Origin of the sequence: Aureibacillus halotolerans, assembly GCF_004363045.1 — a bacterium.
In the GTDB taxonomy this organism is placed as follows: Bacteria; Bacillota; Bacilli; order Bacillales; family DSM-28697; genus Aureibacillus; species Aureibacillus halotolerans.
Genome location: NZ_SNYJ01000026.1, coordinates 1 through 42937 on the forward strand (window position 1 = coordinate 1; position 42937 = coordinate 42937).

A 42937-nucleotide genomic window follows, 5' to 3' on the forward strand; every position below is an offset into this window, starting at 1 on the left:
GTCACACCCGTTCCCATGCCGAACACGGAAGTTAAGCTCTTCAGCGCCGATGGTAGTTGGGTTTCCCTGTGAGAGTAGGACGCTGCCGGGCAAAATGAAAAAACAAGCTATGCGTAACAGCATAGCTTGTTTTTTTGCGCTTTTATAAAGCGAACATTAATGATAGATGCACTTGAAATTGTTCGTGTTTATATTGACGTTGAAAGACCATACTGATAAAATGTAAAAGCATTTAATGAACATGAGTGCGTCGTATATTCTTGGGGATATGGCCCAAAAGTTTCTACCGAGCTACCGTAAATAGCTTGACCGAGGGATGTATCAAGGGGACATGTCTGGCTCTACTGGCTTGCTTAATCCTTGGCGACCGTTTTCTCTCATGTCAAAGCTCTGGTGACTCCCATGGGGCTTTTTTATCGTTTAGGACCAAGTAGCTCTCTAGTGCCCATCAATACAACATCAAAGCTAGCACGTAAAGCGCTTAAGATTGGACGAGCAGTATTAAGAAAGCTATTAGGAGGAAAACGAATGAAGAAGTATTTTCAGTTTGAAGAGCTTGGCACAAATTATCGGCGAGAAATCATTGGTGGCTTGACCACATTTTTAGCGATGGCTTATATTCTCGCTGTCAATCCAATCACGCTAACGCTTCAGGACGTGCCAGACCTTCCAGATGCGTTGAGAATGGATTATGGTGCCGTGTTTGTCGCAACCGCTTTGTCTGCGGCCATTGGATCCGTCATTATGGGGCTCGTTGCGAAATATCCATTAGGACTCGCCCCTGGTTTAGGCTTGAATGCATTCTTTGCCTATACGGTTATTCTAAGTAAGGGAATGCCTTGGGAACACGCGCTTGCCGCTGTTTTTATCTCAAGCATCTTCTTTTTGATTCTGACACTGACAGGGTTTAGGGAGAAGTTAATCAATGCGATCCCGATGGAATTAAAATTAGCCGTTGGGGCAGGAATTGGGCTTTTTATCACGTTCATTGGTTTTCAATCCTCAGGCATTATTGTCAATCATGATGCTACGTTAGTGACAATCGGTGACTTGACGAACCCGAACACGCTGTTAGCGATATTTGGTATTGTTGTCACCGTTATATTAATGACAAAAGGCGTGAAAGCTGGTGTGTTTTTCGGAATGGTCCTTACCGCCATTGCAGGATTGATTCTGCAATTAATTGATCCTCCGTCCGCGGTTGTCGGAGCGGTGCCAAGTATAGAACCGACGTTTGGCGCGCTGTTTTCCGCATTTACTGATCCTTCATTTTATACGACGGCCATGCTAGGAGTCATTTTAACGTTTTTGTTTGTAGATTTCTTTGATAACGCAGGCACGTTAATGGCTGTAGCGAATCAAGCAGGTTTCGTGAAAGACAATAAATTGCCTCGAGCAGGCAAAGCATTAATGGCAGATTCGATTGCTTCAATCTCCGGTTCCATTTTTGGTACATCGACTGTCACATCGTATGTAGAATCATCTGCTGGTGTATCGGCAGGGGCACGAACAGGTTTCGCTTCCCTAGTCACAGCAGCTTGCTTTCTGTTATCGTTGTTTTTCTTTCCATTATTAGAGATGGTGACGCCATATGTCACAGCGCCAGCCTTAATTATTGTCGGTGTATTGATGGTGTCAACGCTAGGGAAAATTGATTGGTCGAAATTTGAAATTGCTGTTCCTGCCTTTTTTACGATGATCACAATGCCGTTAACCTATAGCATTGCGACGGGAATTGCTGTTGGCTTTATTTTTTATCCGATCACAATGATCTTTAAAGGCAAAGCAAAAGAAGTTCATCCTATCATGTATGTGTTTTTCTTTGTCTTTCTTGTGTATTTAGCCTTTCCGCAATAAATAAATGAGACTCGCCTTGCGAAGTATTCAAGGTGGGTCTTTTTTATGTTCGCAAAAATCGTTGCACGTAGACGGCAGTCATGGGTGAGATAATGAAACTATTTCCCAAGTCTTATCGAATCGATGTGCAATCACGACCGCTTCGTCAAAATACTTCGCTTTCCGCGGGCACGGCTTCAGCTTCCTCGGAAAGCAAAAGCGGCTTTCCTGCGGGATCTTCAGCTCGCGCTGTTCCACCCTAAAGGGTACAAGTGCAACATCGACTCAAGAAGACTTCGTCGTGTTTTCTTTGCCGCAGGAGTCTACGTATGTTGACTACGCTGATGTTTGTTTCTGCGTAAATTGTTTTTATTTGGTCTCGTTCTCGTATCATTGGGAAAATGGAAAAGTGAGTTGAGTTTTGTTCCTTTAGGAAACAAGACAAGTAAGTGCATCGTTTCATGTAAACTTCCTAGCGCAGTATTGATGCAGCGATGGACTTATGTTTAGCTAACTTTCGCAGTGCGAAGTCAACTTCAACGCTAGCTGTGCTTGAGTGGATTCAAGGTGCGAAAGTTTCAAGCATTCATTATCGTTTTTCCTCTGAAATATTTTCTCGTTGACAATTGCTACGCGGATATGACAGGATGATCTTTGCTAATGTGAAATTAAAAGCTGTTTACGTTTAGGTGAGTGGGTAATATATAGCAATAAGAGGAGGGAATCAAATGCTTGAAAATAGCATCGTCATGGTTTGCATCATTTTGGTCATTAATATTGTGTATGTGTCCTTTTTTACCATTCGAATGATTCTTACGTTAAAGGGTCAACGGTATATGGCGGCATTGATTAGTACTATTGAAGTGGTTGTATATGTCATAGGCTTAGGGCTTGTTCTTGATAATCTGGATCAAATTCAAAACTTGGTGGCCTATGCACTTGGCTATGGAATAGGTGTCATTGTTGGAATGAAGATTGAAGAAAAGTTGGCCCTTGGGTACATTACGGTAAATGTGATTACAAAAGGCTACGACACAGATGTGGCGCAGGCTGTACGTGATGAGGGGTATGGGGTGACAAGCTGGGTGGCAAGCGGAAGAGAAGGCAGTCGGTTGAATATGCAAATCCTAACACCTCGTAAATCAGAAATTCGTTTGTATCAGCTCATTAAAGGCATTGATCCGAAGGCGTTCATTATTACGTATGAACCTAAGGCGATCCATGGCGGCTTCTGGGTGAGGGCGGTACGGAAAGGAAAGTTGCCACATTGAAACCGAACAAAAAACGTTTTGAGGTCATGGAGAATGAAAGTCTTGCGGACTGTCTGGACCGTATGAAAAAAGAAGGCTATCAAGTAGTGAAGCGCTTTGAGAAGCCTGTCTTTCAAGAAGTGAAATCGGGAGGAAACACGACAATTCAACCAATTGGACGACAAGTCTTCTTTGAAGGTCGCCGAATTGACAGTTAAACACGAACATTTAACAAGAGTTTTTATTAAATGTTCGATTGTTTAGTTGACAGCCTCACAAGCGGTTGCTACTATGAAGGTAATTGAAAAGATCCTCATATATCGTCGGAAATATGGTCCGACCGTTTCTACCTAATCACCGTAAACGATTAGACTATGAGGGAAAGCAGAGGAGGGTATGCACACATGGCATGCTTTCTTGCGTTTGTCTGTCTGATCGGCCCTGTGCCGGCTTTCCCCTCCTAAGAAGAAAGCTGTTGCGCGGGGTTTATTTGTATTAAAAACCATTTTTTTGAAATTGTGTAATCTAAATCAACTAAGATCCAAAAGGGGGACTCTATGTTGCAGCCACTCGTTGGAATTATTATGGGAAGCGTGTCAGATTGGCCTACAATGCAAAAGGCATGTGACATTCTAGATGAGTTAGACGTCGCTTATGAAAAGAAAGTAGTGTCTGCCCATCGGACACCAGATCGAATGTTTCATTATGCTGAAGAGGCATCAGGCAGAGGCCTTAAAGTGATTATTGCTGGGGCTGGCGGAGCAGCGCATCTTCCTGGCATGGTGGCCGCAAAAACCACACTGCCCGTGATTGGTGTGCCAGTGCAATCGAAAGCGCTTCAGGGGCTGGATTCCTTGCTTTCTATCGTTCAAATGCCCGGTGGAATTCCAGTCGCGACGGTTGCCATTGGCGAGGCTGGTGCAAAAAATGCTGGCTGGCTCGCAGCGCAAATGATCGGTGCCTTCTCGCCTGAAGTGGCGGATCGTGTCAAAGCGGCTCGAGAAAAAGTGGCGGAAGCTGTGATTGAGAGTGAGGCGACGCTTCAATGAATTCCCTCATTATGCCACCAGCCACCATTGGCATCATCGGTGGTGGACAGCTTGGTCGAATGATGGCAGTCGCTGCGAAGCAAATGGGGTTTCGCGTTGCCGTGCTTGACCCTGATGCGGAAGGGCCAGCTGCTCAACTAGCCGATACAATGATTGCTGCGAACTATTCCGACCTTGAGGCAGCGAAGCAACTGGCGGATGTGTCGGATCGGATTACGTATGAATTTGAAAATATTGACCGCGATGTCCTTGGGTGGTTGGAGGGAACAGGAAAGCTCGTGCAATCGCCTTTGCTTCTTGAACTCACACAACATCGCATCAAGGAGAAGCAAGCCATAGAAGAAAGTGGCTGTCAGGTCGCGCCATACCGCTCTGTGACCGACAATGCGACGCTGCAACAGGCCATCGCAGAGCTTGGTCTTCCCGCCGTGTTAAAAACATGCACAGGGGGCTATGATGGCAAAGGACAGGTTGTTCTAAAAACAGAGGAAGATGCGACAGAAGCACAAGCGCTTTTGCAGCAGGGCGATTGTGTCCTTGAACAATGGGTCCCATTTAAGGCGGAATTGTCCGTGATTGTTGTTTCTTCGGCAAATGGAGAGGTCCGCACCTTCCCGGTCGCAGAGAATCGACATGAACAAAACATTCTCGCCATTACAACCGTTCCAGCGCGTTTTTCAGAAAGCGTGCTTCAACAGGCTGATGAGCTTGCTTTAAAGCTTGCAGAAGCCTTGCCATTGGTCGGCACACTCGCTGTGGAGATGTTCCTCACACAGGACGACGAGTTGTATGTCAATGAGCTTGCTCCACGTCCGCATAATTCTGGACACTATACAATTGAAGGCTGTGAAACGTCGCAGTTTGAGCAGCATGTGCGTGCAGTATGTGGCTGGCCTTTAGGCGCAACGACCCTGAGGCAACCAAGTGTGATGGTGAATATTCTTGGGGAGCACCTCCCAGCCGTATTGAATCAGGTCGACTCCTTTGGCCCGCATACCCATCTTCATCTTTACGGAAAGAAAGAAGCTCGTCCTTTAAGAAAAATGGGGCATCTTACGGTGACCGCTCCAAGCGTGCAAGAGGCAGAAGCAGAAGCGTCAGAGCTTGACGCATTACTTTATGGAAAAGACAATAGGGGGATTCATTCATGATAGAACGTTACAGCCGTCCTGAAATGGCAGCGATTTGGACAGAAGAAAACAAATTCAATGCGTGGCTAGAAGTAGAGATCCTAGCTTGTGAAGCATGGTCTGAGCTTGGTCATATCCCTGTTGCCGATGTAAAGCTACTGAGAGAAAATGCGTCGTTTGATATGGAACGTATTTACGCCATCGAGGAAGAGACACGCCACGATGTCGTAGCATTCACAAGAGCCGTGTCGGAAACACTTGGCGAAGAGAAGAAATGGGTGCATTACGGGTTAACGAGCACAGACGTTGTCGATACGGCGTTGTCTTCTTTGCTCAGACAAGCAAACAATATTTTGCGCAAGGACCTCCGCACTTTTGTTGACGTCATTGGTGAAAAAGCAAAAGAACATAAACATACCGTAATGATGGGACGGACACATGGTGTTCATGCGGAGCCAACAACGTTCGGTTTAAAGCTTGCTCTCTGGTATGAGGAAATGAAGCGTAACCTGGATCGTTTTGAACGTGCGGCGGATGGCGTGCAATTTGGAAAGCTTTCCGGAGCTGTTGGGACGTATGCGAACATCGATCCGTTCGTTGAACAGTACGTCTGTGAGAAACTTGGTCTTTCTCCAGCGCCTGTATCGACACAAACACTCCAGCGTGACCGTCACGCCGATTACATGGCGACGCTTGCACTTATTGCAACGTCGATAGAAAAGTTTGCGGTTGAAGTGCGTAGCTTGCAAAAAACGGAAACGCGTGAGGTTGAAGAGTTTTTCGCTAAAGGACAAAAGGGTTCATCAGCGATGCCGCACAAGCGCAACCCGATTGGCTCTGAAAACATGACAGGGATGGCACGGGTGATTCGCGGCTACATGATGACGGCCTATGAAAATGTTCCACTTTGGCATGAACGCGACATCTCTCATTCATCTGCGGAGCGTGTCATCTTGCCAGATGCAACGATTGCGTTGAACTACATGCTTCACCGTTTCACAAATATCGTCAAAAACTTGACTGTGTTCCCTGAAAATATGAAAACGAATATGGAAAAAACCTTTGGCCTTATTTTCTCTCAGCGCGTGCTTTTAACGTTAATCAACAAAGGCATGGTTCGAGAAGAAGCCTATGATTTGGTTCAGCCGAAAGCGATGGAATCATGGGAAACAAAGGTGCCTTTCCGTCAACTGGTTGAAAACGATCCAGCAATTGCCGACAAGCTAACAGAAGAAGAGCTTGAAGAATGCTTTGATTATACATTCCACCTGAAAAACGTCGACACGATTTTCGAACGTGTGGGGCTAGCGTAACATCACAGGAAATTAACCGAAGCGAGGGGATTGGAACGATGGCAGAGGGACAATTGTTATATGAAGGCAAAGCGAAACGAATCTATGAAACAACAACTTCAGGTGTCTTGCTTGTGGAGTACAAGGATGAAGCAACTGCCTTTAATGGCAAGAAAAAAGAAACGATCGCTGGCAAAGGTGTCTTAAACAATGACATTTCAGCGATGATTTTTCAGGCGCTTTCACTGGCTGGTGTGGAAAGTCATTTCGTTGAAAAGGTGTCTGAGCGGTCTCAAAAGGTGAAGCATGTCGAGATTGTTCCTCTTGAGGTTGTCGTTCGGAATGTGACAGCAGGAAGCTTAGCCAAACGTCTTGGCTTAAACGAAGGCGAGCCAATCGAACCAGCTATCGTTGAATTTTATTATAAGGATGACGAGCTTGATGACCCGCTCATCACTGAAGAACATGTCCGTCTCTTGCGGATTGCAAGACCTGACGAGCTGAAAACGATGAAGGAAGCCGCTCTAAAGGTGAATGAGGAGCTTACGTCATTGTTTGCAGACTGTGGCATTCGTCTTATCGATTTTAAGCTTGAATTTGGCCGTACAGCGGATGGGTCCATCTTGCTTGCAGACGAGGTTTCCCCAGATACATGTAGACTATGGGACAAGGATACAAATGAACGCTTGGACAAGGATGTTTTTCGCAGAGATTTAGGAGCACTTACAACAGCTTATGAAGAAATTGCAACACGTCTTCGCCAAAAATTGACAGCCTCCGGAGGGGAACTGAGCTAATGACGAAAGCAAAAATTTACGTAACGTTGAAGGAAAGTGTTTTGGATCCACAAGGGCAAGCGGTGCAAAACGCATTGCACAGCATGAGCTACACATCTGTTCAAGAGGTTCGCGTTGGGAAGTACATGGAGGTCACCCTCGATGAACAGGGAGACGCTGCGCATGAGAAGATTAAACAAATGTGCGACAAACTTCTCGCCAATCCGGTCATTGAGAACTATGAATATGAACTTGAGGAGGCGTGAGCGCTGTGAAATTTGCGGTGATCGTTTTTCCTGGTTCGAACTGTGATGTTGATATGTTTTCTGCGGTGAAGGATGAGCTTGGTGAAGATGCAGTCTATGTTCAGCATACTGATACCAGTCTAGATGGCTTTGATGCGGTGCTTTTGCCAGGTGGCTTCTCTTACGGGGATTATCTCCGTTCAGGCGCCATTGCGCGTTTTTCTCCAATTATGCCCGCTGTCGTCAAGGCAGCGAATGCAGGAAAACCAGTGTTAGGTGTATGTAATGGGTTTCAAGTATTGCTTGAAGCGGGGTTGCTTCCCGGGGCGATGCGTCGAAATGAACGCTTAAAGTTCATTTGCAAGCCAGTCACTCTTCAGGTGAACAATGCTGAAACAATGTTTACCTCTGGTTATGCACAAAATCAGGAAATCACCATTCCTGTGGCACATGGAGAAGGAAACTATTTTTGTGATGAAGACACGTTGCAAGAGCTACAAAGCGAAAATCGGATTGTGTTTACTTATAGTGACAACCCGAACGGATCGTTGGAGAACATTGCTGGCATTACAAACAAAGCAGGCAACGTGCTCGGAATGATGCCTCACCCTGAAAGAGCCGTACACACCCTATTAGGTAGTGAAGACGGACTCGTTATGTTTCAATCCATTCTAAACTATTGGAGGAAACACCATGCGCTTACAACTTGAACCTTCTGCGGAGACGATTTCTGAAGAGCGAATTTATAAAGAGATGGGCTTGACGGACGAAGAATTTTCATCCGTTTGTGAACTTCTCGGCCGCCAACCAAACTATACCGAAACCGGCTTGTTTTCAGTCATGTGGTCTGAGCATTGCAGTTATAAAAATTCCAAGCCTATCCTGAAAAAATTCCCTGTTGATGGTCCACACGTGCTTCAAGGACCAGGCGAAGGTGCTGGAATTATCGATATCGGTGATGAGCAGGCCGTTGTGTTTAAAATCGAAAGCCATAATCACCCCTCAGCTATTGAGCCGTACCAAGGCGCTGCGACTGGTGTTGGCGGTATTATCCGTGACGTGTTTTCCATGGGTGCTCGCCCTGTAGCGATCTTAAACTCGCTTCGTTTTGGGGAACTATCCAATAACCCCCGTGTGCAATACCTTTTTGAAGAAGTGGTTGCTGGCATCGCGGGTTATGGCAACTGTATCGGCATTCCGACCGTTGGTGGGGAAATCCAGTTTGACCCGTGTTACGAAGGGAATCCTCTTGTGAATGCGATGTGTGTAGGTCTCATTGATCATAAGGATATTCAAAAGGGCAGAGCGAGTGGCATCGGCAATACAGTCATGTACGTAGGTGCTGCGACAGGACGCGATGGCATCCACGGAGCAACATTCGCATCAGAAGAGCTAACAGAAGCCTCGGATGAAAAACGCCCAGCCGTTCAGGTAGGCGACCCGTTTATGGAAAAGCTATTGCTAGAGGCGTGCTTGGAAGTTGTTCATTCAGATGCGCTCGTTGGTATTCAGGACATGGGAGCAGCGGGTCTTACGTCGTCTGCGAGTGAAATGGCGAGCAAGGCAGGCACAGGGATTGAGATGAACCTTGACCTCGTGCCCCAACGTGAAACCCATATGACGGCTTATGAAATGATGCTTTCTGAATCACAAGAGCGTATGTTGCTCGTCGTTACAAAGGGTCGAGAGCAAGAAATCGCTGATTTGTTCGCTAAATATGATTTGCATGCCGTTTCAGTAGGTACCGTCATTGAAGAACCACGGTTTCGCTTGATTCATCAGAACCAAGTCGTTGCTGATGTACCAGTGGATGCCCTTGCAGAGGACGCTCCTGTCTATCACAAGCCTTCTCGTGAGCCGGAAAGCTATCAGCACAATCAGGCATTGCCAGTTTGGACGCCGGAAATTACAGATGTGAAAGAAACGCTCACGGCTCTTCTTTCGCAGCCAACAATTGCGAGCAAAGAGTGGGTGTATGAGCAATACGATTATATGGTGCGGACAAACACAGTTGTTGCCCCAGGCTCTGATGCTGCCGTCATTCGCGTGCGCGGTACGGACAAGGCGCTGGCGATGACAACGGACTGCAATTCACGTTATTTGCATTTAGACCCGAAAGTAGGCGGACAAATTGCTGTCGCAGAAGCGGCACGTAACATTGTTTGCTCTGGCGGTCAGCCGTTAGGAATCACAGATTGCTTAAACTTCGGAAACCCTGAAAAGCCGGAGATCTTCTGGCAAATCGAACAAGCCGCAGACGGCATGACGGACAGCTGTAATGTACTTGGTACACCGGTCATTGGCGGAAATGTTTCCTTGTACAACGAAACGAGTGGCGGTGCCGTGTATCCGACCCCTGTTGTCGGTATGGTGGGCCTAATCGAGCATACAGACCATATTACGACGCAAACGTTTAAACAGGCGGGTGACAGCATTTACGTCATTGGAGAAACCACGAATGAATTTGGTGGCAGTGAGATTCAGAAGTTACTTGAAGGCACGATTTCAGGTAAATCACCTGCGCTTGATTTGACTGTCGAAAAAGAACGCCAGCAGCAGCTTCTTCGTGCGATCCAGTCTGGTTTGATTGCCTCTGCGCATGACGTTGCAGAAGGTGGATTAGGCGTTGCTCTTGCAGAGTCCCTGTTCGGTACAGAACTTGGAGCAAACATCGCCATTGACCTTCCAGAAGCATTGCTTTTCTCTGAAACACAATCTCGCTTTCTCGTCTCTGTTCCACAAGCACACAAGGCGGCTTTTGAAGCGGCTGTGACGGATGTTGTGCATCTTGGCGAAACGATTCCGCAGCCTGAACTTCGCATTAAGTTGCCTGAAGTGAACGTTGCTATGCCTGTTGCCGAACTAGAAGACGCTTGGAAAGGAGCGATTCCATGCTTGGTGAAATCAAAGGCTTAAACGAAGAATGTGGCATTTTTGGTGTTTGGGGACATCCAGACGCTGCGCAAATGACGTATTACGGCTTGCACAGCTTGCAACACCGTGGCCAAGAGGGCGCTGGCATCGTTGTCACAGACGGTGAAGAATTAAAACATTCCAAAGGGCTTGGTCTCGTGACGGAAGTGTTTCAGCAAGATGAGCTTGATCGTCTAAAAGGCCATGGCGCTGTTGGTCATTGTCGTTATTCGACAGCAGGAGGCGGCGGGTACGAAAACGTGCAGCCCCTTTTGTTCCGTTCCCAAAGAGGCGGTCTTGCTCTAGCGCATAACGGCAATCTTGTGAACGCAAACGCGCTTAAGCATCAGCTTGAAGCACAGGGTAGCATTTTTCAAACGACCTCTGATACAGAGGTGCTGGCCCATTTGATTCGCCGCGGCGGTCATCTTGAGTTGGCAGATCAGGTGAAAAATGCGCTCACAATGCTTAAGGGAGCCTACGCGTTTATTATTATGACTGAGAATAAAATGCTTGTGGCCCTTGATCCAAACGGACTGCGCCCGTTGGCGATTGGTCGTTTTGAAGATGCTTATGTCATCGCGTCTGAAACATGTGCCTTTGACGTGGTCGGCGCTGAATATGAGCGCGACGTGCAACCAGGTGAGCTTTTGATCATTGATGATACTGGCATTGAAGTCCAACGTTTTGCCTCTGCACAACGTTCGATTTGCTCGATGGAATACATTTATTTCTCACGTCCTGACAGCAACATTGATGGCATTAACGTGCACTCTGCCAGAAAGCGTCTTGGAAAAGAGCTAGCGATGGAAGCCCCAGTAGAGGCGGATGTCGTTACAGGTGTGCCAGATTCAAGTATTTCCGCTGCGATTGGTTACGCAGAACGAGCGGAGTTGCCTTACGAGCTTGGATTAATCAAAAATCGCTACGTTGGGAGAACCTTTATCCAGCCGTCACAGGAGCTCCGTGAACGGGGCGTTAAAATGAAACTTTCGCCAGTACGGGGCATCGTTAACGGCAAGCGTGTCATCATGGTCGACGATTCCATCGTTCGCGGAACAACAAGTCGACGCATCGTGAACATGCTGCGCGAAGCAGGGGCGACAGAGGTGCATGTTCGCATTTCATCACCACCGATTCAGAACCCTTGCTTTTATGGCATTGACACGTCCACAAGATCGGAGTTGATCGCGGCGACGCATACCATTGAAGAAATTCGCAAGGAAATCGGAGCGGATACGCTGTCTTTCTTGTCACCTGAAGGTTTGGTCAAGGCGTTGGATCGCCCATTTTCAGGAGAGAAGCGCGGGCAATGCCTCGCCTGCTTCACGGGCGAGTACCCAACCGAAATCTATGCAGATACGTTGCATCCGCACGAAAAAATATAGGGGGGCGTTTCGATGAGCAATGCATACAAATCAGCCGGTGTTGATGTGGAGGCAGGCTACGAATCAGTAGAGCGAATTAAGCAGCACGCCGCAAAAACGATGCGTCCAGAAGTCCTTGCAGGTCTTGGTGGCTTCGGCGGTTTATTCGATCTTAGCCAAAGCTCTTACAAAGAGCCTGTTCTTGTTTCAGGAACAGATGGTGTAGGCACGAAACTCAAGCTGGCGTTTGATCTTGATCGTCACGATACGATTGGGATTGATGCTGTCGCAATGTGTGTGAATGACATCGTTGCTCAAGGCGCAGAGCCGCTCTTTTTCCTCGATTACATTGCTTGTGGAAAACAAGAGCCTGTGCGGATTGAAGCCATCGTCAAAGGTGTTGCCGACGGCTGTCAGATGTCGGGCTGTGCGCTCATTGGTGGGGAAACAGCAGAAATGCCTGGAATGTACGATCCTGCGGAATATGACATTGCTGGATTTGCTGTGGGCATTGCTGAAAAAAGCAAGCTAGTGACCGGAAACAGCATTCAGCCTGGACAGAAACTGATTGGCTTAGCGTCCTCAGGGGTGCATAGCAATGGATTTTCGCTCGTACGCAAACTGCTTACCGACAATGGCATTGGGTTATCCGACAAGATGGGCGATGCAGATTCAACCGTTGGCGAAACGCTATTAACACCGACGAAGATCTATGCAAAGTCTGTCCTTGAGGTGTTGAAGCAAGTAAACGTGCACGGGATGGCCCATGTAACCGGCGGAGGTTTTTATGAAAACCTTCCTCGAATGATGCCAGAAGGTGCCCAGGCTGTGATTCAGCATGGAAGCTGGGAAGTCCCACCTGTCTTTTCATGGCTTCAGCAAACAGGTGGCCTTAGCCAAGAGGACATGTTTGGCACATTCAATATGGGCATTGGGTTTGTTCTCGCTGTAGATGAAGAAGATGTCGCAGCGACGCTTGTTAAGCTTGAGGATGCAGGGGAAAAAGCGTACGTGATTGGTGACGTTGCAGCTGGGACAGGCATTTCCTTCCGAGGAGCAACATCATGAGTCGGATCGCCATCTTTGCCTCTGGTACAGGCTCAAATTTTGACGCCATTAAAGCGGCCATTGACAGAAATGAGCTACAGGCAGAGATCGCACTTATTGTTTGCGACAAACCTGGTGCTAAAGTCGTTGAAAAGGCGGAAAATGCAGGCATCGACGTGTTTCAATTCACGCCAAAGACGTATGCTTCCAAGCAAGCCTTTGAAACAGAGATTGTGAAGGAGCTTCATGCGAAAGGCGTCAACCTTGTCGTGCTTGCCGGCTATATGCGTTTAGTAGGGGACACATTGCTTGCAGCTTACGGGGGCAAAATCGTCAATATCCATCCGTCACTCCTTCCCGCGTTTCCGGGCAAGGACGCGATTGGTCAGGCCATTGAAGCAGGTGTAAAAGTAAGCGGTGTGACGATTCATTATGTCGATGAAGGCATGGACACTGGTCCAATTATTGCTCAGGAAAGCATGAAGCTGTCGACGGATGACAGCTATGAAGAGGTACAACAGCGTATCCAGGCAATCGAGCATTCATTGTATCCGAAAGTAATTGCAAACGTATTAAAGGAGGCAACAGCATGACGTACAAGCGTGCACTCATTAGTGTATCGGATAAAACCGGCATCGAGGATTTGGCAAAAGGGTTAACGCAGGCTGGCATTGAGATTATTTCGACAGGTGGCACGAAAACAGCCATTGAAAACGCGGGTATAGACGTGATCGGTATCTCTGACGTAACAAACTTTCCCGAAATGCTGGACGGTCGTGTGAAAACGCTGCACCCTGCCATTCACGGTGGGCTTTTGCATGTGCGAGCGAACGAGGACCACCGGAAACAGATTAAGGAGCAGGGCATTGAGCCGATTGATCTCGTTATTGTAAACCTTTATCCGTTTAAAGAAACGATTCAAAAAGAAGGGGTTCAGTTCCAAGACGCGATTGAAAACATCGACATTGGCGGCCCTTCAATGATTCGTTCGGCTGCCAAAAACCATAACGATGTGGCGGTTGTTGTCGATCCAGCTGACTACGAAGCGGTGATCACTGAGCTGAACAAGGATCAAGTTGTGAGCGAGGCGACGCGCCGAAAACTTGCGGCTAAAGCATTTCGACATACTGCCCAATACGATACCATCATTTCAAGCTACCTAACTGCGCAGGTCGGTGAGGAGTACCCAGAAAGCATTTCGGTGACGTATGAGAAAAAGCAGTCGCTCCGTTACGGGGAAAACCCTCATCAAACTGCTGCTTTTTATGAAAGTGCGTTGCCTGTTTCAGACAGCATTGCTCAGGCGAAGCAATTAAACGGCAAGGAGCTTTCCTACAATAATATTAACGATGCGAATGCCGCTCTCCAGCTGGCAAAGGAATTTGATGGACCTGCTGTGGTGGCTGTGAAGCATATGAATCCATGCGGCGTTGGTCTTGGAAAATCGGTTGATGAAGCGTATCAGAAAGCCTATGAAGCCGATCCAGTGTCCATTTTCGGAGGCATCATTGCTTTAAACGCCGAGGTTGGCAAAGAGACCGCATTGAAAATGAAAGAACTGTTTTTAGAAATGATTATTGCGCCAGGGTACACCGATGAAGCTCTCGAGGTTCTTACGCAAAAGAAAAACCTTCGCGTTCTGACGGTTCCATTCCATGGCCATTCGACGAGTGAAAAACGTGTGACCTCTGTTCATGGGGGCATGCTCATTCAAGAAGAGGACAGCAAGCAGGTAGTTCAGGATGACATGAAGGTCGTCACAAAGCGTGCACCAAACGAGCAGGAATGGCATGATCTGCAGCTCGTATGGAAGGTCGTCAAACATGTGAAATCCAACGCCATCGTGCTCGTGAAGGACAACGCGACGGTTGGTGTCGGTGCGGGGCAAATGAATCGTGTAGGTGCCGCTAAAATTGCGATTGAACAGGCTGGTGAAAATGCGGTTGGATCAGCTCTAGGTTCTGACGCCTTTTTCCCAATGAAGGATACGGTTGAGGAAGCTGCGAAAGCGGGTATCACAGCCATTATTCAGCCAGGTGGATCTATTCGTGATGAAGAATCGATCGAGGAAGCAGACAAGCACGGCATCGCCATGGTCTTCACTGGCGTTCGTCATTTTAAACACTAAGATGGAGGGAAAGCCAATGAATGTGCTCGTCATCGGTCGAGGCGGAAGAGAGCATGCGATCTGTTACGCCTTTTCAAAAAGCCCGAGGGTGCAAACGGTGTTTGCAGCCCCTGGGAACGCTGGAATTGCCGCTCATGCTGAACTTGTGAGCATTGATGAATCGGATCAGGAAAAGCTGATTTCATTTGCGAAGGACAACGAGATTGAGTGGGTGTTTGTTGGTCCAGAGGTGCCCCTAATGGCGGGCATTGTGGATCGTTTTCAAGAAGCGGGCATCAAAGCGTTTGGTCCAGTAGAGAAGGCTGCCATTATCGAAGGCAGCAAAGACTTTGCCAAGCAGCTGATGGCCTCCTATGGCATTCCAACGGCAGCCTCAAAAACGTTTACAGACTATGAAGAAGCGCAGACTTTTGTGAAGGCTCAGGGAGCACCAATCGTTTTGAAGGCAGATGGACTTGCCGCAGGGAAAGGCGTCATCGTTGCCATGACCGATTCGGAAGCAGAAGAGGGCTTGAAGGCGTTGATGCTTGACGGTCACGTTGGCACTGCCGGCACACAAGTCGTTGTCGAGGAATTTTTAGAGGGAGAAGAGTTCTCGCTCATGTCCTTTGTGAATGGCGACTACATCTTGCCAATGCCTATATCACAAGACCACAAGCGCGCTTTTGATGGCGATAAAGGACCAAACACAGGGGGCATGGGTGCTTATACACCTGTTCCTCAAATCGCTGACGCCGAGGTGGAGAAAGCGATTGAAACGATAGTGAAGCCGGCAGCAAAGGCTATGCAAAAGGAAGGCCGCTCCTTTACCGGCATTTTATACGCTGGGTTGATCTTAACGAAGGAAGGTCCAAAGGTAATTGAATTCAATGCCCGTTTCGGTGACCCAGAAACACAAGTCATCTTGCCGCTGCTTGAAACGGACCTTGTGGATGTGCTTGAGCATGTGACTGCTCAGAAGCCACTGACCCTCTCATGGAAGAATGAAGCGGTTGTAGGTGTCGTGGTGGCTTCAGAAGGCTATCCAGGCACTTATGACAAAGGCGCATCGCTTCCTGGATTGGATAAAGTATCAGAGAACGCCCTCGTTTTCCACGCAGGGACGAAAGCCGAGGACGGAGAAATCGTCACCGATGGAGGGCGTGTCCTTCTTGCCGCCCAAACAGGCAATACCTTGCAGGAAGCAAAGGATAAAGCGTATAGCGCTCTGCGTCACTTAAAAAGCAACGATGTATTTTATCGTACGGACATCGGGGACAAGGCAATTACTGCCGCCGGCGTTTCTTCACATACACGAACGCAATAGCAACGAGTGACCCGATAATGACCGCATACACAAAGATCATATCCGTGAAATGTTCCATAATATTCATACCATGTGCCTCCTTTCGTGTCCCTTAGGTTTGGGAGATAAACCTGCAATGTATTGTTTGGGTTGCTTTTTATACAAGCTGCCATACGCTCGCTTTCACCCTAAAGGGCATAAGGGCAACATCGATTCGAAAGGACCTCATCGTGTTTTCTTTGCCAACTATCTTTAGAAAACAATGGATCGTCAACATTGACATTTTTATATTTATTGAATACAGCAGGCGTTGTTTTGAAGTGGTCAATCGATCTTTCTAACCTTGCTTCTACTCAGGCACAGCTAGCGTTGAAGTTGATTTCGCACTGCGAAAGTTAGCTAAACATAAGTCCACCATTGCATCAATACTGTGCTAGGGAGTTTAATGAAACGATGCACTTACTTGCCGTGTTTGGAAAGCAGCACATCTTAACACGCTTTCTTACTCAATATACGAGACCAATAAAAATAATTTACGCAGAAACAAACCTCAGCGCAGGCAAAATACGTAGACTCCAGCGGGAACAGCGCGAGCTGAAGATCCCGCAGGAAAGCAAGATTCCGAGGAAGCTGAAGCCGTGCCCGCGGAAAGCGAAGTATTTTGACGCAGCGGCCATGATTTCTTTTCACCCTAAGGGTACAAGTGCAACATCGAAAGAGGGCTGTTCCGAAAGTCATGGTTGTGACTTATGGAACAGCCCCTTCTGTTTGCCTCAGTCTACTCGCACCGCTTGCTTGATGGCAGCTTCAATTTCAGCGTCATCAGCTGTTGGTTGTGACATTGAATGAGAGGTGGTCTTCTCTTTTTCCTTCTTCATCTCAGGCAGCTTTTCTGAAAGGGCTGTTAGCGGACAGTATCGCAATATCCCTTCAGCCACCTTTAAACCTCCAAGCAAGGCATACCAATGGTACATTTGACGATACGGGTTTCTTGCTAGCCGCGCTGTGGCACATGCCAAAATGGCAAATCCACATGCTATACGGATCATTGCGTTGATCGTGCCGATATTTTTTGTCAAAGAAAATTCACCTCCTTTTGTGCAATCTAAAAATGCTTATGATACAATAATGAAAAGGCTTACATGAATAGGTGATGAATATGCCTCAACAACGATATCGTTGGAGAAATAGACAAATTAGACAGCATATTGCCGCGGTTTCTGGCAAAAAAGCACCGTCGATTGTGCTTCAAAATGCAACCTACTTAAACTTTGGGTTACGTCAATGGTTGACGGCAAACATATGGATCTTGCATGACCGTATCGTTTATGTTGGCCCTGATATGCCAGAAAAAACGAACGATCAAACAGAAATTGTTGACTGCAAGGGACAGTATGTTGTCCCTGGGTATATAGAACCCCATGTGCACCCGTTTCATGTGTATAATCCCCATTCGTTTGCGTATTATGCATGTCGGAAGGGGACGTCAGTGCTGGTCGCGGATAATTTGTTTTTTGCTTTGAGATTACGTGATCAACAGGCGTTTCAGATGCTTTCCGACCTTGCAGATGGACCAGCCAGTCTCTTTTGGTGGTGCCGTTTTGATTCGCAAACAGAGGTGCATCATGAGGAGGAAATTTTCTCAAACGCCATGGTCAAAAATTGGCTCGAAAACGAAAATGTATTGCTCGGAGGAGAACTAACCTCATGGCCACAAATCCTTGAAGGCGATGACATGGCGCTTCATTGGATTCAAGAATGCAGACGCTTGCACAAGCAAGTGGAAGGTCATTTTCCAGGTGCTTCTGAAAAAACGTTAACGAAAATGGCCCTCTTAGGTGTAAAAAGCGATCACGAAGCCATTACAGGTAAGGATGTCTACAATCGCCTAAAAGCCGGATACCATGTCACGTTAAGGTATTCTTCAATACGGCCTGACTTGCCTCACCTACTTGATGAGATGCATGAGCTCGGTGTTCATTACTATGAAAACCTTTCGTTCACTACCGACGGGTCACCTCCAGCTTTTTATGAGCACGGCATGATCGATCGCTTAATCAAAATTGCGATTGAAAAAGGTGTTCCGGTCATTGATGCATACGCCATGGGAACATACAACCCTGCACGGCATTTCCGCATTGAGGATCGACACGGAGCAATTGCTCCTGGTCAGGTGGCGAACATCAATATCTTGACGAGTCCAGAAGAGCCTGCGCCGATCTCTGTCATCACAAAAGGGAAATGGTTCCGTCGTGACGATAAAGTGATCGCAGAATGGACGGAATTCAATTGGTCACAGTACGGATTATCCTCAGCTGATATTGATTGGGAATTGACGTCGGATGACTTGCAGTTTTCTATGCCTCTAGGCCTTGAAATGAAGAATTCTGTCATAATGCACCCCTATTCGGTTACTACAGAAGTGTCTGTGGAGCAGCTTCCAGAAGGATCAGATGAATGCTTTTTAATTCTCATTGATCGGCATGGGAAATGGCGAGTCAATACTGTACTAAAAGGCTTTGCCAATTCACTTGGCGGTTTTGCGAGCACCTTTTCATCAACGGGGGACCTTTTTATCATCGGTCAGAACAAAAAGGACATGAAAGCTGCATTTGATGTCGTGAAGGAAATGAAAGGTGGCTTAGCGCTTGTAGAGAATGGAAACATTACCTTCAAGATGGAGCTCGAGCTCGAGGGCATTATGTCAAATAAACGCTTAAAGGTATTAGGGCAGGAAGAGCAGAAACTGACAAATCTGTTGAAGGATCGTGGTTATGCGTTTGATCACCCCCTTGATTCCTTGTTGTTTTTCTCAGCCACACATCTGCCTTATATACGCGTCACGCCACAAGGGATTTTTGATGTCATGAAGAAAACGGTACTCTTTCCTTCGATTATGCGTTAAAATGGTAAAGTAAGGGACAACAGTTGTTTGTTGTCCCTTTCAGAATGTACACAAGGCCAAGGAAAAGATCGCATTCAAAAATCAGTTTGAATGAAAATGTTTGTTTTTAAAGCAAAAATTGTCGTCCCCTTTATTCTTGATGAAGGAGTCTACTGTATGAAGAATTTAAAAAGCCATCTGATGTGGTTTTTAACTCTCTTTCTCCTTCTATGTGTGGGATGTACGGAACAAACGGAGCGGGAGGAACATCAGCGTAAAGTGGCCGAATTATCTCGTGCCGGGGGTGTCCAACCGAAGGAACAAAAGGGGAACACGGATGTGTATCCACTGACGGGTGAGCCAGCTACAGTGGTGCAGTTGCAGCCAGCGATCGCATTAATGGTCAACAATCACCCTGATGCAAGACCTCAAACCGGCTTACAGGAAGCCGATATAGTCTATGAGGTGTTGGCTGAAGGATCGATTACGCGGTTTTTAGCGATCTTCCAAAGTCATTATCCTGAAGTCGTTGGTCCCATTCGAAGTGCAAGGGATTATTTCATTACGCTCAGCCAAGGGTACAATGCTCTTTATGTAAGCTACGGCCATAGTCCAGACGCGATGAGCATACTTGCTTCAGGCGCTGTTCCGCATTTGAATGGAATGGGCTATGTTTATTCACATGCATACGACGGCTCTCTTTTTTGGCGAGAATCATACGCGTATGCGCCACACAATGTGTATACCGGAGTCGAGAAGCTGAAACAAGGGTTGGCACACTATCAATACAATCTTCAGGCTCCAGAACCACTCCTATTTGGCAAGAGCCAGCATCAACAGCAGGCGTCCAAAGTTGAAATTAATTATTCAACACGGTATAACAATAAAGTAACGTATCAGTTTGACAAAATCAGCCAGAAATATACACGCTACGTAAATGATGACGTCGCTGTAGACCGAGATACAGAGCAACCATTACAAATGAGCAATGTATTTGTCGTTGCCGTGCCACATCAAGTGATTGACAGTCAAGGAAGACGGTCTCTAAACCTGCTTCAAGGAGGTGAGGGTTGGTTGTTTTCTGACGGTGGTGTTGTAAAAGTCCTTTGGGAAAATCGCAACAACCGCCTGCTGCCTTTTAAGGATGGACAACCTGTTCCTTTTGCTCCCGGGAATACGTGGATTAACATTATTCCTGCGCACGAATCAGATCAAATGCTGTCATTTTAAATATTAATTGGAGTGAATGCTTGTGCAAATTGACAAATTACGTGGAAAAGAACTGGACCAGCTATTTAATGCGGTGTTGTCGCTAAAAAACCTCGAGGAATGCTATCAGTTTTTTGATGACCTGTGTACAATTAATGAGATTCAATCTTTGTCACAACGTTTGGAAGTGGCCAGATTATTGCGCCTCGGTGCAACGTATCATAAGATCGAAACGGAGACAGGGGCAAGCACAGCTACCATTTCACGAGTGAAGCGATGCTTAAATTATGGAAATGACGCCTACGTTCTTACGCTTGAGCGCGTGCACGATTCTTCACCATCAGAGAAATAAAATGTAAATAATACGCATATACAAAAACATGGCAGACATTTGCTGTGTTTTTTTGTGTTTATGATAAGTCGTTAACGTGGGCAACAAGAGAAGGAATGCACTAGTTGGATAATGTATTCAGCTGTGAATATGTTCTTTCTGTACTAAATAATCGACTGCATTGTATTAGACAGTAGAGCTGCACGTCATCAGCCTCATTATCATCCGTTTTTAAGTTACCCTCTTAAGAGTCTTATAGGCAGAGAGTTCTATGAAAACTATTCATTTTGTTTCAAAAAAGAGACAAACTGCATGTTTTTACAGTTTAGTCTGGTTCTACAGTACTATTTTGTGGTATCATGCCCAACAAAAGGAATGAAAGGAGGATGTATGGTTTTCAACAATGATCATCGTTTGTACAAACTAAACTTTATTTAAAAAGGAGAGAAACAATGATTTTACAATCTTTATTTACTGATCCTACAACTTCCGCAGATGCGTCAATCGTAGCAATTTTACTGGGGCTTGGCATCCTTTTGATTTTCTTAATTCCAATTTTCATTGCCTTATATTTACTGACGGCATTTGGACAGTTCACGATGTCAAAACGAAGCAATAACCCTGAGCTTGTCAAGTATGCTTGGTTTGCGTTTGTTCCTTTTTTACAAGCGTATAATTTAGGTGCACTTGTCGAAGATGTTGTTCATCGACCGTTATCCGGTTATATGAAGTGGGTGCTCTTAGGAGGGTCTGTTGCAAATTTATTGTTGGGTACATTGTTGCCTTTTCTACCGTACATTTTCGTCGCATTTAGTTTGTATGCCCTCTTTTTCCTTTTCAAAAAATACTCCCCAAGTGCCATTATGTTGTTTATTGTGAGCTTCATTACATTTGGTATAGGTGCAGCAATTGCAATCTTTGTTCTAAGAAAACGTGACCCTCGACCAGAAGCAATTGTGAATGATACAACGGTTCAAGCCTAACATCAAGGATTGAAAATTCAAACAATAAACATAGTATAATAAATTCACACATACCAAAATTTGTGCAGAGTTAATTTAGAACAGATTCATCAACATTATGATGAATGAAAACGCTATCCGTAAGGCTTAGGGAGGCGCACAGTTGCCACACAGGGCAATGAGTACCGATCAAAGCGAAACAAAAAAACGAGCGTTTGTCATTATCCGAACGAGCTTCTCCTGCGCTACCGGCTTATATCATGCCGGTAGTTTTAGGAGATTCACATGAATTAAAAAGGAGGTAAATACAAGTGAACCTCTTAAGTGTTTTCGCTCCAATAGTCAATTCTGATCAGCTACTCTTATTTTTGCCAAAATTAATCGTGTTTCTTTTATACTTCGTCATTCCATTGGTCTTCGTATGCTACATTCTGTACGCTTTAGGTTTGTATAAAATGGCGAGACGAAGTGCAGATAAAGAAACGAGACGTTATGCTTGGTTTGCCTTCATTCCCTTTCTGTGCTGTTACTTGCTCGGTGATCTAATTAAAGATGATTTGCCGGAGCCATTCACTAGAAAGGCAAAATGGATTTTGCTTGTGGCCCCAATCGTGGGCTTGATTCTTGTCTATCTTCTTCCTAACATAGGTGCGTTGACTATCGTCCCTTTTTATATGGCCTATTACTATTTGTATAAAAAGTACGCAGAACGACACATCCTGCTGCTTGTCTGGACGACTGTTTCCGGTGGACTTTTAGCTCCATTTTTTATTTTTGGACTTAGAAATCGAACCGTTCGAACTGAAGCCTATATGGACGAGTCGTCTGAAGCATTACCTAAAGCATAAAAATAAGTCAACCTAAAAAGAGCTTCCAATAGCGGAAAGCTCTTTTTTTCTGTTTGTCTAGTGGAACGAGCGTTTCCCTCTCTGCTATAATAATGGAATGGATCTTGGAAGAGAGAGGACGGAAAACTATTGCTGAAGCAGATGTATCGAACGTGGCAGCATGCCTTTAAAATAGACCCGGACAAGGACGTCTCCGATGAGGCGCTTGAAGCATTATGTGAATCGGGGACAGATGCGATTATTGTAGGAGGCTCTCAAGGAGTCACACTTGATGGTGTGATTGATCTGCTTTCAAGAGTGCGACGGTATACGGTTCCTTGTGTGCTTGAGATTTCCACTGTGGACTCCATTACTCCGGGGTTCGACGGCTATTTAATTCCAAGCGTGTTGAATAGTGAGAAACGGGAATGGATTATTGGACTTCATCATAAGGCGATCGAGGCCTATGGTCATTTGATTGACGATGAGGAGATTCTCCTTGAAGGCTACTGTGTGCTGAACAAGGACGCGGCGGTGGCAGAGCTGACAGCGGCTAAAACGGCTCTGACGTCAGACGAAGTGGCCGCTTACGCACAGCTTGCAGGCAGGCTGTGGGAGATGCCTGTGTTTTATGTCGAATACAGTGGCACTTTTGGCGATATGGACGTTCTCAAACAAGCAAAAGACGCCTTAGGCGATAAAACGCGGTTGTTTTACGGAGGCGGGATCGATAGTGCTGAGCGAGCAAAGCAAGCATCTGCCTATGCAGACACTATTATTGTAGGAAATATCCTTTATGACGATCTGAAAGCAGCCTTAGCGACTGTAAAAGCAGTAAAAACGCTCTAGAAAGGAGAACGACCGATGTACATAACGGACAAGCTACTCCAAGGACTAAATGACAAACAACGCGAGGCTGTGCTGTATACGGATGGTCCGCTCTTAATAATGGCAGGAGCGGGGAGCGGAAAAACCCGTGTGCTGACACACCGAATGGCCTATTTGATGAGTGAAAAAAAGGTGGCGCCGTGGAACATCCTCGCTATTACATTTACAAACAAGGCTGCTCGCGAGATGAAAGATCGTGTGCAACAAATTACCGGTCTTGGTGAGGATTTATGGATTTCGACGTTTCACTCCATGTGTGTTCGCATCTTGCGCAGGGACATTGAACGAGTCGGCTACAATCGGAGTTTTTCAATTCTCGATTCCAGTGATCAGCTTTCTGTCATAAAACAGATTTGCAAAGAGCTTAATATGGATACGAAACGGTTTGAACCTAGAGCGTTGCTCGGTGCGATTTCATCGGCCAAAAACGAGCTGAAAAATGCGGCCGCTTTTGAAGCGCTCGTCGGTGGGTACTATGAAAAAATGGTGGCCGATGTGTACACACAATATGAACGGCGACTAAAGAAAAACCAGTCGCTTGATTTTGATGACTTGATTATGGTGACGATTCGTCTATTCCGGGAAGTGCCTGAAGTGCTCGAGTTTTATCAAAAGAAATTTCGTTATATTCATGTCGATGAGTATCAGGATACAAACCATGCGCAATATACACTTGTGAACCTGCTTGCCGCAGCAAGCCGCCAGCTTTGCGTCGTTGGGGACTCTGACCAATCGATATACAAATGGCGTGGAGCAGACATTGCAAACATTCTCTCCTTTGAGAAGGACTATCCTGAAGCATCTGTCATTATGCTTGAACAAAACTATCGTTCGACGGAAAGCATCTTGAATGCAGCCAACGGAGTGATTACCCAAAATTCAAACCGTAAGCCGAAGGAACTCTGGACGGACAACAAAGGCGGGGCGCCGATCACGTATTATCGAGCGGATACGGAACGTGATGAGGCGCAGTATGTCATCGGGAAGATGAAGGAATTTGTTCAATCTGGAAAGTGGTCGTATCGTGACATGGCGGTGCTGTACCGTACAAATGCACAGTCACGAACGATGGAGGAAACGCTCGTCAAGTCAAACGTCAATTACGCGATGGTCGGCGGCACAAAGTTCTACGATCGCAAAGAAATTAAGGATTTGCTCGCTTATTTAAGGCTGATTGCCAATCCTGACGATGACATTAGTCTGGCGCGAATCGTTAATGTTCCTAAACGAGGCATAGGCGCGACGACGATGGACAAAGTAGCTGCATATGGTCTTCATCATGACCTATCTCTGTTTCAAGCATTAAAAGAAGTGGAAGAGGTCGGCTTGTCGGCACGTTTTACGAAAACACTGCAAAACTTCTCCAAACTGATGAGCCAATGGACACAGCAGCAAGAATTCTTGAGTGTCACGGAAATCATTGAGGAAGTGTTGGACAAAACGGGCTACCGGGAAATGCTAAAAAATGAAAACACGATTGAGTCGCAAAGCCGCTTGGAAAACATCGAGGAGTTTTTAACGGTCAGCAAGCAGTTTGAGCAGCGTAGTGAAGACAAAACATTGCTTGCCTTTCTGACAGACTTGGCCCTCGTCGCAGACATTAATCAGCTCGAGGAGGACGACGATGGCAAGCCGCAAGATGCGGTCACCCTTATGACATTGCATTCAGCAAAAGGGCTCGAATTTCCGATCGTCTTTTTAATCGGTTTGGAGGAAGGCGTGTTCCCGCACAGCCGCTCCCTTATGGAAGAGGATGAAATGGAAGAGGAGCGCCGGCTTTGCTATGTCGGTATTACACGTGCGGAGAAGAATCTATTTATGACAAACGCAAAAATGCGGACATTGTTTGGACGAACAAACACGAACCCTCCCTCTCGGTTTATGAAGGAAATTCCAGATGAGCTAATTGAGGAAGAAGGCGGGGACAGCTTCGGCTCGATCTCCACACCACCTCCGTTTTCTCCATCCTCTGGTCCAAAACGTCATGTGTCCATTCCACAAGCAAAGAAGGTCGGCTCGTGGCAAGTAGGCGACAAGGCGGCGCATAAAAAATGGGGTACGGGAACAGTAGTCAGCGTTCGTGGCGAGAGCGACGACACGGAGCTTGATATTGCGTTTCCGAAGCCGATTGGCGTCAAACGTTTGTTGGCAAGCTTTGCCCCAATTGAAAAAGAATAGGCCAGCGCAAGCGGCGGAAAGGACCAATGCATGACAAAGGATGCGGCAAAACAACGAATTGAAACACTTCGTGACGCCATTCATCAATACAATGAGGAGTACCATGTACACGATGCCCCATCGGTTCCTGATGCGGTGTACGATGAGGCCATGCAAGAGCTGGTCAAGCTTGAGAATGAGTTTCCCGATCTCGTCACGGAGGATTCGCCGACACAACGCGTGGGCGGTCCTCCGTTGGATGGGTTTGTCAAAGTGCAGCATGAGCGTTCAATGCTTAGTTTAGGCAATGCCTTTGATGAACAAAGCTTGCGTGATTTTGATCGCAGAGTGAGGCAAGGGGTCGGTGATGCGTTCTCCTATATTGCCGAACTTAAAATTGATGGCTTGGCCGTTTCGTTGCTTTACGAAAAGGGTCGCTTCGTACGTGGTGCGACACGTGGGGACGGCACAACGGGTGAGGACATTACAGAAAACCTCCGCACGATTCGTGCCATTCCTTTAACACTGAAGGAGCCTGTCACCATCGAAGTGCGTGGCGAGGCGTACATGCCAAAGCGTTCGTTTGAAACGTTGAACAAGGCGCGTCAGGCGGATGACCTGCAGTTGTTCGCGAACCCTAGAAATGCTGCAGCAGGGTCGCTTCGACAGCTTGATCCTAAAATTGCGGCGAGCCGTCATCTTTCTGTGTTTATTTACGGCATTGGTCTGCTCGAAGGTCAAACCGTTGAGTCCCACTCTGATGGCCTTGATTACCTTCAACGTCTGGGCTTTAAAACCAACCAGGAGCGTCGTCGCTGCAAAACCGTTGACGATGCCTTCAGCTATATTCAGGAATGGGACAACAAACGGCAGGAGCTGTCCTACGACATCGACGGGATTGTGATAAAAGTTGATAAGCTTCATCAGCAGGAAGAGCTAGGCTATACGGCCAAAAGCCCGAAGTGGGCGATTGCCTACAAATTTCCAGCTGAAGAAGTCATCACAAAGCTGCTGTCGATTGAATTGAACATTGGCCGCACAGGTGTGGTCACGCCGACAGCGGTTCTTGAGCCTGTCCAAGTCGCAGGTACCACTGTGCAACGTGCGTCCTTGCATAACGAAGATTTGATTCATGAAAAAGACATTCGCATTGGCGATGTCGTCGTTATCAAAAAAGCAGGCGACATCATTCCAGAGGTGGTGTCCTCGTTAACGGAGCAACGAACTGGCGAGGAGCAGGAGTTCCATATGCCAACGGAGTGCCCGGAATGTAGCAGTGAGTTGATCCGTCTTGAAGGCGAGGTGGCATTGCGCTGCATAAACCCCCAGTGTCCAGCACAAATTCGCGAAGCTTTGATCCACTTTGTTTCTCGGAATGCGATGAACATTGATGGGCTTGGCGAAAAGATCATAGTTCAGCTGTTCCATGAAAAATTGATTGCTGATGTGTCGGATCTCTACGCGCTCACCTTTGAGCAGTTGATCCAACTAGAGCGAATGGCCGAAAAGTCCGTTACCAACCTCCTCGAATCCATTCAGAAGTCAACGAACAATTCTCTGGAAAGGCTTTTGTTTGGTCTAGGCATTCGATTTATCGGAGCCAAGGCAGCTCGAACACTTGCTGAGGAATTTCAATCAATGGATACGCTACAGAAAGCATCAAGAGATGAGCTGTTGGCTGTTGACGAAATTGGTGACAAAATGGCCGATGCACTCGTGCAGTATTTTGAGCAGCCAGAAATGACGGATCTGATTGGTCGTTTAGAAACGGCCGGCGTTAATATGACCTATACAGGCCCTGTTCGTAAGACGGATGGCGACAGCAGCTCTCCATTTCACGGCAAGACGGTTGTCCTAACAGGCAAGCTAGAGACATATACGAGAGATGAAGTGAAAGCCATTATTGAAAGCGCGGGCGGCAAAGTGACAGGAAGCGTCTCGAAGAAAACAGACCTTCTGATCGCAGGCGAAGATGCAGGCTCAAAGTTGGCGAAGGCGAGCGAGCTAGGCATTGAAACTTGGGATGAGGCCGCATTGTTAGAGGCCTACCCTAAAGATGAATGAAATGTGGTGAAGAACGTTGATCTATAAACGCAGTTTTAGTCTTTTGCTGGCAGCGGTCGTGCTCGCAGGCTGTAACCCTGTGCTCAACAACAATGAGGACGATGAGGTCATTCAGCGTGAGGATGAGGAACAGCAGCAAACAACACCATCGATTATCCCAACGGTTCAGATTTCTGAGCAATTTTATCGGACCGTCCTGCCGTTTAAGCCAGGTGCGGCACGAGGGTTAATTGTGAACAATATCTCAAATCGACTCGACATCAATGTCTTTGAAACAGGCCTTCTGCGCCTATCTCAACAACCGTTCCCAACAGATGATTACTTCTATCAAGAAGGACAATACATCACGGCAGAGGACATTAACACGTGGACACAGCGTCAAAATGATGAGGGTAAAGGGCTAAACCCACCATTAAGTGGGGAGGGCAACTTGGAGCAGCAGAACAATCAAAATCCTGAGTACCTGTCACACATCCTCGAGCAAAACTTTTTAACGAAAAACGAAAATGACGAGTATCAACTCGGTGGCATTTCGATTGGTTTGTCGTTGAACTCTGTCCATTACTTTAATCAAGAAGATGGGTTCCCACGCCAAACGGATATTCCAAGGGAAACGGTACTGGCCAAAGGGAAGGAAATGGCAAATACAATTCTTCAAGAGCTGCGAACGAGAGAAGGCTTAGCTGAAGTGCCCATTCTCATCGGCATCTTTGAAGAATCGCCAAGGAATACGGTGCAACCTGGGACCTTTATTTCAAGTGGTATCGCAGAAAGCGGAGAGGCGAGCATTGGAGACTGGTCCGGCGTGAATTCGCAATACGTCGTTTTCCCATCGAATGAAGCGACCGAAAACCATTACAGTGATGCCGACAAAATGACGATGTTTCAAGAGGATATCGCGATGTATTTTCCAAACTATGTAGGTGTTATTGGACGCGGTTTGTATCGTGGAGACGAGCTGCAAAAAATGATGATTGATATTCCAATCACGTTTTATGGAAAAGCGGAAACGATCGGTTTTACCCAATATGTTGCTGGACTTGTTGAGGAATATTTTCCGAAATACGTTGAGGTGGAAGTCAATATCACAACATTGGACAAGCCGCAAAGTTTAATCGTACGGGAGAGCAAAGAAGAGCCGTTTGTGTATATTTATGAGTAAGGCACTGTCTTATTACTGACAGGACTCGCAAACCGTGGTTGGTTTTGGTAATATGAATAGTATTGTGAGTGTTCGACAGATTTTTCTCGGAGGTGGATGAATTGTCAAGAATTACAAAGGACGAAGTCAAACATGTGGCTCATTTAGCGCGCTTGGCCGTCACAGATGAAGAAGCGACGCACTTTGCATCCCAGCTTGATGACATTATTTCATTTGTGGAGCAGCTGAGCGAGCTTGATACGGATAATGTCAAACCGACAGCGCATGTCATTGAAATGAAAAACGAACTGCGCGAAGACACGGCAGCACCTTGGTTGTCGAATGAAGAAGCACTAAAAAATGCACCGGATGATGAGGATGGCCAAGTGCGCGTCCCATCGATTTTGGAATAGGGGGCGAGCAACCGTGGCATTATTTGACCATTCCATGAAAGACCTACAAGCGAAGCTACATAAAAAAGAGCTGTCTGTCACTGACTTGGTAGACGCCTCATACACACGCATTCATGACGTGGATGATCGGATTAACGCGTTTCTTACCTTAAATGAAGAAGCAGCCCGAACACGTGCAAAGCAACTAGACGAGTCTGGTACTGGCGGCTTGCTTTACGGCATGCCAATCGGTGTAAAGGACAATATCGTCACTAAGGATTTACGTACGACTTGTGCAAGTAAGATTCTTGAAGGCTTCACACCATTGCATGACGCGACCGTTGTGCAAAAACTGAATGATCAAGGTTCTGTAACCATCGGAAAAATCAATATGGATGAGTTTGCGATGGGGTCTTCGAATGAAAACTCAGCCTATGCGACGGTTCGTAACCCGTGGAACACCGATCATGTCCCAGGGGGCTCAAGTGGTGGTTCCGCTGCTGCTGTAGCTGCTGGTGAAGTATTGTTTGCACTTGGCTCGGATACAGGTGGTTCAATTCGCCAACCGGCAGCCTATTGTGGTGTCGTTGGACTTAAGCCTACTTACGGACGTGTGTCCCGTTTCGGTCTCGTGGCATTCGCCTCATCCCTTGACCAAATTGGTCCTTTGACACGCAATGTCGAGGACAATGCTTACTTGCTACAAACGATTGCCGGACATGACAGCTACGACGCGACATCAGCCAACCTCGACGTTCCTGAGTATACAGCTGCGTTGACAGGTGACGTAAAAGGCCTAAAGATCGCTGTGCCTAAGGAATACCTTGCTGAAGGGGTCGACCCTGCGGTGAAGGAAAAAGTGCTTGCTGCGTTAAAAGAACTTGAACGTCTTGGGGCTACTTGGGATGAAGTGTCTTTGCCTCACTCCAAATATGCGTTAGCGACGTATTATTTGTTGTCTTCTTCAGAAGCCTCTGCCAACCTAGCTCGTTTTGATGGGGTTCGTTATGGCTTGCGGACGGACAATGCGGACAATTTAATCGACATGTACAAGCAAACGCGCAGCGAAGGCTTTGGCGATGAAGTCAAGCGACGCATTATGCTAGGTACATTTGCCCTTAGCTCTGGGTATTATGATGCGTACTACAAAAAGGCGCAAAAGGCACGTACACTGATCAAGAAGGATTTTGAAGACATCTTTGAAAACTACGATGTCGTCATTGGTCCAACAACGCCAACAACAGCTTTCAAAGTAGGCGAAAATACGAAGGACCCATTGACGATGTATGCCAACGACATTTTAACAATTCCGGTCAACCTCGCAGGCGTGCCAGGCATCTCTGTTCCATGTGGCACTATTGATGGGTTGCCAGTCGGCTTGCAAATTATCGGGAAACATTTTGATGAAGCGACGGTATATCGTGTGGCGCATGCCTTCGAACAGGCGACAGACCACCATAAACAAAAACCGTCTCTAGGAGAGGGGGAAGCGCGATGAATTTAGAAACCATTATCGGGCTTGAAGTGCACGTTGAACTAAAAACAAACACGAAAATTTTCTGTAATTGCTCGACGGCCTTTGGCGCTCCTCCAAACACAAACGTTTGCCCGATTTGCCTTGGCCATCCTGGTGTGTTGCCTGTGCTGAACAAACGTGCCGTTGATTTTGCAATGCGCGCCAGCATGGCTCTCAATTGTGAGGTTGCAACGGATACAAAATTCGACCGTAAAAACTATTTCTACCCAGACAATCCAAAGGCGTATCAGATCTCTCAGTTTGATAAGCCAATTGGTGAGAACGGTTGGATTGAGATTGAAGTGGAAGGCAAAAAGAAGCGCATCGGCGTAACACGTGTGCACCTTGAAGAGGATGCCGGCAAGCTAACGCATGCAAGTGGCGGCGCTTCTCTCGTAGACTTTAACCGTCAAGGGACACCGTTGATTGAAATTGTGTCTGAGCCGGATATGAGAACGCCAGAAGAGGCGTATGCCTATCTTGAGAAGCTAAAATCCATTATTCAATACACAGGTGTATCGGATTGCAAAATGGAAGAAGGCTCGTTGCGTTGTGATGCCAATATTTCGCTCCGTCCTTATGGGCAGGAGAAATTCGGTACAAAGACCGAATTGAAAAACCTCAATTCCTTTACGTATGTGCAAAAGGGTCTTGAGTTCGAAGAAAAACGTCAAGCGAAGGAATTGCTCGGTGGGAATGTCATCCTCCAAGAAACACGCCGCTACGACGAATCGACAAAAAAGACGCTTCTCATGCGTATCAAGGAAGGCTCGGACGACTATCGTTACTTCCCAGAGCCCGACTTGCAAGAGCTTTACATTGACGATGCTTGGAAGGAACGCGTCAGCAAAGAGATTCCTGAACTGCCAGACGCAAGGAAAGCACGCTATGTGAACGAACTGGGCTTGCCTAGCTACGATGCGATGGTGCTGACCTTAACGAAAGAAATGTCGGATTTCTTTGAAGCAACGATTGCTGAAGGCGCCGATGCGAAGCAAACGTCAAACTGGTTAATGGGCGAAGTATCCGCTCACTTGAATGCCAATGGTCAAGAGCTCGCGGATGTTGAGATGACACCAACAGGACTTGCGAAAATGATCGGTTTAATTGAAAAAGGCACGATTTCCTCGAAAATCGCCAAAAAGGTATTTAAAGAGCTGATTGAAAACGGCGGCGATCCAGAGAAGATTGTCGAAGAAAAAGGCCTTGTGCAAATTTCCGATCCAAGCCAGCTTGTAGGTGTTGTCGAAGAAGTCGTCACGAACAATCCGCAGTCGATTGAAGACTTTAAAAACGGGAAAGATCGCGCCCTTGGCTTCCTCGTCGGTCAGATCATGAAGGCGACAAAAGGGAAAGCAAACCCACAAATGGTCAACCAATTAATTAAAGAAGAACTCGAAAAGCGTTAATGATGCGAATGTCGAAAGCACCCAGTATGGGTGCTTTCAATGTTGACAAAGCTAATTGAGAGATGACGTTTTGGAAGTGTGTAAGGGCCTAAGGAAAGCAGTGAAGTGACGTTCAGCCGGAAAAGCGAGCCGTTACGCAAGGGAAGCGAGCCCAAAAAGGGAAAAAGCGAGCCGCAAAAGAGGGAAAGCGAGCCCGAAATGAGGTAGAGCGAGCCGAACAAGAGAAAGCGAGCCTGAATTGATCGGAAGCGAGCCTGAAAAAGGGAAAAGCGAGCCGTAAAATAGGGAAAGCGAGCCCGAAATGAAGTAGAGCGAGCCGAACAAGAGAAAGCGAGCCTGAATGGATTGGGAGCGAGCCCAAAAAGGGGAAAAGCGAGCCGCAAAAGAGGGAAAGCGAGCCCAAAACATGATCAAGCGAGCCCAAATCGGTGCGAAGACATAAAAGATCCATGCAGCACCTCTCGATGGAAAAGAACGCCAATTTCTTTCTCGCATGCACTAGTGGTATACTTAAGAAACGAGTTTACATTGAAGAATGGATGATGTGACATGAAGCGTGCGCGTCTCATTTACAACCCGACATCGGGGCGCGAATTAATTAAGCGCGAGCTTCCTGATATTCTTGCACGTCTTGAAGCCCTAGGGTATGAAGCCTCATCGCATGCCACTTCTGGGGAAGGCGACGCAATCGAAGCCGCAAAAATAGCTGTCGAACGTCGGTATGACCTTGTCATCGCTGGTGGCGGTGACGGGACGATTAATGAAGTGATTAATGGGATTGCCGAGCAAGATTGGCGTCCGAAAATCGGCTTAATTCCAATGGGAACAACCAACGATTTTGCCCGTGCCCTCCGCATTCCGCGTTCTGTGGACAAAGCGCTTCAAATTATTGAAGCCGGACATACCATTCCGCTGGATATTGGCAAGGTGAACGGCATTTATTTCGTCAATATTGCCGGTGGCGGAAAGCTGACAGAGCTAACTTATGAAGTGCCGAGCAAGTTGAAAACCATGCTTGGCCAACTTGCCTATTATTTAAAAGGCATGGAGATGCTGCCTTCTATTAAACCGACCGATGTTCGAATTGAGTATGATGGTCGTTTGTTTGAAGGCGAAGTGATGCTGTTTCTCGTGTCCCTCACAAATTCCGTAGGCGGGTTTGAGAAGCTTGCGCCAGACGCCTTGCTGAACGACGGGATGTTTGAATTAATTATCTTAAAGAAAACCAATCTTGCTGAATTCATCAGAATTGCCACACTTGCTCTCCGTGGCGAGCACATTAAAGATCGGCATGTCATTTACGCCAAGGCGAGTCGCATTAAAGTAAGCACAAGCGAGCCGATGCAACTGAATCTTGATGGAGAATATGGTGGCGATTTGCCCGGTGAATTTGTAAACCTGTACCGGCATATCGAGATGATCGTGCCCGCTGAGCCAAACAAAGCATTTCCAAAGGACGACTAAAGCTGCATGGCCACCTCCGGCTATAGCAGCTTTTTTGAATGGTCAACGCAAATCATTTATGAGGATAGGCACCATATGACGCTAGCAGACATAGCCTACAGTATCTTGAGAAAAAGAGGTGTCTGCATTGTTCCCACAGTTCCCAGGTTTCCCAGGCTTTCCAGGTGGAGGCGGTCCTGGTGGCCCACCACCAGGCGGAGGAGGTCCTCCCGGAGGTGGCGGCCCGCCCGGACAAGGCGGTCCACCACAAGGCCCACCACCATCCGCGATTCCACAAAGCTTTAGCGGTGGCGGCGGAGGAGGGCAAAGCGTTGCATTTGTTGCTCCACAATCCTTACAAAATTGCCTATTTCGTTACACGTACATCCAACTAAACAACGGTCAGGCCTTTTGGTTCTATCCGACACGGATTCGCCGCCAAAGCCACACCGTCACAGGCTATCGCTGGTTAGGCTTCTTTTGGGCTTTTTCCGGCATTGACACGCGCCAAATCGTTACCTTCGCCTGTGTGTAAACTACAGGCCCCTTGCCGAAAATCAATTAGAGAAGCCCCGTACGAAGTGGAGGCTTCTTTTTTATGTGGCGAGGGAAGTGATTGTTTGCTCGGTTAAACACATCAAAGAAAATGTACAACGTCTTAAAAGGAATTAATTTTCATAAACTATTTGAAAAATGCAGGAACTCTCCAATGAATCGCTAAGTGTTACAGTAGCTCGAATTTTGTTGTCGAAGGGATGGTTACATGGAGACGATACACGTGGACGTATACATTGCAGGTGGTGGCGTAGGTGGCGTAGCAGCGGCTTTGGCAGCTGCCAAGCAAGGCCTACAGGTGGCGATGACGGAGGAAACCGATTGGATTGGCGGGCAGTTCACCTCACAGGCCGTTCCGCCAGACGAGCATTTATGGATTGAATCGTTTGGCTGTACCGCAAGCTATCGCGAGTTTAGAGACCGCGTACGTGGCTATTACAAAACGCAATTTCCGGTGACACCCGAAGCTCGGGCAGATAAGCTGCTGAACCCTGGCAGTGCGATTGTGTCACGACTGGCTCATGAACCAAAGGTGTCGTTGCACGTTCTTGAAGACATGCTAGCTCCGTATGTTCATTCAGGTCGCGTTCGCGTGTTTACGATGCACAAGCCGATCGCTGCGGAAAAAAGCGGGCACGAGGTCACTTCTGTAACCGTTGAGCATGTGAAGACAAAGCAGCCTATCCGTTTTACAGCCCCGTACATACTAGATGCCACGGAGCTAGGGGAACTGCTGCCAATAACAAATACAGCCTATGTCACAGGGGCAGAATCGAAGCAAGACACTGGGGAGCCTCACGCACTGGACGGTCCCGCCGATCCTTTGGATATGCAAGCCATCACGCAAATTCTTGCCATGGACATCGCGCCAGGAGAGGACAATGTGATTGAACGCCCTGAAGAATACGGGTTTTGGAAAAAACATCATTCTGATTTTTGGCCGGGCCCACAGCTGAGCTGGACAGCGATTCAGCCGCCAACTTTGAAGCATATTGAGTATGGTCTCTATCAAGGAGAAGGCACTTTCCCGCTCTGGCCGTATCGACGAATTATCGACCCAACTCACTTTCGTGGAGAGCTATACAGAGGGGACATTTCTTTAATGAATTGGCCGCAAACCGATTATTGGTTAGGCCCTGTGCTAGAGGTATCGGAAGAAAGTAGTGCCCATCATCTGTATATGGCGAAGCAGTTGTCGCTGTCCTTTTTGTATTGGATGCAAACGGAGGCGCCAAACTATTCTGGCGGCAAGGGCTATCCTGAGTTGCGTCTTCGTAAGGATGTCGTTGGCACATCCGATGGCATTGCCAAATACGCATATATTCGTGAATCCCGGCGAATCAAAGCGAAATTCACTGTCGTCGAACAGCACATCACTGGCGACACACGGCCAGAAGGGTTCACAGACACCGTAGGCATTGGCGCCTATCATATTGATTTGCATCCATCGACAGGGCAGCGCAACTACATTGACTTTAAAGCATGGCCGTTTCAAATTCCGCTCGGTAGTTTGATCCCTGAGGAGACCGAAAACCTTCTCCCAGCCTGCAAAAACATTGGCACGACCCATATTACGAACGGCAGCTACCGCCTCCATCCCGTAGAATGGAATATTGGCGAATCAGCAGGGCTGCTAGCCGCCTTCTGTATCCGTGAGAATAAGCGCCCAGCGGAGGTGTATGAAAACAAGGATTTGCTGACTAGTTTTCAAGATCAGCTGAAGGCAGAAGGCGTTGAATTGGAGTGGCCGGAGATTCGTCAAATCTAAGAATCTATCATTCCCCTGGAAATGTCGAACGAGGCCATATATTTCCGGGGAAATATGACAGCAACTTTCGATATCGCCAGCATTGTGTGGTACAATGTGAGCAGTTTTGAATGAGCGGAGAGCGCGAAAGGACGTTGCAACATGGCGATACCAGTAGAAAAAAATAAGTTTTACACAGCAGAGGTTCATGATTTGACACATGATGGCGCAGGTGTGGCGAAAGTGGAAGGTTTTCCGATCTTTGTGCCTAATGCCTTGCCAGGCGAAACCGTGTCCCTGAAGATCATAAAGACAAAGAAGAATTATGCATTTGGACGCTTAATGGAGATTGTGGAGCAGAGTCCCGATCGCGTGGACGCGCCATGCCCTGTGTTTGGCGAATGCGGAGGCTGTCAGCTTCAGCATTTGTCGTATGAAGGACAATTGCGCTACAAGCAAAGTCAGGTGAAGGAGGCGCTAAGCCGCATCGGTGGATTGAATGATATCACCGTTCAGCCAACGCTAGGGATGGAGGATCCATGGGCTTACCGGAACAAAGCGCAAGTGCCTGTCGGAGAACGGAACGGTAGTCTGATCGCTGGATTTTACAAGCAGCGCAGTCACGACCTGATTGACTTGGATGTGTGCATGATTCAGGATCAAAGCAATGATGCACTTGTCCAAGGTGTCAGAGGCATTGCGGAGGCTTACGGCATCCGGGCGTATGATGAAGCGACACATAAAGGCACGCTGCGTCACATTCTTGTACGGAATGGACGACAGAGCAGCGAGCAAATGGTCGTACTCGTCACGAAAAGTCGAACACTGCCAAACAAAGCTAACATCATTCGAGACATTCAGGAGCAATTCCCACAAGTCGTGTCGATTGTCCAGAACGTTAACCCGAAGCGGACCAACGTCATTCTCGGGTCACACACTGAAGTGATTTGGGGCAAAGAAACCATTCGCGACAGCATTGACGATGTAGACTTCGATATTTCTGCTCAATCATTTTATCAAGTGAACCCAGTGCAAACGGACGTACTGTACGGGAAAGCGTTGGAGTACGCTGAGTTGACAGGCAACGAAACCGTTATTGATGCCTACTGTGGCATCGGCACGATTTCCCTGTTCCTCGCCCGTCAAGCGAAGCATGTGTACGGGGTTGAAATTGTGCCAGAAGCGATTGAGGATGCAAAGAAAAATGCCGTCTTAAACGGCTTTTCAAACACAACCTTTGAAGCAGGGGCGGCTGAAGAAGTTATTCCTGCGTGGGCAAAGCAAGGCATTCACGCCGACGTCATCGTCGTCGACCCACCGAGAAAAGGCTGTGACGATGCCCTACTGAAAACGATGCTAGACATGAGTCCGAAACGTATCGTTTACGTATCGTGCAACCCCGCCACCCTCGCGCGTGATTTAGCCGTATTGACCGAAGGTGGTGCGTATGAGGTGAAGGATGTGCAGCCAGTGGACATGTTCCCACAGACGGGGCATGTGGAGTGCTGCTCACTGTTGGTCAGGAAAGACTAATAGTTGAGGTATGTTGGCGAAAATAGTCAAGAGGGGCAATGAACCCCTCTTTTTTCTTTTACTCTATGAACTCTGTCAAATGCCCCGAAGCGTTGAACAATGTGTTATCTAGAGGACAAGGTTTCTATGAAACACCAACACTTCTTTTATCTAACTTCTTAAAAGCAGAGTATTCACGAATTGATCTAATAAAATCTACTATCAAATTGGCGCATTCGTTTGGTCTCAAGGTTTCAGTATTTAGTTCAATGTCATACTCCTCAGGGCGATAAACTATATCATACTGTGCGATTGCTAATCCACTCTGTCTATCTTCCCTTAGTTTTTCTCTTCTAATAAGTTCCTCTTTCGAGCAAGTGACTCCTACAAATAGTACAGGACGATCTATTAATAAACCTAGACAAGTATTAAACCGCTCGTCATTATCATTTACTGTATCTACAACTACATTGATTCCTTTCTCTGACATGAATTTAACTGTTGAATAAAATAAAGTAACTAATGAATCAATAATTATTTGTGCCGAAACTTCCACATCTGTGTAGTGCAAAACAATAGTGCATAACTTTGCAAGCCGATATTTCGTTGCAACTTTACACGGAGAGTTGGGCGTGCTAGCCTTTTTGGCAAAGCCAAAGCCTTATGGCGCATGGCTTCTTGGCGTTTAGTGCATGCCCATAGAGGCTCCGTGTCAAGTTGCATTACTATGTAGGAGCAATTGCAATGTTATGCATTTCTACATTGCCTAACACAACATCTTCTCTATCGGCTGATTTTGAACATTTAGTGTTAATAAAATCAATGTAGTCATGAAACAATCCATGAAAAAAATCATCAATTGATAAATGACGAAATGGGATTTCATTTTGATTTAATAGTTCTGTCGATATGGAAGTCTTTCCGGAACTTGAAGTTCCATTAAAAAAACTATTATTCCTTGCTTCAATTTAATCACCTCTTCAAAAAATATTCATTGCGTACTTTCAGATGCGAACATAGTAAAATTTGTCATATTTAAGGTATTCGTGTAATGATTAAGTAATCCTGCCCGACAGCTTAATGAATCTTGGGAGGAGTGCACTTACATGGCATATTCAGAGAAATTTTATGCGGAGCGAAGAAGGGTAAACCCTGTCTGCCCATCGTCCGAACCGTTATCTTAACGAATAAATCGTAATGTCCAAATAAGTCCATATTACTCATTCGGAAGAGATTTTAGGAAAGAAGGTTATATATGATGATAATGACACCACAAGAAATGCTGATTATTGTGCAATCACAACTTGCCATTGACCTAAATTGCTCGATCGATGACTTGAACGGCGAAAAGGACAGTATTATTTTTGTCGAAGCTAAAGAAAATCCTGGATGTAGGCCATTCCCAAGAAACGATCGGTATTTTGAAATTTTGTCTATGGGCAAGTCAATTGTAGTGTCGGCAACACCGGAACGGTTAACAATTGCTAAAACACAGATGCAGGGCAAAGACAGGGATACCGTATTCTCCTTGCCATTTATCAGAGGTCTTTACTTGCATTTTCTGCCTGATCTAAAAAGAATAAAACCCATATCACAACCGAGTAATTTTTCATTTGAACTGTTAAAGCGAGATGAAGTAGTCGGAATGTTTGATGTTGTTCAGAGATTCGATACAGCTATTATTTATGATACGAATCTCCCTTGGCAGACTGATTTAGCTGTGACTGCAAAGAAAAATGGGAAAATTGTAGGCGTGGCTGGAGCAAGCAAAACATGCGCAAAACTATGGCAAATTGCAATAGAAGTATTACCCGACTTTCGTAATTTGGGATTGGCGAATTATCTTGTAAACAGGTTAACTTTTGAAATATTAGAACGTGGTGATGTACCGAGTTATGACGTAATCGCCAGTCATGTTGCGTCACAGAGAGTAGCTCAACGATCAGGGTATTTTCCTGCTTGGGTGACTGATTGGCGAAACAACTTTGAAGGATTTGAAGTATGAAGACAATGGTTTAGTGTCAGTCCAAGTAACATGTTGACCGGCGTAGTTTAGACGCAAAAACTTATTCGAATGCCAAGACTGCTGCATTTATAAGCTAGAAAGATTCACAGGTAGGGAGGCATTGAAATTTTCCACAGAGCAATTCATACATGTGGAGTGTGTAGTAGGGACGCTGAACTTTCGGTTTTTAGAACCATCAGAAACAAATTTTATAGCAAGGGTTGAGGCTATTGACGACTTTTGTATTTATACATGGTGCTTATCATAACGAATGGTGTTGGCATGAGGTTGTGAATCAGATTCGTGTCGAAGGAGATAAGGCGGTAACCGTCGATCTGTCAGCCCAGTCGTTCGATGGAAGTAACGTAGAGGTTAGGGATTATATTCAAGAAATTATACGGATCGTCAATTTACAGGACGAGCCAATCATATTGGTTGGACACAGTTTGTCTGGGCATTTCATTTCTGCTGCTGCAGACAGGATTCCAGCCAAGATTTCGTGTCTGGTTTATGTATCGGCCGTTCTTTTACCTTCTTGTAAATCAGCCGTCGACATTCCCAGGGAGGAGCATGAGAAACCGCGAACCCCAGAGCAAATTGTCGTGAATGGAATGAAAGGGTATTTGGCTGAGAGCGAGACTGACATACAATCGATTGTGAATTACTTCTACAATTGCTGTCCGGATGAGCTTGCGAGAGAAGCTGTTCACCGATTGGGCATGCAGCCAATTCTTCCAACAATAACTCCAATATCTCTTGGCGCAAACTTCGCTAGAATTAGAAAGGTTTACATCGAATGTCTCCACGATCAAGTCATCTTTCCTTCAGTTCAGCGTAAAATGTGGAAGGCGGCAGGTGTCGATCATGTTTACTCTATTGCCACTGATCATTCTCCCTTTTTGTCAAATCCTACGGAGCTTGTTCAACGATTTCTTCAAATTCGAGACGAAATCGGGAGGAGTGTTTAAAGACCAAAAATTTGATCGTCAATAAAGCAGAATAAGCGATATAAATACTACAAGGAGCTCAATGATGATACAAATAGTAGATGTTCGAGACAACCCTGAACTCGTGGACGATGCCATACAATTCTTCTGGAAACAATGGGGGTCAGAAGGCAACTTCAATTTTTATAAGGACTGTATTACTCAATCCTGTAAGACTGAAAGCGAAATACCAAGATTCTATTTGGCCATTGAAGATGACAATATCATTGGATCGTATGCAATTTTAAGAAGTGATCTTAATAGTAGACAGGATTTGAGTCCTTGGTTTGCTTGCCTTTATGTTCGTCCAGAAGCGAGGGGAAAGAAGATAGGAGATCTTTTACAAGCTCATGCCATCAATGAGACAAGGGACAAAGGATATGTAAAGCTATATCTTTGCACTGATCTAATGGGCTACTATGAAAGAACGAATTGGATATACGTTGGTAAGGGGTATTCTCTTAGTGATGATGAAATAAGAATCTATGAATATCTAATAAAAGATTAGTTGAACGGGCATCGACATGATGGAAACACTTTACAAAAAATGCTATGCACTTTATACTATGTCCAAGCACGGTTCAGGGGGATATCAAAATGATTCATTTTGTCTTAATAATTAATAAATCCTATAACCATCATAATAGATAGGCGTTTGTATTGCGGAATTTTTTCCGTAGGTACAAGCGCTTCTTGGCGTTATACCTACGGACTTGAAGCATATGAGTCATGTAGGTGTTTTTTATCCTATATGGCTCTTTTTGGTTTAACAAAAAATTGGAGGTAGAAAAGTGCAAAACTCGAGCATTGTATTCAACGTTCCAGAACAGAATGACTCACTGACAGAACGCTTCAGCACACATAAAACGTTATTCAACAGAGATGTCCTCAATGGCGTTCTATCTATTTTCGATGAGGTAGCCAATACCGGCGATAAAGGCATCAGAAATCTAACATCGAAGTATGATGATGTCGATTTGGATGGATTGATTCTGACGAATGATTATATTGAAGAATGCGTTTCTTCGTTGTCCCCCTCATTACGTTCAGCAATAGAACAAGCAATAAGAAATGTGCAAGAGGCTAATTTAGCGATGTTGCCGAAAACATGGGAGAAGGAAATTAGACCTGGAACAGTAATCGGTGAGAATGTGGTTCCCTTGGAATCGGTAGGTATATGGATCCCAGCAAGAAAAGGACCGTTACTTTCTACTGCGATCATGTTGGTTGTCGCGGCAAAGACAGCAGGTGTGAAAAAAATAGTTGTGGGGATGCCGCCATTAAAAAATGGTCTTGGAGATCAAGGAACGGTAGCGGCGGCAAAGCTTGCGGGGGCTGATCAATTTGTGATCGGAAACGGAGTGGCTATCATTGCTGGGTTTGCGCAAGGCACAAGCTCCATTCCAGAGGTTGATGGGATTTATGGGCCAGGACCAGGTGGAATTGCGGCGGCAATGAGTGTAGCAATGACATATGGGAAGAAGAGTGTCTTAGGCATCGGTCCAACCGAAAGTGTCATTTTCGCAGACGATACTGCCGATCCTTTAAAAATAGCGTATGATCTAATCAATGAAGCGGAGCATGGTCCCGATTCTACTTCTATTCTGGTCACAACGTCTACTAACCTTGCTCGTAGTGTGGAAACCCTCCTTTGGGACTGTATTGCTGAGGTCGAAGAAAAACGGAAACAATACGTAGAACATGTCTTTGGGGATAACGGCAAGGGGGCCATCGTTGTTGCATCAGATGTCGACGAAGCTTTTAATTTTATTAATTGGTTTGCACCAGAACATTTGATGGTGGTATGCGATAAAGAAACGGAGGAGCGTGCTTTGACTCGTATTATCAATGCTGGTGAAATTCTTATCGGCGCATACACACCTTTTTCCGCGGCGAATTACGGAATAGGAATTACTGCCGTATTGCCGACGAACCATTTTGCAAGAGCCTTTTCAGGAGTGACATCTAAAGATATGGTGAAGTATTCAACCATCGGAAGACTGAGCAAGGACGCTTTACAGGAAATATACCCAATCATTAAAGAGATGGGAGATTACGAACAACTGCCGAGTCATGTAAAAGCTGCTGAAATTAGGTTACTTGAGTAGGTGGATACTGCCACTGTGATTTATATCCCGAAATTGAATCGCTAACGGCCAGGTGTGTATAAAGCAAACACCGTGGTGAAATATGGAGTAAGGGAGGGGTTTTATGGGTTCGCGTTTGATGCATTTAATCATTGGTGAGATGGTCGCTTCTAGCCTTGATTTAAGAAACAAGAGAGATTTCTTAAATGGTTCAATTGCGCCTGATGCGGCTTTCTCGTCTGAAAGAAAAGTTTTAACACATTATTTCGAAGGAGATGTAGACAAGAGAACTAGGCAGGTAAACTACAAAAGATACATTGATACATACTTATCAGATATTAAGGATGATTACTCATTAGGGTATTTGACTCATTTAATTTCAGATAACGTGTGGATGGAATATATCTATTTGTAACTGCTAAAATAAAGTGAACAGTTTTTGCTCGTTTCCATTGAACACTTTTTCACCAAAAATCATTCTCTCCTGTAAACTGATTCTATCAG

General features: G+C 46.2%; 40 protein-coding genes, 1 rRNA gene and 2 riboswitches. Of the genes, 37 read left to right on the forward strand and 4 right to left on the reverse strand.

What is annotated here, in order from left to right; translation table 11 throughout:
- The 16 genes from rrf to purD form a co-directional block, all read left to right on the forward strand.
- Positions 1-91: ribosomal RNA gene (gene rrf, locus EV213_RS19250) — 5S ribosomal RNA — on the forward strand; the annotation flags it as partial.
- A gap of 139 nt (positions 92-230) precedes the next feature.
- A riboswitch (purine riboswitch) is annotated at positions 231-330 on the forward strand.
- 198 nt (positions 331-528) lie between these two features.
- Positions 529-1857, forward strand: a complete 1329-nt coding sequence (locus tag EV213_RS19255; RefSeq protein ID WP_133582205.1) for an NCS2 family permease — start codon at positions 529-531, stop codon at positions 1855-1857.
- A gap of 707 nt (positions 1858-2564) precedes the next feature.
- Positions 2565-3107: a DUF2179 domain-containing protein gene (locus tag EV213_RS19260; protein WP_133582206.1), complete on the forward strand. Its 543-nt coding sequence runs from the start codon at positions 2565-2567 to the stop codon at positions 3105-3107.
- Between the two features lie 26 nt (positions 3108-3133).
- Positions 3134-3304 (forward strand): NETI motif-containing protein, encoded by a 171-nt coding sequence (locus EV213_RS19265; protein WP_133582237.1) that lies wholly within the window; start codon positions 3134-3136, stop codon positions 3302-3304.
- Between the two features lie 75 nt (positions 3305-3379).
- Positions 3380-3481, forward strand: a riboswitch (purine riboswitch).
- 165 nt (positions 3482-3646) lie between these two features.
- Positions 3647-4135 (forward strand): 5-(carboxyamino)imidazole ribonucleotide mutase, encoded by a 489-nt coding sequence (gene purE, locus EV213_RS19270; RefSeq protein ID WP_133582238.1) that lies wholly within the window; start codon positions 3647-3649, stop codon positions 4133-4135.
- Complete coding sequence (gene purK, locus EV213_RS19275) at positions 4132-5286, forward strand: 5-(carboxyamino)imidazole ribonucleotide synthase (RefSeq protein WP_133582207.1); 1155 nt, start codon at positions 4132-4134, stop codon at positions 5284-5286. Before purE ends, purK begins: the two co-directional genes overlap by 4 nt.
- A complete protein-coding gene (gene purB / locus EV213_RS19280) occupies positions 5283-6578 on the forward strand; it encodes an adenylosuccinate lyase (RefSeq protein WP_133582208.1) in 1296 nt (431 codons plus the stop codon). The genes purK and purB overlap by 4 nt, the downstream gene beginning before the upstream one ends.
- Before the next feature lie 38 nt (positions 6579-6616).
- Positions 6617-7354 carry a phosphoribosylaminoimidazolesuccinocarboxamide synthase gene (purC, locus tag EV213_RS19285; RefSeq protein ID WP_133582209.1) on the forward strand — a complete coding sequence of 246 codons (738 nt, stop codon included), beginning with the start codon at positions 6617-6619 and terminating at the stop codon, positions 7352-7354.
- The gene (purS, locus tag EV213_RS19290; RefSeq protein WP_133582210.1) at positions 7354-7599 is read left to right on the forward strand and encodes a phosphoribosylformylglycinamidine synthase subunit PurS; all 246 of its coding nucleotides are present in this window, start codon (positions 7354-7356) and stop codon (positions 7597-7599) included. The genes purC and purS overlap by 1 nt, the downstream gene beginning before the upstream one ends.
- Positions 7600-7604: 5 nt before the next feature.
- Positions 7605-8288 carry a phosphoribosylformylglycinamidine synthase subunit PurQ gene (purQ, locus tag EV213_RS19295; RefSeq protein WP_133582211.1) on the forward strand — a complete coding sequence of 228 codons (684 nt, stop codon included), beginning with the start codon at positions 7605-7607 and terminating at the stop codon, positions 8286-8288.
- Positions 8272-10494, forward strand: coding sequence for a phosphoribosylformylglycinamidine synthase subunit PurL (purL, locus tag EV213_RS19300; RefSeq protein WP_133582212.1), 2223 nt, complete (start codon positions 8272-8274; stop codon positions 10492-10494). The genes purQ and purL overlap by 17 nt, the downstream gene beginning before the upstream one ends.
- Positions 10470-11879 (forward strand): amidophosphoribosyltransferase, encoded by a 1410-nt coding sequence (gene purF, locus EV213_RS19305; RefSeq protein WP_133582213.1) that lies wholly within the window; start codon positions 10470-10472, stop codon positions 11877-11879. Before purL ends, purF begins: the two co-directional genes overlap by 25 nt.
- Before the next feature lie 12 nt (positions 11880-11891).
- Entirely contained in the window at positions 11892-12926 is a 1035-nt protein-coding gene (gene purM / locus EV213_RS19310) for a phosphoribosylformylglycinamidine cyclo-ligase (RefSeq protein ID WP_133582214.1), read from the forward strand.
- Entirely contained in the window at positions 12923-13498 is a 576-nt protein-coding gene (gene purN / locus EV213_RS19315; RefSeq protein ID WP_133582215.1) for a phosphoribosylglycinamide formyltransferase, read from the forward strand. The genes purM and purN overlap by 4 nt, the downstream gene beginning before the upstream one ends.
- Positions 13495-15033: a bifunctional phosphoribosylaminoimidazolecarboxamide formyltransferase/IMP cyclohydrolase gene (purH, locus tag EV213_RS19320; protein WP_133582216.1), complete on the forward strand. Its 1539-nt coding sequence runs from the start codon at positions 13495-13497 to the stop codon at positions 15031-15033. The genes purN and purH overlap by 4 nt, the downstream gene beginning before the upstream one ends.
- Before the next feature lie 16 nt (positions 15034-15049).
- The gene (purD, locus tag EV213_RS19325) at positions 15050-16339 is read left to right on the forward strand and encodes a phosphoribosylamine--glycine ligase (RefSeq protein ID WP_133582217.1); all 1290 of its coding nucleotides are present in this window, start codon (positions 15050-15052) and stop codon (positions 16337-16339) included.
- Here purD and EV213_RS21270 read toward each other — a convergent pair.
- Both EV213_RS21270 and EV213_RS19330 read right to left on the reverse strand, forming a co-directional pair.
- Positions 16299-16406, reverse strand: a complete 108-nt coding sequence (locus tag EV213_RS21270) for an EYxxD motif small membrane protein (RefSeq protein WP_341770362.1) — start codon at positions 16404-16406, stop codon at positions 16299-16301. The two genes, purD and EV213_RS21270, sit on opposite strands and share 41 nt — an antisense overlap.
- Positions 16407-17091: 685 nt before the next feature.
- Positions 17092-17397, reverse strand: a complete 306-nt coding sequence (locus tag EV213_RS19330) for a YgaP family membrane protein (protein ID WP_133582218.1) — start codon at positions 17395-17397, stop codon at positions 17092-17094.
- Positions 17398-17477: 80 nt separating this feature from the next.
- On the opposite strand from EV213_RS19330, the gene EV213_RS19335 reads away from it, so the two are divergent.
- The 16 genes from EV213_RS19335 to rlmD all read left to right on the forward strand — a co-directional run bounded on the left by EV213_RS19335 (position 17478) and on the right by rlmD (position 37376).
- Complete coding sequence (locus EV213_RS19335; protein ID WP_133582219.1) at positions 17478-19223, forward strand: adenine deaminase C-terminal domain-containing protein; 1746 nt, start codon at positions 17478-17480, stop codon at positions 19221-19223.
- Between the two features lie 156 nt (positions 19224-19379).
- Complete coding sequence (locus EV213_RS19340; protein WP_243740280.1) at positions 19380-20432, forward strand: DUF3048 domain-containing protein; 1053 nt, start codon at positions 19380-19382, stop codon at positions 20430-20432.
- Positions 20433-20454: 22 nt separating this feature from the next.
- Positions 20455-20763, forward strand: coding sequence for a YerC/YecD family TrpR-related protein (locus tag EV213_RS19345; RefSeq protein ID WP_133582220.1), 309 nt, complete (start codon positions 20455-20457; stop codon positions 20761-20763).
- Positions 20764-21194: 431 nt separating this feature from the next.
- Positions 21195-21725, forward strand: a complete 531-nt coding sequence (locus tag EV213_RS19350) for a hypothetical protein (RefSeq protein ID WP_133582221.1) — start codon at positions 21195-21197, stop codon at positions 21723-21725.
- Between the two features lie 290 nt (positions 21726-22015).
- Positions 22016-22552 carry a hypothetical protein gene (locus EV213_RS19355; RefSeq protein WP_133582222.1) on the forward strand — a complete coding sequence of 179 codons (537 nt, stop codon included), beginning with the start codon at positions 22016-22018 and terminating at the stop codon, positions 22550-22552.
- A 141-nt stretch (positions 22553-22693) separates the two neighbouring features.
- Entirely contained in the window at positions 22694-23380 is a 687-nt protein-coding gene (gene pcrB, locus EV213_RS19360; RefSeq protein ID WP_133582240.1) for a heptaprenylglyceryl phosphate synthase, read from the forward strand.
- 15 nt (positions 23381-23395) lie between these two features.
- A complete protein-coding gene (pcrA, locus tag EV213_RS19365; RefSeq protein ID WP_133582223.1) occupies positions 23396-25597 on the forward strand; it encodes a DNA helicase PcrA in 2202 nt (733 codons plus the stop codon).
- A 30-nt stretch (positions 25598-25627) separates the two neighbouring features.
- Positions 25628-27640, forward strand: coding sequence for an NAD-dependent DNA ligase LigA (gene ligA / locus EV213_RS19370; RefSeq protein WP_133582224.1), 2013 nt, complete (start codon positions 25628-25630; stop codon positions 27638-27640).
- Between the two features lie 16 nt (positions 27641-27656).
- The gene (locus EV213_RS19375; protein ID WP_133582225.1) at positions 27657-28802 is read left to right on the forward strand and encodes a CamS family sex pheromone protein; all 1146 of its coding nucleotides are present in this window, start codon (positions 27657-27659) and stop codon (positions 28800-28802) included.
- A gap of 101 nt (positions 28803-28903) precedes the next feature.
- Entirely contained in the window at positions 28904-29194 is a 291-nt protein-coding gene (gene gatC / locus EV213_RS19380) for an Asp-tRNA(Asn)/Glu-tRNA(Gln) amidotransferase subunit GatC (RefSeq protein WP_133582226.1), read from the forward strand.
- A 13-nt stretch (positions 29195-29207) separates the two neighbouring features.
- On the forward strand, positions 29208-30671 hold the full coding sequence (gatA, locus tag EV213_RS19385) for an Asp-tRNA(Asn)/Glu-tRNA(Gln) amidotransferase subunit GatA (RefSeq protein WP_133582227.1): 1464 nt from the start codon (positions 29208-29210) through the stop codon (positions 30669-30671).
- Positions 30668-32098, forward strand: coding sequence for an Asp-tRNA(Asn)/Glu-tRNA(Gln) amidotransferase subunit GatB (gene gatB, locus EV213_RS19390; RefSeq protein WP_133582228.1), 1431 nt, complete (start codon positions 30668-30670; stop codon positions 32096-32098). Before gatA ends, gatB begins: the two co-directional genes overlap by 4 nt.
- Positions 32099-32647: 549 nt before the next feature.
- Positions 32648-33562, forward strand: a complete 915-nt coding sequence (locus tag EV213_RS19395) for a diacylglycerol kinase (protein WP_133582229.1) — start codon at positions 32648-32650, stop codon at positions 33560-33562.
- Positions 33563-33680: 118 nt separating this feature from the next.
- Positions 33681-34076, forward strand: coding sequence for a hypothetical protein (locus tag EV213_RS19400; protein ID WP_208112788.1), 396 nt, complete (start codon positions 33681-33683; stop codon positions 34074-34076).
- Between the two features lie 228 nt (positions 34077-34304).
- Positions 34305-35864 carry an FAD-dependent oxidoreductase gene (locus tag EV213_RS19405; protein WP_133582231.1) on the forward strand — a complete coding sequence of 520 codons (1560 nt, stop codon included), beginning with the start codon at positions 34305-34307 and terminating at the stop codon, positions 35862-35864.
- 141 nt (positions 35865-36005) lie between these two features.
- A complete protein-coding gene (gene rlmD, locus EV213_RS19410) occupies positions 36006-37376 on the forward strand; it encodes a 23S rRNA (uracil(1939)-C(5))-methyltransferase RlmD (protein WP_133582232.1) in 1371 nt (456 codons plus the stop codon).
- A 124-nt stretch (positions 37377-37500) separates the two neighbouring features.
- Here the strand turns inward: rlmD and EV213_RS19415 are convergent, their stop codons facing one another.
- Together EV213_RS19415 and EV213_RS21390 are read right to left on the reverse strand one after the other, a co-directional pair.
- Positions 37501-37845 carry a chloramphenicol phosphotransferase CPT family protein gene (locus tag EV213_RS19415; protein ID WP_243740281.1) on the reverse strand — a complete coding sequence of 115 codons (345 nt, stop codon included), beginning with the start codon at positions 37843-37845 and terminating at the stop codon, positions 37501-37503.
- Between the two features lie 235 nt (positions 37846-38080).
- A complete protein-coding gene (locus EV213_RS21390) occupies positions 38081-38323 on the reverse strand; it encodes a phosphotransferase-like protein (RefSeq protein ID WP_133582241.1) in 243 nt (80 codons plus the stop codon).
- Positions 38324-38610: 287 nt separating this feature from the next.
- Between EV213_RS21390 and EV213_RS19425 the strand changes: the two genes are divergently transcribed.
- From EV213_RS19425 to EV213_RS19445, 5 genes are all read left to right on the forward strand, one after another.
- Positions 38611-39360: a GNAT family N-acetyltransferase gene (locus EV213_RS19425; RefSeq protein ID WP_243740283.1), complete on the forward strand. Its 750-nt coding sequence runs from the start codon at positions 38611-38613 to the stop codon at positions 39358-39360.
- Between the two features lie 230 nt (positions 39361-39590).
- Positions 39591-40328, forward strand: a complete 738-nt coding sequence (locus tag EV213_RS19430) for an alpha/beta fold hydrolase (RefSeq protein WP_166639425.1) — start codon at positions 39591-39593, stop codon at positions 40326-40328.
- A 61-nt stretch (positions 40329-40389) separates the two neighbouring features.
- Entirely contained in the window at positions 40390-40854 is a 465-nt protein-coding gene (locus EV213_RS19435) for a GNAT family N-acetyltransferase (protein ID WP_243740285.1), read from the forward strand.
- A gap of 283 nt (positions 40855-41137) precedes the next feature.
- Positions 41138-42454, forward strand: coding sequence for a histidinol dehydrogenase (gene hisD, locus EV213_RS19440; protein ID WP_166639426.1), 1317 nt, complete (start codon positions 41138-41140; stop codon positions 42452-42454).
- Between the two features lie 103 nt (positions 42455-42557).
- Positions 42558-42848 (forward strand): zinc dependent phospholipase C family protein, encoded by a 291-nt coding sequence (locus EV213_RS19445; protein WP_133582236.1) that lies wholly within the window; start codon positions 42558-42560, stop codon positions 42846-42848.
- Positions 42849-42937 lie beyond the last annotated feature (89 nt).

Excerpts from the sequence above, each read along its gene's own strand:
- ligA (WP_133582224.1), top strand. The coding sequence starts at position 25,628 with ATGACAAAGGATGCGGCAAAACAACGAATTGAAACACTTCGTGACGCC.
- purN (WP_133582215.1), top strand. The coding sequence starts at position 12,923 with ATGAGTCGGATCGCCATCTTTGCCTCTGGTACAGGCTCAAATTTTGAC.
- EV213_RS19445 (WP_133582236.1), top strand. The coding sequence starts at position 42,558 with ATGGGTTCGCGTTTGATGCATTTAATCATTGGTGAGATGGTCGCTTCT.
- purS (WP_133582210.1), top strand. The coding sequence starts at position 7,354 with ATGACGAAAGCAAAAATTTACGTAACGTTGAAGGAAAGTGTTTTGGAT.
- EV213_RS19335 (WP_133582219.1), top strand. The coding sequence starts at position 17,478 with ATGCCTCAACAACGATATCGTTGGAGAAATAGACAAATTAGACAGCAT.
- pcrA (WP_133582223.1), top strand. The coding sequence starts at position 23,396 with ATGTACATAACGGACAAGCTACTCCAAGGACTAAATGACAAACAACGC.
- pcrB (WP_133582240.1), top strand. The coding sequence starts at position 22,694 with ATGTATCGAACGTGGCAGCATGCCTTTAAAATAGACCCGGACAAGGAC.
- purL (WP_133582212.1), top strand. The coding sequence starts at position 8,272 with ATGCGCTTACAACTTGAACCTTCTGCGGAGACGATTTCTGAAGAGCGA.
- EV213_RS19395 (WP_133582229.1), top strand. The coding sequence starts at position 32,648 with ATGAAGCGTGCGCGTCTCATTTACAACCCGACATCGGGGCGCGAATTA.
- purK (WP_133582207.1), top strand. The coding sequence starts at position 4,132 with ATGAATTCCCTCATTATGCCACCAGCCACCATTGGCATCATCGGTGGT.
- EV213_RS19435 (WP_243740285.1), top strand. The coding sequence starts at position 40,390 with ATGATGATACAAATAGTAGATGTTCGAGACAACCCTGAACTCGTGGAC.
- EV213_RS19405 (WP_133582231.1), top strand. The coding sequence starts at position 34,305 with ATGGAGACGATACACGTGGACGTATACATTGCAGGTGGTGGCGTAGGT.
- purC (WP_133582209.1), top strand. The coding sequence starts at position 6,617 with ATGGCAGAGGGACAATTGTTATATGAAGGCAAAGCGAAACGAATCTAT.
- EV213_RS19340 (WP_243740280.1), top strand. The coding sequence starts at position 19,380 with ATGAAGAATTTAAAAAGCCATCTGATGTGGTTTTTAACTCTCTTTCTC.
- EV213_RS19260 (WP_133582206.1), top strand. The coding sequence starts at position 2,565 with ATGCTTGAAAATAGCATCGTCATGGTTTGCATCATTTTGGTCATTAAT.
- EV213_RS19415 (WP_243740281.1), bottom strand. The coding sequence starts at position 37,845 with ATGTCAGAGAAAGGAATCAATGTAGTTGTAGATACAGTAAATGATAAT.
- purM (WP_133582214.1), top strand. The coding sequence starts at position 11,892 with ATGAGCAATGCATACAAATCAGCCGGTGTTGATGTGGAGGCAGGCTAC.
- purF (WP_133582213.1), top strand. The coding sequence starts at position 10,470 with ATGCTTGGTGAAATCAAAGGCTTAAACGAAGAATGTGGCATTTTTGGT.
- EV213_RS21270 (WP_341770362.1), bottom strand. The coding sequence starts at position 16,406 with ATGAATATTATGGAACATTTCACGGATATGATCTTTGTGTATGCGGTC.
- purH (WP_133582216.1), top strand. The coding sequence starts at position 13,495 with ATGACGTACAAGCGTGCACTCATTAGTGTATCGGATAAAACCGGCATC.
- EV213_RS19425 (WP_243740283.1), top strand. The coding sequence starts at position 38,611 with ATGATGATAATGACACCACAAGAAATGCTGATTATTGTGCAATCACAA.
- gatB (WP_133582228.1), top strand. The coding sequence starts at position 30,668 with ATGAATTTAGAAACCATTATCGGGCTTGAAGTGCACGTTGAACTAAAA.
- rlmD (WP_133582232.1), top strand. The coding sequence starts at position 36,006 with ATGGCGATACCAGTAGAAAAAAATAAGTTTTACACAGCAGAGGTTCAT.
- EV213_RS19255 (WP_133582205.1), top strand. The coding sequence starts at position 529 with ATGAAGAAGTATTTTCAGTTTGAAGAGCTTGGCACAAATTATCGGCGA.
- EV213_RS19350 (WP_133582221.1), top strand. The coding sequence starts at position 21,195 with ATGATTTTACAATCTTTATTTACTGATCCTACAACTTCCGCAGATGCG.
- EV213_RS19265 (WP_133582237.1), top strand. The coding sequence starts at position 3,134 with ATGGAGAATGAAAGTCTTGCGGACTGTCTGGACCGTATGAAAAAAGAA.
- purB (WP_133582208.1), top strand. The coding sequence starts at position 5,283 with ATGATAGAACGTTACAGCCGTCCTGAAATGGCAGCGATTTGGACAGAA.
- purD (WP_133582217.1), top strand. The coding sequence starts at position 15,050 with ATGAATGTGCTCGTCATCGGTCGAGGCGGAAGAGAGCATGCGATCTGT.